General features: G+C 61.1%; 50 protein-coding genes (2 of these 50 cut by a window edge). 28 read left to right on the top strand and 22 right to left on the bottom strand.

Features of this window, described 5'->3' with window-relative positions; translation table 11 throughout:
- The 14 genes from ACOY6C_RS05000 to ACOY6C_RS04935 form a co-directional block, all read left to right on the top strand.
- A protein-coding gene (locus ACOY6C_RS05000) for an ABC transporter ATP-binding protein (protein WP_420904398.1) crosses the window boundary here: on the top strand, positions 1-834 show its 3' portion. 135 nt of this gene lie to the left of the window's left edge; only the last 834 of its 969 coding nucleotides appear in the window; its start codon lies off the left edge, out of view; the stop codon is at positions 832-834.
- On the top strand, positions 831-1622 hold the full coding sequence (locus ACOY6C_RS04995; RefSeq protein ID WP_420904397.1) for an ABC transporter permease: 792 nt from the start codon (positions 831-833) through the stop codon (positions 1620-1622). The genes ACOY6C_RS05000 and ACOY6C_RS04995 overlap by 4 nt, the downstream gene beginning before the upstream one ends.
- A gap of 100 nt (positions 1623-1722) precedes the next feature.
- Positions 1723-2715, top strand: coding sequence for a vWA domain-containing protein (locus tag ACOY6C_RS04990; RefSeq protein ID WP_420904396.1), 993 nt, complete (start codon positions 1723-1725; stop codon positions 2713-2715).
- On the top strand, positions 2712-4541 hold the full coding sequence (locus tag ACOY6C_RS04985; RefSeq protein WP_420904395.1) for a VWA domain-containing protein: 1830 nt from the start codon (positions 2712-2714) through the stop codon (positions 4539-4541). Before ACOY6C_RS04990 ends, ACOY6C_RS04985 begins: the two co-directional genes overlap by 4 nt.
- 5 nt (positions 4542-4546) lie before the next feature.
- Positions 4547-6409, top strand: a complete 1863-nt coding sequence (locus ACOY6C_RS04980; RefSeq protein ID WP_420904394.1) for a BatD family protein — start codon at positions 4547-4549, stop codon at positions 6407-6409.
- A 62-nt stretch (positions 6410-6471) separates the two neighbouring features.
- Positions 6472-6882: a cereblon family protein gene (locus tag ACOY6C_RS04975; RefSeq protein ID WP_420904393.1), complete on the top strand. Its 411-nt coding sequence runs from the start codon at positions 6472-6474 to the stop codon at positions 6880-6882.
- A gap of 108 nt (positions 6883-6990) precedes the next feature.
- Positions 6991-7818: a tetratricopeptide repeat protein gene (locus ACOY6C_RS04970; RefSeq protein ID WP_420904392.1), complete on the top strand. Its 828-nt coding sequence runs from the start codon at positions 6991-6993 to the stop codon at positions 7816-7818.
- Between the two features lie 53 nt (positions 7819-7871).
- Positions 7872-11375: a DNA polymerase III subunit alpha gene (gene dnaE, locus ACOY6C_RS04965; protein ID WP_420904391.1), complete on the top strand. Its 3504-nt coding sequence runs from the start codon at positions 7872-7874 to the stop codon at positions 11373-11375.
- Between the two features lie 1077 nt (positions 11376-12452).
- On the top strand, positions 12453-13532 hold the full coding sequence (locus ACOY6C_RS04960; RefSeq protein WP_420904390.1) for a KamA family radical SAM protein: 1080 nt from the start codon (positions 12453-12455) through the stop codon (positions 13530-13532).
- Between the two features lie 814 nt (positions 13533-14346).
- The gene (locus ACOY6C_RS04955) at positions 14347-14604 is read left to right on the top strand and encodes a hypothetical protein (protein ID WP_420904389.1); all 258 of its coding nucleotides are present in this window, start codon (positions 14347-14349) and stop codon (positions 14602-14604) included.
- A complete protein-coding gene (gene lspA / locus ACOY6C_RS04950) occupies positions 14601-15101 on the top strand; it encodes a signal peptidase II (protein ID WP_420904388.1) in 501 nt (166 codons plus the stop codon). Before ACOY6C_RS04955 ends, lspA begins: the two co-directional genes overlap by 4 nt.
- Before the next feature lie 8 nt (positions 15102-15109).
- Entirely contained in the window at positions 15110-15478 is a 369-nt protein-coding gene (locus tag ACOY6C_RS04945; RefSeq protein ID WP_420904387.1) for a hypothetical protein, read from the top strand.
- Entirely contained in the window at positions 15475-16896 is a 1422-nt protein-coding gene (locus tag ACOY6C_RS04940) for a M16 family metallopeptidase (protein WP_420904386.1), read from the top strand. The genes ACOY6C_RS04945 and ACOY6C_RS04940 overlap by 4 nt, the downstream gene beginning before the upstream one ends.
- Entirely contained in the window at positions 16893-18278 is a 1386-nt protein-coding gene (locus tag ACOY6C_RS04935) for a M16 family metallopeptidase (protein ID WP_420904385.1), read from the top strand. The genes ACOY6C_RS04940 and ACOY6C_RS04935 overlap by 4 nt, the downstream gene beginning before the upstream one ends.
- A 154-nt stretch (positions 18279-18432) precedes the next feature.
- Here ACOY6C_RS04935 and ACOY6C_RS04930 read toward each other — a convergent pair whose 3' ends face one another.
- Together ACOY6C_RS04930 and cysZ are read right to left on the bottom strand one after the other, a co-directional pair.
- Complete coding sequence (locus ACOY6C_RS04930; RefSeq protein ID WP_420904384.1) at positions 18433-18720, bottom strand: hypothetical protein; 288 nt, start codon at positions 18718-18720, stop codon at positions 18433-18435.
- 160 nt (positions 18721-18880) lie between these two features.
- On the bottom strand, positions 18881-19621 hold the full coding sequence (gene cysZ, locus ACOY6C_RS04925) for a sulfate transporter CysZ (RefSeq protein WP_420904383.1): 741 nt from the start codon (positions 19619-19621) through the stop codon (positions 18881-18883).
- Between the two features lie 499 nt (positions 19622-20120).
- Between cysZ and ACOY6C_RS04920 the strand changes: the two genes are divergently transcribed.
- From ACOY6C_RS04920 to ACOY6C_RS04900, 5 genes are all read left to right on the top strand, one after another.
- Positions 20121-20477 carry a hypothetical protein gene (locus tag ACOY6C_RS04920; RefSeq protein ID WP_420904382.1) on the top strand — a complete coding sequence of 119 codons (357 nt, stop codon included), beginning with the start codon at positions 20121-20123 and terminating at the stop codon, positions 20475-20477.
- Between the two features lie 108 nt (positions 20478-20585).
- Positions 20586-21809, top strand: coding sequence for an RtcB family protein (locus tag ACOY6C_RS04915; protein WP_420904381.1), 1224 nt, complete (start codon positions 20586-20588; stop codon positions 21807-21809).
- Entirely contained in the window at positions 21809-23101 is a 1293-nt protein-coding gene (locus ACOY6C_RS04910; RefSeq protein WP_420904380.1) for a multifunctional CCA addition/repair protein, read from the top strand. Before ACOY6C_RS04915 ends, ACOY6C_RS04910 begins: the two co-directional genes overlap by 1 nt.
- Positions 23102-23107: 6 nt before the next feature.
- Positions 23108-23914, top strand: a complete 807-nt coding sequence (locus ACOY6C_RS04905) for an undecaprenyl-diphosphate phosphatase (protein ID WP_420904379.1) — start codon at positions 23108-23110, stop codon at positions 23912-23914.
- 29 nt (positions 23915-23943) lie between these two features.
- On the top strand, positions 23944-24549 hold the full coding sequence (locus ACOY6C_RS04900; protein ID WP_420904378.1) for a D-sedoheptulose-7-phosphate isomerase: 606 nt from the start codon (positions 23944-23946) through the stop codon (positions 24547-24549).
- Positions 24550-24600: 51 nt separating this feature from the next.
- Here the strand turns inward: ACOY6C_RS04900 and ACOY6C_RS04895 are convergent, their stop codons facing one another.
- From ACOY6C_RS04895 to ccoG, 4 genes are read right to left on the bottom strand one after another with little or no spacing between them, the layout of a single operon-like run.
- The gene (locus tag ACOY6C_RS04895) at positions 24601-25467 is read right to left on the bottom strand and encodes a hypothetical protein (RefSeq protein ID WP_420904377.1); all 867 of its coding nucleotides are present in this window, start codon (positions 25465-25467) and stop codon (positions 24601-24603) included.
- 34 nt (positions 25468-25501) lie between these two features.
- A complete protein-coding gene (locus tag ACOY6C_RS04890; RefSeq protein ID WP_420904376.1) occupies positions 25502-25657 on the bottom strand; it encodes a cbb3-type cytochrome oxidase subunit 3 in 156 nt (51 codons plus the stop codon).
- Between the two features lies 1 nt (position 25658).
- Positions 25659-26186, bottom strand: a complete 528-nt coding sequence (locus ACOY6C_RS04885; protein WP_420904375.1) for a FixH family protein — start codon at positions 26184-26186, stop codon at positions 25659-25661.
- Positions 26186-27589 (bottom strand): cytochrome c oxidase accessory protein CcoG, encoded by a 1404-nt coding sequence (gene ccoG, locus ACOY6C_RS04880; protein WP_420904374.1) that lies wholly within the window; start codon positions 27587-27589, stop codon positions 26186-26188. The genes ACOY6C_RS04885 and ccoG overlap by 1 nt, the downstream gene beginning before the upstream one ends.
- Before the next feature lie 175 nt (positions 27590-27764).
- Between ccoG and ccoN the strand changes: the two genes are divergently transcribed.
- Genes ccoN through ccoP form a run of 3 tightly spaced genes read left to right on the top strand, consistent with a single transcriptional unit; the run spans position 27765 to position 30838 of the window.
- Complete coding sequence (gene ccoN, locus ACOY6C_RS04875; protein WP_420904373.1) at positions 27765-29174, top strand: cytochrome-c oxidase, cbb3-type subunit I; 1410 nt, start codon at positions 27765-27767, stop codon at positions 29172-29174.
- A 14-nt stretch (positions 29175-29188) separates the two neighbouring features.
- Positions 29189-29905: a cytochrome-c oxidase, cbb3-type subunit II gene (gene ccoO / locus ACOY6C_RS04870; protein WP_420904372.1), complete on the top strand. Its 717-nt coding sequence runs from the start codon at positions 29189-29191 to the stop codon at positions 29903-29905.
- A gap of 21 nt (positions 29906-29926) precedes the next feature.
- Positions 29927-30838 carry a cytochrome-c oxidase, cbb3-type subunit III gene (ccoP, locus tag ACOY6C_RS04865; RefSeq protein ID WP_420904371.1) on the top strand — a complete coding sequence of 304 codons (912 nt, stop codon included), beginning with the start codon at positions 29927-29929 and terminating at the stop codon, positions 30836-30838.
- A gap of 173 nt (positions 30839-31011) precedes the next feature.
- Here ccoP and ACOY6C_RS04860 read toward each other — a convergent pair whose 3' ends face one another.
- Entirely contained in the window at positions 31012-31767 is a 756-nt protein-coding gene (locus tag ACOY6C_RS04860) for a helix-turn-helix domain-containing protein (RefSeq protein WP_420904370.1), read from the bottom strand.
- Positions 31768-32090: 323 nt separating this feature from the next.
- Between ACOY6C_RS04860 and ACOY6C_RS04855 the strand changes: the two genes are divergently transcribed.
- From ACOY6C_RS04855 to cyoE, 6 genes are all read left to right on the top strand, one after another.
- Positions 32091-32867 carry a cytochrome c oxidase subunit 3 gene (locus ACOY6C_RS04855; RefSeq protein WP_420904369.1) on the top strand — a complete coding sequence of 259 codons (777 nt, stop codon included), beginning with the start codon at positions 32091-32093 and terminating at the stop codon, positions 32865-32867.
- An 86-nt stretch (positions 32868-32953) separates the two neighbouring features.
- Positions 32954-33781: an SCO family protein gene (locus ACOY6C_RS04850; RefSeq protein WP_420904368.1), complete on the top strand. Its 828-nt coding sequence runs from the start codon at positions 32954-32956 to the stop codon at positions 33779-33781.
- An 11-nt stretch (positions 33782-33792) separates the two neighbouring features.
- The gene (locus ACOY6C_RS04845; RefSeq protein WP_420904367.1) at positions 33793-34518 is read left to right on the top strand and encodes a cytochrome c oxidase subunit II; all 726 of its coding nucleotides are present in this window, start codon (positions 33793-33795) and stop codon (positions 34516-34518) included.
- A gap of 59 nt (positions 34519-34577) precedes the next feature.
- Entirely contained in the window at positions 34578-36182 is a 1605-nt protein-coding gene (locus ACOY6C_RS04840; protein WP_420904366.1) for a cytochrome c oxidase subunit I, read from the top strand.
- Positions 36183-36258: 76 nt separating this feature from the next.
- A complete protein-coding gene (locus ACOY6C_RS04835; protein ID WP_420904365.1) occupies positions 36259-36567 on the top strand; it encodes a hypothetical protein in 309 nt (102 codons plus the stop codon).
- 93 nt (positions 36568-36660) lie between these two features.
- Positions 36661-37545 (top strand): heme o synthase, encoded by an 885-nt coding sequence (gene cyoE, locus ACOY6C_RS04830; RefSeq protein ID WP_420904364.1) that lies wholly within the window; start codon positions 36661-36663, stop codon positions 37543-37545.
- A 616-nt stretch (positions 37546-38161) separates the two neighbouring features.
- On the opposite strand, the gene ACOY6C_RS04825 is transcribed toward cyoE, so the two are convergent.
- The 15 genes from ACOY6C_RS04825 to dctP form a co-directional block, all read right to left on the bottom strand.
- A complete protein-coding gene (locus ACOY6C_RS04825; RefSeq protein ID WP_420904363.1) occupies positions 38162-39154 on the bottom strand; it encodes a sigma-54 interaction domain-containing protein in 993 nt (330 codons plus the stop codon).
- Positions 39151-39891 (bottom strand): sulfite exporter TauE/SafE family protein, encoded by a 741-nt coding sequence (locus ACOY6C_RS04820; RefSeq protein WP_420904362.1) that lies wholly within the window; start codon positions 39889-39891, stop codon positions 39151-39153. The genes ACOY6C_RS04825 and ACOY6C_RS04820 overlap by 4 nt, the downstream gene beginning before the upstream one ends.
- A gap of 235 nt (positions 39892-40126) precedes the next feature.
- Positions 40127-40336, bottom strand: a complete 210-nt coding sequence (locus ACOY6C_RS04815) for a hypothetical protein (protein ID WP_420904361.1) — start codon at positions 40334-40336, stop codon at positions 40127-40129.
- A 73-nt stretch (positions 40337-40409) separates the two neighbouring features.
- Positions 40410-40820 (bottom strand): ExbD/TolR family protein, encoded by a 411-nt coding sequence (locus ACOY6C_RS04810; RefSeq protein ID WP_420904360.1) that lies wholly within the window; start codon positions 40818-40820, stop codon positions 40410-40412.
- A complete protein-coding gene (locus ACOY6C_RS04805) occupies positions 40804-41412 on the bottom strand; it encodes a MotA/TolQ/ExbB proton channel family protein (protein ID WP_420904359.1) in 609 nt (202 codons plus the stop codon). The genes ACOY6C_RS04810 and ACOY6C_RS04805 overlap by 17 nt, the downstream gene beginning before the upstream one ends.
- 58 nt (positions 41413-41470) lie before the next feature.
- Entirely contained in the window at positions 41471-42217 is a 747-nt protein-coding gene (locus ACOY6C_RS04800; protein ID WP_420904358.1) for an energy transducer TonB, read from the bottom strand.
- 117 nt (positions 42218-42334) lie between these two features.
- Positions 42335-44719, bottom strand: a complete 2385-nt coding sequence (locus ACOY6C_RS04795; RefSeq protein WP_420904357.1) for a TonB-dependent receptor — start codon at positions 44717-44719, stop codon at positions 42335-42337.
- Between the two features lie 456 nt (positions 44720-45175).
- The gene (locus ACOY6C_RS04790) at positions 45176-47584 is read right to left on the bottom strand and encodes a TonB-dependent receptor (RefSeq protein WP_420904356.1); all 2409 of its coding nucleotides are present in this window, start codon (positions 47582-47584) and stop codon (positions 45176-45178) included.
- A 326-nt stretch (positions 47585-47910) separates the two neighbouring features.
- Positions 47911-49137: a putative sensor domain DACNV-containing protein gene (locus tag ACOY6C_RS04785; RefSeq protein WP_420904355.1), complete on the bottom strand. Its 1227-nt coding sequence runs from the start codon at positions 49135-49137 to the stop codon at positions 47911-47913.
- A gap of 158 nt (positions 49138-49295) precedes the next feature.
- Positions 49296-50093, bottom strand: coding sequence for an ABC transporter ATP-binding protein (locus ACOY6C_RS04780; protein WP_420906082.1), 798 nt, complete (start codon positions 50091-50093; stop codon positions 49296-49298).
- 5 nt (positions 50094-50098) lie between these two features.
- Positions 50099-51088: a FecCD family ABC transporter permease gene (locus tag ACOY6C_RS04775; protein ID WP_420904354.1), complete on the bottom strand. Its 990-nt coding sequence runs from the start codon at positions 51086-51088 to the stop codon at positions 50099-50101.
- A 13-nt stretch (positions 51089-51101) separates the two neighbouring features.
- The gene (locus ACOY6C_RS04770) at positions 51102-52130 is read right to left on the bottom strand and encodes a cyclic nucleotide-binding domain-containing protein (RefSeq protein WP_420904353.1); all 1029 of its coding nucleotides are present in this window, start codon (positions 52128-52130) and stop codon (positions 51102-51104) included.
- Between the two features lie 13 nt (positions 52131-52143).
- Positions 52144-54225 carry a response regulator gene (locus tag ACOY6C_RS04765; protein ID WP_420904352.1) on the bottom strand — a complete coding sequence of 694 codons (2082 nt, stop codon included), beginning with the start codon at positions 54223-54225 and terminating at the stop codon, positions 52144-52146.
- A 1-nt stretch (position 54226) separates the two neighbouring features.
- The gene (locus tag ACOY6C_RS04760; RefSeq protein ID WP_420904351.1) at positions 54227-57157 is read right to left on the bottom strand and encodes an ATP-binding protein; all 2931 of its coding nucleotides are present in this window, start codon (positions 57155-57157) and stop codon (positions 54227-54229) included.
- Positions 57154-57671: the 3' end of a TRAP transporter substrate-binding protein DctP gene (dctP, locus tag ACOY6C_RS04755; protein WP_420904350.1), read on the bottom strand. 1627 nt of this gene lie beyond the right edge of the window; only the last 518 of its 2145 coding nucleotides appear in the window; its start codon lies beyond the right edge, outside the window; the stop codon is at positions 57154-57156. The genes ACOY6C_RS04760 and dctP overlap by 4 nt, the downstream gene beginning before the upstream one ends.

The following is a 57671-nucleotide window of genomic DNA, read 5'->3' as shown; positions in this document are numbered from 1 at the left end:
ACCGGACCCAACGGCAGTGGAAAATCCACCCTGTTCAAGATCTTGAGCGGATTGCTGCTGCCGTCGGAAGGATCGATCCGGATCCTCGACCACGACCTGATCGCCCACCCCCATGCCGCCCGACGCGGCATGGGGGTGGTGTTCCAGCGCCCTGCCCTCGACAAACACATGACCGTGCTGGAAAACCTCAAGATCCACGCCGATCTGCACGACCTGCCAAACGATCTGTTTCAGGCCCGACTCGAGGCGGCCCTGACCTGGGGCGATCTGGGCGGACGCCTGAACGACCGGGTGGCCACCCTGTCGGGCGGGTTGGCCCGTCAGGCCGAACTGATCAAGGTGCTGCTCCACGATCCCGCCCTGCTGATTCTCGACGAACCGACCGTGGGACTCGATCCAGGGGGACGGAGCGCCTTTCTGGCCACCCTGCGCCGCCTGAAAAACCGCCACGGGGTGACGATTCTCATGACCAGCCACATCTTCGCCGAGGCCGAGCAGGCCGACCAGGTGGGCATCCTGCGCCACGGCAGACTGCTGGCCCTGGATACGCCACGCGATCTCACCCGGCGCCTCGGCGAGGAACTGCTGGTCATCGACTGCGACGAGCCTGAACAACTCGCCGCCGGTTTGAACGACCATCCAGGGTTGAAAACCCAAATCCAGAACCACGAACTGCGCATTCAAGGCGCGGAATTGCCCGTCATCATGGATACCCTGCTCAAACACCACCGCGAGAAGATCCACACCCTGGCCCTCAAGCAACCCTCCCTGGAGGATCTCTACATCCACCTGACCGGTCGCGCCCTGGCCCGTGACGAGGAGGAGAACCCATGATCCTCCGTCCCACCCTCTCCCTGGCACGCCGCGAGATGGTGCGCTTTTTCCGCCAGCCGGAACGGGTGGTGGGCAGTCTTGCCCAACCGCTGCTGATGTGGGCCCTGCTGGGGGCGGGATTCGCGCCGAGCTTCCGCGCGCCGGGCATGGAGCAGCTCTCCTACATCGAATATTTCTATCCAGGCGTGCTGTTGATGCTCATGCTCTTTGCCGGCATCTTCTCGACCATCACCCTGATCGAGGATCGCGCCCAGGGACTGATGCAGGGGGTGCTCGCCTCCCCGGCACCGCGCATCACCATCGTGCTCGGCAAGGTGACAGGCGGCATCGGCGTCGCCCTGTTCCAGGCCGTGCCCCTGCTGCTCGCCGCCCCCTTCATCGGCATCACCCTGACGGCAAGCGGCGTGATCTGGATCCTCTTCGGCTTTCTGGTCGCCTGCCTGGGCTTCACGGCGCTCGGCTTCCTGATCGCCTGGAACATGGAGAGCACCTCGGGATTCCACGCCATCATGTCGGTGTTCCTGATGCCGATGTGGATGCTCTCCGGCGCCCTGTTTCCCCTCGACCCCTCCACCGGCTGGCTCTGGACGCTGATGATCGTCAATCCGGTCACCCACGCCCTCACCCTGATCCGCGCCCCGCTCTATCAGGCGCCGGGGGTGTTCCTCACCGATCCCCACTACTGGACCGCGCTCACCATCGCCGCCGCCTGGGCAGGCCTCTGCCTCCTGCTGGCCCTGTGGCGCGTCAACCGCCTGGAACGGGGCGCTCCCCCTCCTCCCCGGTGACGAACCGGGAACTTGCCCCAGGCGTCCGCTCCGTTTATCCTGATGGCGGTTTTTTCCATTCCGCTCACGCTCGCTTGATCTCGGATCCGTCCTCGCGCCCATGCTGCACTTCGAATGGCCTTGGGTTTTTCTGCTGCTCCCCCTGCCCTGGCTGGTCAGGCGCGTTCTCTCCCCCGCGCCCCAACCGGTCGAAGCCGCGTTGGTCATCCCGTTCTGGGAGGAGTTCATCGACCTCTCCCATCCTTCGCGCGCCATCCACGCCGTCACCCCACGCTGGCGCATGCTGCTGGCGGCTTGTGCCTGGCTGCTGTTGATCCTGGCCACGGCGCGACCGGTCTGGCTGGGCGAACCTCTGGAGATCCCGGCCAGCGGTCGGGATCTGCTGCTGGCGGTGGATCTTTCGGGAAGCATGCAGACCAGGGATTTCCGCGAGAACGACCAACCGGTGGACCGGCTCACCGTGGCCAAACGGGTGGGCGCCGAATTCATCCGCCGCCGGATCGGGGATCGGGTGGGGTTGATCCTTTTCGGACTCAACGCCTACCTCCAGGCGCCGCTGACCCTGGATCGCGAAACCGCAGCGCGCCTGTTGGAGGAGGCCGAAATCGGCATGGCGGGCAATCAGACCGCCATCGGCGAGGCGGTCGGCCTGGCGGTCAAAAAAATCCGCGCACTGCCCAGGAACAGTCGCGCCCTGATCCTGGTCACCGACGGGGCCAATACCGCCGGGGTGGTCACGCCGCTCAAGGCGGCGCAACTGGCCGCAGATGAAGGAATCAAGATCTACGCGATCGGCATCGGCGCCGACGAAATGACCGTGCGTACCCTGTTCGGCACCCAGAAGGTCAACCCCTCGACCGATCTGGATGAGAAAACCCTGACCGACATGGCCGAATTGACCCACGGGCGCTACTTCCGCGCCAAGGAGACCGGACGGCTCGAGGAGATCTACCGCCTGCTCGACGAACTGGAACCGGTCAGCCGCGAACAACAGATCCTGCGCCCGGTCCGGGCCCTCTATCCCTGGCTGCTGGCCCCGGCCCTGTTGTTGGCCGGGGTGTTGTCGCTCACCGCACGGAGGGGGTGGCGGTGATCGAATCGTTCCACTGGCTGCGCCCCGCCTGGCTGATCGCGCTGTTGGCGCTGCTCCCCTTCGTGTGGCTTGTTGCGCGGACGAATCGCTCCGACCGGACCAGCGACTGGGAAAAGGTGTGCGATCCCCATCTCCTGCCCCGACTCCTCACCACGCCAGCGGTCACCCGAACCGCGCGCGGTCTGCCGCGTCTGCTGCTCGTGGCGGCCCTGCTCGCCATCCTCGCCCTGGCCGGACCGGCCTGGCGCAAGCTGCCTCAGCCGCTTTTCCAAAAGCAGGACGCCCTGGTGGTGGCGCTCGATCTCTCCTTGTCGATGGATGCCGGAGACCTGGCCCCAAGCCGGCTGGAACGGGCCAGGCTCAAGATCGCCGACCTGCTGAAACGACGCCGCGAAGGAAGCACAGCACTCATCGCCTATGCGGGGGATGCCTTTCTGGTCTCCCCCCTCACCACCGACACCGAAACCATCCGCGCCCAACTGCCCGCCCTGACCACCGAGATCATGCCCCTGTTGGGCAGTCGTCCGGAGCTGGCCCTGCATCTGGCGGGCAAGCTGTTGCAACAATCCGGGGTGGCGCGCGGAGAGATCCTGCTCATCACCGACGGCGACCTGTCGGGCGCGACACTGGAGCAGACCCGCAAGCTGACAGACGCGGGCCGGCGGCTGTCGGTGCTGGCGGTAGGCACCCCGGAAGGGGCGCCGATCCGTTTGAAAAGAGGGGGATTCTTGCAGGATTCCCAAGGCGGAATCGTCGTCCCGCGCCTGGAAGAACCCCCATTGCGAGAGCTGGCGCGGCTGGGAAAGGGTCGTTTCACCCGCCTGACCGCCGACGACGCGGATCTGGACCAACTGCTTGCCGACGAGACGACCGACGAGACCGACCCGGCGCATGCGGGAAGCGGCGTCGGCATGGCGGACCTGTGGCACGAAGAGGGGCCCTGGCTGCTGTTGCTGGCGCTTCCACTGGCCGCGCTGGGCTTTCGGCGCGGGGTGCTCGGCGTGGCGTGCGGGATGCTGCTCTGGCCTGCCACGGGGGAGGCGATCGACTGGGAGAGCCTCTGGAAACGTCCGGACCAGCAGGGCATGGAACGCTTGCAGGCCGGAGAGCCATCGGAAGCCGCGCAAAGATTCGTGGATCCGGCCTGGAAAGGGAGCGCGCTCTATCGGGCCGGGCGATTCGAGGAGGCGGAACGGGCGTTCCAGGCCCAGTCGGGTGCCGAGGGTTGGTACAATCGCGGCAATGCCCTGGCCCGTCAGGAGCGCCACGAAGAGGCGATCAACGCCTATGAGGAGGCCATGAAACGCGATCCCAACCATGCGGACGCGCGCCACAACCTCGATCTGGTCCGCAAGGTTCTGGACAAGAAGAAACAAGATCCCTCCGAGAAGAACGCGCCGAATGGTGACCAGAAGGAGCCGGGAAAAACCGATGAGCAACCCGGCGCGGAGCAGACGACGAAAGAAGCGTCCCAAAGTCGCCCGGAGCCAGGGGAAACCCGGAAGGGTGAGCCGGAACAAGCTGCGGACGACCCGAAAGGGCGCGAAGAAAAAAAAGAAAAGGAAGGTCAGGAATCTGCCGAGCCCCGGGAGGCGGAAACACGGGAGCAAGCGCGCACCGGCCAGCCCTCCCAGGGCAAGGAAGACCCCTCCGACCCGACCATGGCCGCCAGCGATGCGCGGCCAAACGATGCCGACGAGGCGAGACAGGCGGACGAGCAGTGGCTGCGACGCATTCCGGACGATCCGGGCGGACTGTTGCGCCGGAAATTTCTCTATCAATATCAGCGGCAGGGACAGAGCCGACCGGAGGGTCATCCATGGTGAGCCACATGAACCGCGCTCCGATCGGACGGATCGCCGGATGGATCCTGCTCCTCTCTCTTCTCCTGGCCGGAGCGGCGGAGTCCGCGGAGATCCAGGCGCGCGCTTCCCGCGATCCGCTGGTGACGGGCGAGTCGTTCTCCTTGATCTTCTCATCCGCCGAGAACCCGGATGGCGATCCAGACTTCTCCCCCCTGAAACGCGATTTCGAGATCCTGGACCAGAACAAGAGCAACCATTTTCAGTTCATCAACGGCCACAAGAGCCATTCGATCACCTGGACCCTGGAGCTGCTGCCCAGAAAGGCCGGCGAGATCCCCATTCCGGCCATCGCCTTCGGCAAGGATCGCAGCACGCCGCTCACCCTCAAGATTCTCTCCGCTCCGCCCCCCGCCCGTGAACAGGCCGGGCGCGACGACTCGGATCTCAGGCTCGAGGCGGAATGGAGCGGCAAGAGCGTCCATTTGCAAGAGCAGATCCTCCTTACCCTGCGATTCTTGAACGCAGCGCCGATCGCCGGAGCCTCCCTGCAAGAGCCGAAGGTGGAGAGCGGCGAGGCGCTGATCGAAAAACTCGGCGAGGACCAGGCCTATGAGACCACCCGCGATCAACGCCGTTTCATCGTCACCGAGCGACGCTACGCCCTGTTCCCGCAAAAAAGCGGCACGCTCACCATCGGCGCCATTCCCCTGACCGCCCAACTGCCAGGCGCGGACAGGAGCGGTTCGCTGTTGCGGGAGTTTTTCAACGACCCGTTCATCAAGAACTTCCCCCTCGGACCGGGACGGGCCGGCAAGACGGTCCGTCTGTCCACCGAACCCGCCAGAATCGAGGTCAAACCGGTTCCAACCGGATGGGGCGGCGGAACGTGGCTGCCGGTGCACCGGCTGGAGCTGTCGGAGAACTGGAGTCCCGAGCCACCCCGATTTCAGGTGGGCGAACCGGTCACCCGCACCCTCACCTTGCAAGCCGACGGGGCCACTGCCGCGCAACTGCCCGAATTGACCATCGCGGTCCCTCCAGGCATCAAAAGCTATCCGGACAAGCCGCGCCTGGAGGATCAAAGGCTGGTCACCGGCATCATCGGCAAGAGCGTGAACAAGATCGCCCTGATTCCGGCAACCCCCGGAGCGTTCACCCTGCCGGCCATCGAGATCCCCTGGTGGAACAGCGACGCGGGACGCATCGAGACCGCGCGACTGCCGGAACGCCGCATCACCGTGCTTCCCGCCGCCACGACCAGGCCGGATGGCAACGCTTCCCAACCGCACCCCGTCCCAAGCGTCTCCTCCCCCGCCGCGCCCGGCCCGGCCAGCGAGAAACCGGCATCCGCCGCGCCCGGCCCGGCCAGCGAAAAACCGGCATCCGCCGCGCCCGGCCCGGCCAGCGAGAAACCGGCATCCGCCGCGCCCGGCCCGGCCAGCGAGAAAACCGGCCCAGCCATCCCCGCGGCCACGGTGACGACGCCCGCCCCCTTCTGGCCCTGGCTGGCGTTCGTTCTGGGCTGCGGCTGGCTGGGAACCGCCGGGGCCTGGTGGTATCGGGCCAGGATGACCCGACGGAACGCCCCCGCGACCCCCCCCCCGCGATCCACCTCCGACCCCCTGACAGAGCCCCTGGACGCCCTCAAGCGCGCCTGCGCGGCCAACGATCCCAAGGCGGCCCACACCGCCCTGCTGCGATCCGGCATGGCCCACGCACAGATCCTCGCCGAGGAGGTCGCCCGGCTGCAAGCCGCCCTTTACAGTCCCGACCCCATCCCGTGGCACGGCGAATCACTCTGGCGCGCGACCCGGGCCGCGCTCAACCAGCCACGATCGGCCCGGAATCGGGCCGAACCCGACCCCCTGCCCCCGTTGTATCCGCGATGAACGGCCCAGGCGACCCGCACCCCCTGCCCGACGCCCGTTCCGATCCCGGTTCATCGCGGTCCGTGTCCGGCCTGTGGCTGCGCACCCCGAACCAACGCGGCGAGGATGGCCTTCCGGATGACGCGACACGGGACCACCTCCTGGACCTGGACCCGCGCCGCCATCTGCTCTGCGCCCGCTGCGGAATGCGCATCACCAACCACGCCTGGCGCATCCGCGTGGCCGCCGGTCACGAACACACGCTGTTCAACCCGCACGGGCTGGTCTTTCACATCGGTTGCTTCGCCCGCGCTCCCGGCTGCATCACCCGTGGTCCCGAGTCCCGCGAATTCACCTGGTTCAAGGACCACGGCTGGACCCTGGCCGGCTGCTCGCGCTGCTGGATCCATCTTGGCTGGCGGTTCCGCCATGACAGCGCGACAACCTTCTTCGGGCTGGTGTTGAACCGTCTGAAAGAGGGGAAAACAGACTGAATCGATCATTCGGCCTGTCTTTTCCCGAGCAAATGCGTCATGCTGGAGAAAGAGGATTTTTTGATTGACAAAATTTGTCCCGGCCCCGTTCACCAGGAATTCCGCCGCATGTCCAAGACGCGCGTCTTCATCCCGTTCTGGCTCTTCGTGTCGGGCCTGGTGGCCCTCGCCCCCTTCTCCCCGGTCCAGGCCGGGGAGTACGAAGCGGTCGGCTCCCTCAAGGAGACCCAGCGCGCCGCCAAACAGGGCTCGGTGGAGGCCCAGAACAATCTGGGCATGATCCATCGCGATGGCCTGGGGGTGCCGCGCGACTACGCCGAGGCCATCAAGTGGTATCGAATGGCCGCCGACAAGGGCCATCCCGAGGCACAATACCATCTGGCCGACATGTATCGCGATGGCAAGGGGGTCAAGAAGGATCTGAACGAAGCCAGGAAATGGTATCTTCTGGCCGCCGGGAAGAACTTTGCCGACGCCTACCTCCCCCTGGGACTCCTCTACCGTCAGGACAAAACCAATCCGGAGAGCGCCCGCGAAGCGGTGAAATGGTTGCAAAAAGGGGCGGAAGGGGGACTGGCGGATGCCCAGCATGCGCTCGGAATGCTGCTCTCCGATCCGTCCACCCCGGTGCGCGACGACGAACAGGCGCTGGTCTGGTTGAAGAAGGCCGCAGAACAGGAGTTCCCCAAGGCGCAAACCGCCCTCGGCATGCTGCTGGCCTCGGGCAACGGCGTGACGAAGGATCCGGTCCAGGCGCTCATGTGGTTGAACCTGGCGGTGACCCAGGGAGATCCGACCGCGATCAAGAAACGGGCACCCCTTTTGGAGTCCATGACCCCGGACCAGATCGCCAAGGCCAAGGAGCTGGCCGATCGCTGGATACCGCCGGCCATGAAAAAACTCACGGCGCCGGTCAAGGAGAAGACCACCCCGTGAAGCGCCATCCCGCACACGCCACCCGCAACCGTCCGCCCTGATCCGGAACCGGAATGGCCCCCTTCATCCACCTGCATGTCCATTCGTGCTACTCGCTTCTGACCTCCACGGTCCGTCTGGAGTCTCTGGTGGCGCGCGCCAAGGCGCTGCACATGCCGGCACTGGCCCTGACCGATCAGGGCAATCTGTTCGCCACCGTGCAATTCTACACGGCCTGTCTCAAGGCCGGCATCAAACCGATCATCGGCGCGCAAGTGTACCTGGTCCCGGATCGCCACGACAAAAGCCAACGCCCGGATCTGGAAACCCGCGATCAACTGATTCTGCTCTGCCGCGATGCCACCGGCTGGCGCAGCCTCACCCGTCTGGTCTCGGCGGGCCATCTCGAGGGGAGCCACGACAAACCCCGCCTCGACCTGGCCCTTCTGCGCCAGCACCGCAATGGTCTGATCGCCCTCTCCGCCGGCCCCAAGGGGGCGGTGGGCCGACTGCTTTCCGCCGGTCAACGGGAACAGGCCAAGGGGGTCGCCCTGGAACTGGCCAGGATCTTTGGCGACTCGGAGAGCGGCGCGCCGGGATTCTATCTGGAGGTGCAACGCCACGGAAATCCGGACGAGGCGTATCTGGTCGAAGAGACGGCGCGCCTGGCGCTGGCCATCGACCTGCCCCTCGTGGCCACCAACGATGTCCACTTCCTCGACCCCTCCGATCACCGCGCCCACGACGCTTTGATGTGCATCGGCGCCGGGTTCACCCTGCTCGACGACAAACGCCCGCGCATCAACGACCGCTACCACTTCACCACCCCCGAAGAGATGGCCACCCTGTTTGCCGATCTGCCCGAGGCGCTGGCCAACACCGTCCAGATCGCCAGGCGGTGCAACTTCCGGCTGCAACTCGGCAAGACCGTGCTGCCGGAGTTTCAGGTTCCCGAAGGACAGGATCTGGCCTCGTGGCTCAAAAGCCAGGCCGAAAAGGGGCTCGAGCGACGCCTGGAACAGTGCGTCACCCCGATCACCGACCCCAAACTGTTGAAAGAAACCTTCCGCCATTACCGGGAACGGCTCGACTATGAACTCGACGTCATCGTGCAGATGGGGTTTCCCGGCTACTTCCTGATCGTCTCCGACTTCATCCGCTGGGCCAAGGAGCACGACATCCCGGTGGGTCCGGGACGCGGCTCCGGAGCGGGTTCGGTGGCGGCCTGGGCCCTCGACATCACCGACCTCGATCCGTTGCGCTATCAACTGCTCTTCGAGCGTTTCCTGAATCCGGAACGGGTCTCCATGCCCGACTTCGACGTGGACTTCTGCATGGATCAGCGCGAAAAGGTGATCCACTACGTGCAGCACAAATACGGCGCGGACCGGGTGGCCCAGATCATCACCTTCGGCACGCTCCAGGCACGCATGGCCCTGCGCGACGTGGGTCGGGTGCTGCAACTCCCCTACGGCCAGGTGGATCGCATCGCCAAACTGATCCCCAACATCCTCGGCATCACCCTGAAAGAGGCCATGGAGCAGGAGGATCGTTTCCTGGTGCTGTTGCAAGAGGAGCCGGAAGTCCAGGAACTGATCGATCTGGCCCTGGCCCTGGAGGGTCTGCCCCGTTCCGCCGGCACCCACGCCGCCGGCGTGGTGATGGCCAACGGCCCCCTGACCGACATGGTGCCGCTGTATCTGGACCCGCGCTCCGACATGCCGGTCACCCAGTTCAACATGGTGGACGTGGAGAAGGTGGGACTGGTCAAGTTCGACTTTCTGGGGCTCAAGACCCTGACCGTGATCGACGACGTGGTGAAACTGGTCAACGCCCAGCGCGCCCGCGACAACCTGCCCCCCATCGACATCGCCGGCATCGACATGACCGATCCGGAGACCTTCCGGCTTCTCCAGGGGGGGCAGACACGGGGGGTGTTCCAGCTCGAATCCTCGGGCATGCGGGATATCCTGAAAAAACTGGCGCCCGACACCTTCGAGGACATCATCGCCCTGGTGGCCCTCTATCGGCCCGGTCCGTTGGGGTCGGGCATGGTGGAGGATTTCATCAACTGCAAACATGGCCGGGTGGAGGTGGTCTATCCCCTGCCGCAACTGGAACCGATCCTCAAAGAGACCTACGGGGTGATCCTCTACCAGGAGCAGGTGATGAAAATCGCCCAGGTTCTGGCCGGCTACACCCTCGGCGGAGCGGACCTGTTGCGCCGCGCCATGGGCAAGAAAAAGCTCTCGGAGATGCTCTCCCAGCGCGACATCTTCGTGCGCGGTTCGCTGGCCAACCAGGTTCCCAAGGAACGGGCCGAATACATCTTCGATCTGATGGAGAAGTTCGCCGGCTACGGGTTCAACAAATCCCACTCCGCGGCCTATGCCCTGATCTCCTACCAGACCGCCTGGCTCAAGGCGCACCATCCGGTCGAGTTCATGGCCGCCACCCTCACCTGCGACATCATCAACACCGACAAACTGGCCGCCTTCATCCGCGAGTGCCGCGCCATGAAGGTGGCGGTCCTGCCTCCGGACGTGAACCACTCCCAGACCATCTTTTCGGTGGAAAACGGCGCGGTGCGTTATGGTCTGGCGGCGATCAAGAACGTCGGCGAAGGGGCCATGGAAGCGATGATCAAGGCGCGGACCGACGGTGGACCGTTCCAGTCGCTGCACGATCTCTGTCAACGCATCGCCGAGGCCGGAGTCAACCGCCGGGTGATGGAAAACCTGATCAAATCCGGAGCCTGTGACGGGCTCGGAGGCCATCGCGCGGCGCTCATGGCCGCCCTTCCCGAAACCCTGGCCCTGGCCTTGAAAAAGAAAACCGATCGCGGCAAGGGGTTCATGGACCTCTTCGGCGACGACGAAGAGCCCCCACCTCTGCCGGAGACCCCGGAATGGGGCTTCGAGGAGCAACTCGCCTTCGAAAAAGAGGCGATCGGCTTCTACATCACCGGCCATCCGGCGCAACGCGACGCCGAGGAGTTGCAGGCCTACGGCATCGATTCGATCGCACGGGTCAAACACAAGGCCCGACTTCGCCTCGACGCCAACCCCAAGGCGCGGGTGGCCGGAGTGATCGTGGAAAAGAAGATCCACCGCACCAAGAAAGGGGATCGCATGGCCTTCATCACCCTGGAGGATCAGGAGGATCAGATCGAGGTCGTGGTCTTCTCCGATGTCCACCAGGAGGCGCGCGAGTTGCTCGAGAGGGAGGGTCTGCTGGTCGTCGAGGGGAACCTGGAACTGGGCGACGAAGAGCCGAAAATCACCGCCGAACGGATCGTGGATCTCAACACCCTGCGCCGGGACTGGTGTCGGGAGATCCTCATCGAGGTCGATGCCCTGACCCTCACGGAGAGCGCCATCGAGCGACTCCGCGAGTGGGTGTCGCGCCATCCGGGAACCACCTGCCGAATCCTTGTCGCCCTGCGCCTGGAGGATTGTATCGGAACCTTCGTTCTTGGCGAGAACTTCAAGATCACGCCCGACGCCAACCTGCTCGAAGGGGTCCGCAAACTGTTCGGCCACGAACGGGTGCATGCCCGCCGCGCGGACTCCTTTTAAAAAGGGAGGTCCACGGTAAGGGCCTTCGGGCTCCACAGGTTCTCAGAAATGCAGGACTCGCCTGTTCATGCCATCAATGTCAATTCATTCCGCGCAACTTTGAGAGGTTTGAAATTTTCTAACCGCAGGTGTCTCCAACCCAATCAAGGAGACACATGAATTCACCTGGCCTTTGCTTCAGCAATCAGGATTGGGGCCTCCTCAGAAAGCCCCTACCGCAATGGTTGACCTCCCCGCTGGCCCAGTAGCAACGGGTCATCACCTCCAGCACCGCTTCGGGCGTTCCGACACGCTCGCATGACAATTCGGTCTTGCAACAACCAGGCGACAACACCTCCTCCAGCACCGCAGGAGATGGCATCATCTCCAAACACTGGAATATCGGCGCCGCCGACTGCACCGGCAGATCCCCACTCAACATCAATTTCTTTCGCCAGCGGTAAAAACTTTTCGCGTTAATTTGCCTGATGGAGGGAGCCCCCCTCACCCCCCTTAGCATGGCGATCCCTTCGGGAGTTCCATGTTAAGCCCGTGCTCTCACAGGCATGCCGAAAACCCTCGGTCTGCCTGTTCGCACGCCACAAGGCGCCCCAACCAAAACGCTTGCCCGTGACGGATCCTGCTCACTCTTTCTTCCATATCGCATCCTCTTGGGAAATATTCAGTGGAGGACGATGGTGCATCATTCAACCAAAATGAGGCGCCCTGGGGTAGAATTGCGGTTACCAATAAGGTGAGGATCGATTTTCTTAGAGGCATTCAAGTAAAACTGGTAAACAAGACTGGGTGAGAAACACCACTGCAAAACAGTTATCGAGGATCGCACGCACGCCACTCTGTCGAGCCAGCAGAACGCGATGTTGCACGCAAAGAGGCTTTTTAAAGCGATTCCATTGCACGCATGCAACATAAACAGATGGTGGATATCGGTAAAAAATCAGACTAATTTACTGATTTTATTGTATTAATTTACTTGTGGCCCACATTCTGCAATATTTAATGTATCTCAAACCGATCCAGGCAACATCCGTTGCCCCATGGTAAACATGGCCTGCGATGAAAGGATTGAATATGAACATGTATGAATATTATGAAAATCAAGAATCAAGCAATCAGATCAACCATCAATCATATACAATGTCACCATTATTGGGTACAAAAAATCGAGATTCGTTTCTATCCAACACCTATTATTTATCTCTGATCAATTGGGAAAATCCGGATGATCCCATTCGCCGTCTGGTGATCCCTTCCGATGAGGAACAGGAGGCATGGGGAAGCGAGGATCCATCCAACGAGGCGGAGTACATGCCGGTATGCGGTCTGCAACACAAATATCCCAGCACGGCTTTGATGCTAATTTCGAACCGATGCGCCAGTATTTGTCGCTACTGTTTTCGCAAGAGAATCTTTCAGAAAAACCATTTGGAAAAAATACTCGATTATGATCAGGTTTTTGCCTATCTTCTCCAGCACGAAGAGGTCAGCAACGTGTTGCTGAGCGGAGGCGACCCCTTGATGCTGCCCACCAGAAAGCTGGATCGCATTTTGACCCGGTTGCGCGCCATCGATCATATCGACTTGATTCGCATCGGCAGCAAAATTCCCGCATTTCTGCCGCAACGTATCCTGAACGATGATACGCTCCTGAGAATGTTGAAGCGGCATTCCACATCAGAAAAGAGAATCTACCTCATTGCGCATTTCACCCATCCCTGTGAATTGACCCCAGAAGCTATGGCATGCCTGGACCGTTTGACGGCCAACCGGGTGGTCATACTGAATCAATGTCCCTTGATACGGGGCGTGAACGATAAACCAGAGACACTGCTACAGCTCTATCGGCAACTGGCTGCAACCGGTGTTCAGCCTTATTATTTGTTTCAGTGCAGACCAGCGCGGGGCAACCGTCATTTCACCGTGCCGTTGGAAACCGGTATGCAAATTTTGAATCAGGTTCAGGCCGAATCCTCCGGTTTGGTGAAAAGAGCGCGATATGTCATGTCCCATGTCACGGGAAAAATCGAAATGGTCGGACTGACCGATACCCATGCAATCCTCAAATATTGGCGTGCGGCCAAACGGGAGGATAGTAACAAAATCATGCTTTTCAAAAGAAACCCGAATGCGTGTTGGTTGGAGGATTACCAATCGTAAGCGAACCGATCCCCCATCCGTGGAACGCCCGAAAGGAAGGTCCATGGATGGGGGTTAGGGGCAATCCACCCCATCAAGCACATTGATATCCGCACAGACCAACCGATGGCATTCATGGTATGGTCCCCGCCCCGCTCCAAAACGGCATCTGTGTGCCACGGCATCGAATGTGCCAAGATTGGAGATGATATCAACCATCAAATAAAGAGCGGGGCAGACATGAGCAAACATCAATGAGCCGGAGAAAGAAATCCAGGTGATTGGAATCGACTTGGCCAAGCAGTCTTTTCAAATGCATGGCGTGCATTCACCGAACGTGCCGATCTGCCGGGTCAGGAGGCCAATCGAGAGGAACGAAAAACGCTTTGCCGGTCCGAAAGAGACCTGGATGCTGTACGGCCTGTGCCATGAGTTTCCGGGTCTTACGTTTCAAGGACGCGGGATGTCCATTTGATCAATCATAACTTTGTTCATCGTCATTGGACGACAGATGAGGTGCCAGCCGTTAAACTGGAGGTTCAGAAGGCCCCACTCACGTTGGAAGCCATCTTGAGGATGAGGAAAGCAGCTTGATCATGGGGTGATCCGATGGGGTTGGTCGGTCAAATTCACGCCATGGTGGCATTTGCCAACAGTCGCAGCCCAGCGCCGACCGGTCGGATGCCATGATGCCGACAAGAAGACTCTTGCGGGCAACGTGGTTTGTGTTAAACTTCCGCGCTTGCAACGCAAGGAGTGCCCGCCTGTACCCGACCACTCCCTCATGGCGGACCCCATTCCGGTCGTGTCAGGATTCTCAAGGAGTCTCAAGGACATGGATTTCAAAAGCCCCGTGCGTCTTTCGGTCGCGCCCTTTCCCATGCGGGCCGATCTTTCCAAGGGCGAACCGCTCTTCCCGGCGGGCCGGATCCCGTGGTTCCTGCACGCCCGCACGCGCTCAGCAGTCCCCATGGGACGCCCCCATGTCATCCCGTCCACCGCGCTTGCCGTCGCCCATGGCGATCCCCTGGCCGAATTTGCCAACAACCAGGCCGGCGCGAACACCTCCCTCAATCCGACGGTCGCCCCATGACCATGGACTCCTCCGGGGTGGGCCGACCGATTTTCTGGGGCCTGGTGCTGGCTGTCGTGGTGTTCATCCTGGATCAGTGGACCAAGGCGATCGCCTCGCGAGAACTGCTGGATGCGAGCATCGTCCTGATACCAGGCTTCTTCGATCTGCTGCTGGTGCACAATGTCGGCGCGGCCTTCGGACTCTTCACCAATCTGCCGGCCTCCTACCGGGTGATCTTTCTGGTCGGCGTGGCGAGCGTGGCGGCGCTCGTGATTCTCTGGATGCTCAAATCGGCCCGCAGCGGCATGCTGGTGTTCGGATTGGGCATGCTGCTGGGCGGAGCGCTCGGCAATCTGGTGGACCGGGTGCGCTTCGGATGGGTGGTGGACTTTTTTTATGTCCACTGGCATGATCTCTCTTTTCCGGTCTTCAATCTGGCTGACTGCGCCATCACGGTGGGCGTGGGGCTGTTGCTCCTCGACCATTGGCTGGCGCCGGACCCTTCCGATCCGTGAGGAAAACGATGAACGACAGCTCTCGGTCTTTTCCGCCCGTCGCACTGGCGGCGCTTTTGATGCTGCTCTCCGGCTGTTCGAGCAACTTCACCATGCCGTGGGAGCAGAACATGCTCGATCCCAGCCGCATCGCCACCCGCGAGCCGTTGGAAATCCCACCAGATCTCAACACCCTGCCCACCAACGACCCCCCCGAGGAACCCGCCGGAAGAGTCGGCGACCGCCGCGCCGGCAAGGATGACTCTGCGCCGGCTTCGGCCCGGTCGATCCTCTTCAAGGGCCAGGAGCCCGCGCGCGAAGCCAAACCCCTGGGACGCGACGAGCAGGAGCGTCTGCCCGGCTGGCTCGGCGATGGGGCCGCACGGAGCAAAAAGTGACAGGCACGCCCGATTCGCCGGATCGCATGCCCGGCCCGCACGGCGCAAGAAGCGACAGTCGGGCCGGTTTCGGATCGCATCTTCTGCCCGCACGGATCCGCGCGGTTGGATTGCTCCTGGGGATATTCGCCCTTCTGGCCCCGCTTCACGCCTCGGCGCTCGACACGCGTGAATTCACCCTGGACAACGGTCTGAAAGGGATCGTGGTGCGAGAGACCAAGGCCCCGGTGGTGATCGTGCAGGTGTGGTATCGGGTCGGATCGGCAGACGAAAAGCCAGGCAAGACCGGACTCTCCCACATGCTCGAACACATGATGTTCCAGGGGACCGAGAGCGTCCCACCCGAGCAGTTCAGCCGGATCATCGCCCGCGAGGGGGGCGAGGACAACGCCTCGACCACCACCGATTACACCATGTACTATGTGAAACTCGCCTCGGATCGGCTCGAATTGGCGCTCAAGCTCGAGGCGGACCGGATGCGCGGCCTGAAACTCTCCGAGGAGGAGTTCAAGTCAGAAAATCTGGTGGTGCGCGAAGAGCGACGCATGCGCACCGACGCGGATCCGAATCAACGCATGCTGGAACGCTACCGGACGATGGTGTTCGGCGACCATCCCTATGGTCGTCCGGTGATCGGCACGATGCAGGATATCGAGGGGTTGACGCTGGCGGATCTCTCGGCCTGGTATCAGACCTACTACGCTCCCAACAACGCCACCCTGGTGGTGGTGGGCGACGTGGATCCCGAAGCCACGGAAAACCTGGTGAGAAAACATTTCACCCCCCTGCCCGCTCAACCGGAAATCCCCAAACCACGCCTGCCGGATCCGCCGCGTCGGGAGACCCCGGCCCGGCTGGAGGTGATCGACAAGGCCGCCAGGCTGCCGGTCTGGATGGCCGCCTACACCGTCCCCTCCCTTGCCATGACACGCGACTCCAACGACGCCATGGCCCTCGACATCCTGGCCACCGTGCTCGGCGGCGGCGGTACCAGCCGTCTGCACAACCGTCTGATCCGTGAAGAGGCCCTGGCGGTCTCCGCTTCATCCTCCTACAACGGCCAGGCCATGAGTTGGGAGCAGTTCTCGCTCTCGGCCATGCCCAAGGCCGGTGCGGATCTCAAGGAGATCGAAAAGGCCGTGTTCGCCGAGGTGGAACGGCTGAAAAAGGAGCCGGTCCCGATCCGCGAGTTGGAAAAAGCCCAGAACGGTCTGATCGCCGAGCGGGTGTTCACCATGGATTCCATCGACCACATCGCCTGGGTGATCGGACGCATGAGCCTGAACGGCCTTGATTGGCGCACCATGTTCGATGACTACCCGGCACGGGTACGCGCCGTCACCAGCGCCGATCTGCAACGGGTGGCCACGCGCCATCTCCAGCCGGAACGGCTCACCGTGGGGATCCTCAAGCCATGAACGCGCATCGATTTCACCCGTGGCTCTGGATCATCCTTCTCTGGCTCGGATGGGTGACCGTGGTCGAAGCCGCCCCGGCGCGGGAACGGGAAAAGGTCCAAACCTGGGTCGCAGAAAACGGCTTGCAGGTGATTCTCATCGAAAATCACGTCAATCCGATGGCCGAAGTGCGTATTCTGGCGCACGGCGGGTCGGTCCATGACCCGGAGGGACGCGAGGGGTTGGCTTCGCTCACCGCCTGGATGTTCAACGAGGGAGGCGGCGAACTCGATTCGAGCGCCTTTCAGGAGCGGTTGCACTACTACGGCATCTCCATGGCCGCAGATGTGGGTTCCGACCCCATCGAAATCCATCTGACCAGTTTGAGCGCGCATCTCGACGAGGCCTTCGCCCGTCTGGGGGATGCGCTGTTGCGTCCCCGATTCGACCGGGCCGATTTCGAACGCGCCTTGCGTGAACGGAGTGCCGAACTGATCAAGAGCGAAGAGGATCCCGCCTATCGCGCCGCGCGTGCGCTCACCCCCATGGTCTACGGCGCCCACCCGTATGCCCGTCCTACCAAGGGGACGCTGGAGAGCGTCAAACGGATCGAACTGGCCGATATCCGCAACCATCACGCCGCCACCTTCCGCGCGCCGGGGATGGTGATGGCCGTGGCCGGCGACATCACCCGCGAACGCCTCGAGGCGTATCTGAACCAGCACCTGGGCAAACTCCCCCGCGAACCAGGCCCTTTCGCCACGCCTCCCAAGGCCAAACCGGTTGAAAAGGGGGCGGAGACCCACATCGAAATGGATCAGCCCCAGACCACGGTACGCATGGGGGTGGTGGCCATCGATCGCGAGGATGCCGATTTTTACGCCCTGACGGTGATGAATCAGATGTTGGGCGGTGGCGGATTAACCAGTCGGCTCAACCAGGTGGTGCGGGAGGAGCGCGGCCTTGCCTATGGAATCTTCTCTGGATTTTCGCCCCTGGCCGGGCGCGGACCGTTCACGATCAGCACCGAAACCAAGACGGAATCGGCGAGGGAGGCGATCGCCCTGATCCGCGCCGAACTCAAGCGCATGATGGACGAGACGATCACGACAGAGGAGTTGCGCGATGTGCAACGCTATCTGACCGGCTCCTTCCCGCTCCATCTGGATGGCCTGGACAAGCTGGCCGAAACCTGGTGTCGCATCGGCTTCTACCAGCGAGGATTGGATTACCTGGACACCTGGCCGGATAAGATCCGCGCCGTCACCCAGGAGGATGTCCAGCGCGTGGCCCGGAGGATCCTGAATCTCGACCGGCTCCAGACCGTGACCGTGGGCAAGACGGTCAAGCCCGTTCCGGACGGCCAAACGAAAGAGACCGCCCAGGACGGCAAGCCGGACTAACTTGCCTGATGGGGGGATCCCCCTCACCCCCCGTACCGTGGAACTCCCTTCGGGAGTTCCACGGTAACCTGACCGCCCCGGACGCCAAGCCGGATTAACCTGGCCACCTCGGATGGCAAGCCGGACTCAAACGTGACCGTCTCGGATGGCAAGCCTAACGTGGCCGTCCCGGACGATGATATTCGGCCAGGAACTGGAGCATCTCCTCCGAGTCGCTGACCAGCAGACGATAGGTCGCCTCGCCACAGTTGCGGCAGATGGTGCCGCTGCGCGCCCAGCGTTTGTACTGGGTACCCATGCTGCCGATGCACTGATCGCTTCCGCAGCGCACCTCGCCACACTTGGCGCAACGGTAGATGTGCATGGGGTGGTTGCCGCACACCGGGCACTCCATGAGTCCCGGCTTGAAAGGTGAGTTGGTCTTGATCAGTAGGTTCTTCATGGTTGATGCGTTCCTGGTTTCGTTCCACGAGCCTTGACGGGTGAACGGACAAGCCGGAATGTGTCAAAAGGATCACATCCGGCTCTTGTTCAACCCGCGTAAGGGAAAAACGTGCCAGATTTTCTCAGCATTCCACGAACGAGGGACGGCCACGCATGGATCACTTGCCGCGCCACTCCTCGACCCACATGGCCGTGGCCCCGGCCACGGCGGCGGGCATGGCCAGCACGTTCACGACCGGCACCAGGGTCAGAAGCAGGGTCGCGGCGCCGAACCCCAGAGAGAGCAATCGCTCCTCGCGCAGCCTGGCCAGAATCTGCTTGTCGTTGAGCTGATGATTGCCCATGGGGAAATCGGCATACTGGAAGGCGTTCATCCAGCTGGTGAAGAACATCCAGATGAACGGCGCCGCCACGTTGACCACCGGCAGCACAAACAGCAGCAGCAGCGGAATCGCCCGAATAATGTAGTAGAGGATCTTCTGGATTTCGCTGTGCACGGTGGGAAAGACGCTCTGCCACAATCCCTGGGGTTGCGGGTGGTGAGCGGTATCGAAGGTGCCGGCCAGGTGGATTTCGACCTGCTGGGCCAAAAGGGCATTAAACGGGGCGCCGATGAGGTTGGCGACGATGCCCAGGCTGGTGAAAAAAAGAATGCCGACCGAACCAAACAGCAGAGGTACCAGGATCCACTCCATCCACTGCAACCAGCTCGGCAGAAAAGCGTTCAACCAGGCGGACCAGGCCAGGATGTGACCCAGGGCAAACCAACTGCCCGAGACGAACAGCAGGGTGCTGACCAGCAGCGGCGCCAGCACGAAACGTCGCAAAGTCGGCGTGGTCAGGAGTTTCAATCCGGTCAGAAGATAGCCGATCCCCCGGATGAATGCGGGTGGTTTCATGGTGATGAAGCTCCTTTGTAAGCGGCATGGGATGTGAAGCGGGCGACCCCTTTTTGATTTCCGTTAATATACTTGAAACCAACCCGACTTACAATCGTTCCGATGATCAACCTGGTTGCCCGCCTTTCCACCGGCGAATCTCCGGAGAAAAATGACCGGTCAACCCGACAAGATGGGGGAAGCCCCTCACCCCCCGTACCATGAACCTCCCTTCGGGAGTTCCATGGGAATTTGCATGATGGGGGGAGAGCCCCTCACCCCCCCGTACCATGGACCTCCCTTCAGGAGTTCCATGGTAAAGTTTGTTTAATGATTCAAAGTTTGGTAAATCGGTCTGTTCCTTGCTGGACCGATGGTGGTGAGACAAAAATCGACAAAAAATCGACGCCTGTCGTACCGATTTTTTGGGGTTTGCTTGTCTTTCAATGGAGATGTTCCAATTCGGGAGATGCCTTACATGACGGTTGGAAAAGCGTCGCACTGTTGGAGTTGCGGGTCCATGCTGCCGGCCAACGGCTTTGGCCGTTCGGATGTCTGTCCCAGTTGTTCAAAGGATGCGCGGGTCTGCCTGAACTGTCGTTTCCACGATCCGGGAAGCTACAACGAGTGCCGGGAGACCGTGGCCGAACGGGTGGTGGACAAAGAGAAAAACAACTTCTGCGAGGATTTCATGCCCAAGGGAGCGTTGCCACGCAACGAAAGCGGACGTTCCTCTTCCGGTCGCGGCGCCAATGGCGGCGGCAGTTCCCACGACAACAGCAGAAATCGCACCCAGTCCAACACGACCACCACCCGCGGACAAGCCAACAACAGTGCGGCCTGGGCAGCGGCGGAAGCGTTGTTCAAGAAGGGTTGATCCGCTCGCGAACGCTTGGTCGTCGGACCAAGATCTCTCGTTCATCAACAACCGTGGTCCATCCGGTCGCCGGGTCTGGAACCATGCGTGGTTGCCAAGAGGTATGACATGCCGGTCAGGGAGAGCATGGAGCGCGGGCGCGTCCCGGTGAAAATCTTCACCGACGAGGTGGATGATCTGTCGCGCCGTCAACTGGCCAACGTCGCCAATCTGCCCTTTGTGTTCCATCATGTGGCAGCCATGCCGGATGTACATGCCGGCATGGGGGCCACCATCGGTTCGGTGATCCCGACCGTGGGGGCGTTGATCCCCGCAGCGGTGGGCGTGGACATCGGTTGCGGCATGTGCGCGGTCCCCCTCGATCTCACCTCGGCGGCACTGGGCGACAACGGCGAACGGCTGCGCGCGGCCCTCGAAAAAGCCATTCCCCATGGTCGCACCGATAACGGCGGCCCGAACGATCGCGGCGCCTGGTCACGGGTGCCCGAGGCGATCGAAACCTGGTGGACGCACGGCGCCATCCAGCGTCAACTGGGCGACCTCCTGGCACGCCATCCCAAGCTGCTCACCTCCCGCACCAACACGGTCCGCCATCTGGGAACGCTCGGCACCGGCAACCACTTCGTGGAGCTGCGCACCGATTCGCAAAACCGGGTCTGGATCCTGATCCACTCCGGTTCGCGCGGCATCGGCAATCGCATCGGCACCTACTTCATCCAGCGCGCCAAGGATACCGCCGGCCACGAACTCAAAACCCTGCCCGATCCAGATCTGGCTTTCTTCAAGGAGGGATCCGCCGATTTTGCCGACTATGTGCGCGCTGCGGAATGGGCCCAGGGATTCGCCAAGGCCAATCGCGCCTTCATGCTCGGGGCAGTGATCGCGTCTCTGGGAGAGGCGCTCAACCGTCCGATCCGGATGGTCGAAACCCCGATCGACTGTCACCACAACTATGTGGTCAAGGAACGCCATTTCGGCACCGAAGTGTGGATCACCCGCAAGGGGGCGATCCGGGCGCGCCGTGGCGACATGGGCGTCCTGCCGGGATCGATGGGCACCCCCTCGTACATCGTGCGCGGCAAGGGCAACGAGGTCGCGTTCCACTCCTCGGCCCACGGCGCAGGACGACGCATGGGACGCAACGAGGCGATGCGCCGCTTCACGGTGGCGGATCTGGCCCAGCAAACCCAGGGGATCGCCTGTCCGAAAGACCGTTCGGTGCTGGACGAAATTCCCGGCGCCTACAAGGCGATCGACGCGGTGATGCGCCATCAGGAGGATCTGGCCGAGGCGGTGCATGAACTTCTGCCTGCCGTCTGCGTCAAGGGGTGATGGACAACTCCGGCGCATCCGCTTATCAGGGGGATCCCGCTCTGGGACTGACGCGCTATCGGGTCGGCGGCTGCGTGCGGGATGGTCTGCTGGGAGTGCCGTGCAAGGAGCGCGACTGGGTGGTGGTCGGCGCGACCCCCGAGATGATGCGTGCGCGTGGATTCCGACAGGTAGGCCAATCGTTTCCGGTCTTCTTGCATCCTCTGAGCGGCGAAGAGCATGCCCTGGCCCGCACCGAACGCAAGGCCGGACGCGGACATACCGGATTCGCGGTCGATTTCGCGCCGGAGATCACCCTGGAGGTGGATCTGGCGCGTCGTGATCTGACCATCAACGCCATGGCGCTCGATGACGCGAATCGCCTGATCGATCCGCATGGCGGGCTCGCGGATCTCAAGGCACGGCGTTTGCGACATGTTTCGGCGGCCTTTGGCGAGGATCCCCTGCGGGTGTTGCGGGTGGCGCGCTTTCGGGCCACCCTGGACCGTTTCGGCTTTGGCATCGAACCGGATACCCTGGCGGTGATGTCCGATCTGGTCGCCTCCGGGGAGCTGCATGCCTTGAGCGCCGAGCGGGTCTGGCGCGAAACCGAAAAGGCCCTGTCCAGCGACGCGCCGGTAGCCTATTTCCAGGTTCTGGATGCAAGTGGCGCGCTGGCGGAACTGTTTCCCGAGTTGGCCGCGCTCAAGGGCAAACGCCACTCCCCGGTGCATCATCCCGAGGGAGACGCCTTCGAACACACCTTGTGGGTGCTGGAACGGGCCACGCGCCTGACTTCGGATGCGACGATCCGCTTTGCCGCGCTCTGTCACGATCTGGGCAAGGGGTTGACGCCCGAGGCGGAACTGCCGCGCCACATCGCCCATGAAAAACGCGGCGTGACGGTGGTGGAGGGGCTGCGGACACGCCTGCGCATCCCCAAGGCGTTCGGCTCCCTGGCGCGGCTGGTAGCGGGGGAACACATGCGCTGCCATCGGGTTGCCGAGATGCGACCCGGCAAGGTGGTGGATCTGTTGGAACGGCTGGATGCCTTGCGCCGTCCCGAACAGCTCGACAAGGTGCTGCTCGCCTGTGCTGCGGACTCCCGCGAGAGTCCAACCCTGGTCCACCATCCCGCCGGCGAGCTGCTTCGAGCCGCGTCGCGGGCCTGCCAGGAGATCGATGCCGGAGTTCTGGCGGCGAACGGAAAACAGGGCAAACAGCTCGGCGAGGCGTTGCGCCAGGAACGAATCCGCGCGGTCAAACGGATCCTCATCCAGGCGCGACACGAACAATCAACACATGGCGCATGAAAACACATGGAACTGTTTCATTCAATCATTCTCGGGATCGTGCAGGGCCTCACCGAGTTCCTGCCGATCAGCTCCTCGGCCCATCTGATCCTGGTGCCCAAACTGCTGGGGTGGGAGGATCAAGGGTTGATGTTCGACATCGCCGCCAACACCGGCAGCCTGGTGGCGGTGTTGGCCTATTTCTGGCGCGATGTGGTGCGTTTGACCGTGGGGTTCGTGCGTACCTTGCGACCGGGTGGATTCACCGACAATCCGGATGGCCTGCTGGCCTGGGCGGTGGGTTGGGCGACGATCCCGATCGGTCTGGCCGGCTTGACCTTCAAGCACCACATCGAAACCCTGGCGCGCAATCCGGCGGTGATCGGCACCACGACGCTCTTCTTCGGCGTCCTGCTGTGGGTGGCGGATCGGCGCGGACGTCGATTGCGGGGGATCGAGAGCCTGACCTGGAAGGATGCGGCGCTGATCGGCGTGGCACAGATGTTCGCCCTGATTCCCGGCACCTCGCGATCCGGGGTCACCATGACCGCGGCACTCTTCATGGGCTTCACCCGCGAGTCGGCAGCCCGTTTCTCGTTTCTGATGGCCATCCCGGTGGGAGTTCTGGCGGCGATCCTGGAGTTCCGGGATCTGCTCCACATGTCCCCGACCCTCTCCGAATGGCTGTTCATGGGCATGGGACTGGTGGTCTCCGGGATCTCGGCGTTCGCGGTGATCCATTGGCTGATGTCCTGGCTGCGCCACCAGAGCCTGGTGCCGTTCGCCATCTATCGGATCGTGCTCGGTCTGGTGATCTTTCTGGTCATCTTGTGATCCACCTCCCTTCAAAAACCATGGTGCCGATGAACACCCTCGAATCACTCCATGACCCGGATCCGGCACGCTTCGCCAGCGCCTACATCGGCTATCTGTGCACGGTGTTGCAACGTATCGATCCCCAACGGATCGCCGGCTTCATCGCCACCCTGCTCGATGCGCGGGAGCGCGGGGCGACGATCTTCTTCATGGGCAACGGCGGAAGCGCGGCCACGGCCAGCCATTTCGCCAACGACCTGGCCATCGGCACCCGCGCGCATCACAAACCCTTCCGCGCCCTGGCCATCACCGACAACCTCTCGGTTTTGACCGCGATCGCCAACGATTACGGCTACGAAGGGGTGTTCGAACGGCAGTTGCGGGTCTTGGGTCGGTCTGGGGATGTGGTGGTGGGGATTTCGGCCTCCGGGAACTCGCCGAATCTGCTCCGGGCGTTCGAGGCGGCCAGGGAGATGGGAATCAAGAGCGTGGCGCTCACCGCCTTCGATGGCGGGGCGATGCGCGCCATGGCCGACGAGGGGATTCACGTCCCCACGGATCCCAAGGAGTACGGCCCGGCGGAGGATGCCCACATGGTGCTCGACCATCTGGTCGGGGCCTATCTGATGCAGCTGGTCAAACGCGGGGGATGAGAGGAGCCGGACCGCTCACGCGCACCGCTCCGATTCGCTCCCCGTGGCGGGTCAATCCATCGTGATCCCGGCGCCGCTCAACAGGTTCTTGCCCACCTGGTGATCCTCGGGAATCAGGCGCTCCTTCTCCCCGCACTGCACCTGATACTGATCGTTCGGCATCTGCCAGGCCCCGAGGATGGAGAATTTGGCGTCGTAGAGGATGAACACCAGAAAATTCCAGCCACCCTGGTGGGCCTTGGAGACATAGAGCTTCTCCGCACCGGGCCCCCGCCGGGCGCAGCGCACGATGTAACGCTGCTTGTTGTAGATGAAATCCACGTCGCTCGGGGCTGGAACCACCCGATCCTGCATGTGCAGGGAGTAGCGTTCGTCCGACATGCCCACCAGCAACGCCGCATCACGGGCCGCGATCACGGACGCTTGCAGCGGCAGGAGACCATAGCGCTCCTCCCACTCCAGGGCCAGAGAGACCAGATCGTCACGGGTACGCCGCCGCTGTTCGTCGGAAGGGATCGCGCCGGCAATCGACGTTCCACCCGCCATGGCGCCCGGGGACACCTCCTCGACCTCCACCTCGACGACCGGTTCCTCGGGCTTGGCCGTCTCGGGAGGGGCCCATTTCGCGCGCGGTCGCAGCTTCCAGGCCATGAAGCCCACCAGCATCATCACGACCCAGATGATCAGGAAGTTCCGGAACTCCTTGAAACGCCGCACGGCGCCGTCCATCTGCGCCTGTTCCTCGATGGCGCGCCCCTGGGCGGCGGCCTCGGCGTTCACGGTCCCCATCGGCACCGCGCCAGCCGGCAACGTGACATCCGCCACGGCCTCGCCGATCAGAAGCGTCTCGACAACTCGAGGAACGAATCCCTCCGCTCGCATGGGGGCCAACGACACCAGCACCCATGCGATCATCACCCATCCGGTCCATCTCCACCTGTAACGGATCCCGCTACTCATCCCCCTCCTCCAGGATCTTTTTCCCCTCCTGCTCGTAACGTTTCTTGTGTCCGGGCCAGTAGGCCCAGGCGATGATCGCTACGAACAGCACGAAGAACCAAACCAATGCGAACTGCCGCGTGAACGAAACCAAGGTATCGAAATCCATCTCACCCTCCCTGAACCGAGGCAGACACCTGAATCCGACGCGCCAGACGATACTCCCCGCCCGTGCCGCTCACGCGCACCCTCAACTCCCAGACTCCGGACAGAGGCACCATCAACCCCGTCTTGTAGCGACCCGGAGCGATCTCTTTCATGACGAAATCCCGATCATACCCCTGTTGCACCGGACGCACCAGAGTTCCTTCGACGTTTGCCCCCACCAGAGGAGATCCCTGCCTGTCCAGGACCGTCAGAAGCAAGGGGGCTTCGGAACCGACCTTGAGGGCCCCGTCGTCAAGGGTGACGCGCCAACCCATGGCATCCTGTTCCTGTTGAGCCTTGAGCACCTGGTTGTAGGCCAACCCCTTGTCATAGGCCTTGTCGGTCACCACTCCGGTCCAGGAGTCCAGGCTCAAGCGGACGAAAATAGCGTTGACCACGAACACCACCGTAAAGAACAATACAATGGCCGTCGGCCATGGCTCAAGCCGAAATCCTCGCTTCCTCGTTCCATCCTCAGTCGTTGTTTCCATCACGGCCTCATGAACACGCTCTTGTAGGTTGACGAACCGCCAGACGGAGACTGGGCGTCCAGAGTGAAGTGGAAATCCATGCTCCCCGACTCCACGCTGGCACAGGCCTGCCGCACATAGGCCGAGAAGGTGGTCACCGATCCGGGGGTCACCGACAGCAGGGGACGCCCCTCGGCATCCCGCGCATTCACCGCGCCCACCACCAGGTTCGCGCCGGGCAGACCTCTGATCCCCAGGGCATAGGTTTGGGCGGTGGTGGTCATGTTGAGCACGCGCACGGTGAAGTTGTTCTGGATGCTGCCATCGGACTGGGTGATGTAGAGCGGCTGCCGATGGCCGATGGCCGTGAACTCCACGACATCGTGACGCTCCATGTAGACCACGATACCACCTAGGAAGATGGACAACAACAACGCATAGACAATGGTGCGACCACGGATCCAGCGGGTTTTGCCCTCGCGCATCTCGCGCAGGGAGGTATAGCGGATCAGACGCTGCGGCATGCCGGTTTTCAGTTTCACCTCGTCGCAGGCATCGATGCAGGCCCCACAGGTGATGCACTCGTACTGCTGACCGTTGCGGATGTCGATGCCGGTCGGACAGACGGTGACGCAGGAGTTGCAATCGATGCAGGATCCGACCGCATCACCCAGCTCGGTGCGCTTGCGGCGGTTGGATTCGCGGGGTTCGCCGTACTCCGGATGATAGGCGACGATCAGGGTATCCTCGTCGAACATCACCCCCTGAAAACGGGCGTAGGGACACATGTAGATGCAGGCCTGTTCGCGGGCGAAGCCAGCCATCACGTAGGTAGTGACGGTGAGGAAGCCGAGGGTGAACCAGGCCGGAGAGGGAGCCGAGCCATCCAGGAACTGCTTGAGCAGGGTCGGCGCGTCCGCGAAGTAGAGCACGAACGACAACCCGGTCAACAGGCTGACCAACACCCAGACACCGTGTTTGGCAACCTTGATTTTCAGCTTCTGCAGGCTCCACGGCGCGCGATCGAGATTCATGCGGGCATTGCGATTCCCTTCGAAAAATTTCTCGATCAACAGGAACAGATCGGTCCAGATGGTCTGCTGGCACATGTAGCCGCAGAAGACCCGCCCCGCCAGCGCGGTGATGAAGAACAGCCCGATCGCCGCGGCGATCAACAAAAAGGCTAGAAGAATGATATCCTGAGGCCAGATCATCCAATCAAAGATATAAAACTTCCGACCCGGCAAATCGAACAGGATCGCTTGATTCGGCAACCCTCCGGGACGCTCCCAACGCAGCCAGGGGAGCAGAAAAAAGAAGCTCAACTCCCCAGCAAAGAGCCACAGCCGGAAAGTACGGAAGAATCCGGACTGATAGCGCGGATAAATTTTTTTCCATTCCGCATACAACGAGGTCGTTTCCATGGTCTAAATCACACACCTTCTTGACATTGATCAATTTTGCGTTTTTTTCGAATATTTCATTGCACACACTTGGAAATGTATATATAACGGTTCCCAAACAAAGTCACGGGAAACCTAATCCAAGCCCAAACAAAAAAATTATGTTTTCGAATTCTAATTAGTAAGGAGGACGGAAGTGGACCAAAACCTCGCACGAACGTATGACTATGAAGTGATCAAAAAGTTCTCCATCGCCGCCGTAATTTATGCGGTGGTGGGCTTTTTGGTCGGCGTGATCATCGCCCTGGAACTCACCTTCCCGGAACTGAACGCCAACATCCCCTACATCACCTTTGGCCGCCTGCGTCCCCTGCACACCTCGGCGGTGATCTTCGCCTTCGGTGGATCGGTGCTCTTCGCCTGCAGCTACTACATCGTGCAACGGACCTGCAAGGCGCGTCTGTTCTCCGACTTCCTCTCCAACTTCACTTTCTGGGGCTGGAACCTGGTGGTGGTGCTGGTGGTGATCACCTACCCGCTGGGCATCACCCAGGGCAAGGAATACGCGGAACCGATCTGGCCCATCGACCTGCTGATCACCGTGGTCTGGGTTGCCTACTTCATCAACTTCGTCGGCACCCTGGCCCGGCGCAAGGAACCCCACATCTACGTGGCCAACTGGTTCCTTCTGTCGTTCATCATCACCGTCGCCATCCTGCACATCACCAACAACCTGGCCATTCCGGTCAGCCTCACCGACTCCTATCCGGTCTGGGCCGGCGTCCAGGATGCCATGATCCAGTGGTGGTATGGCCACAACGCCGTGGGCTTCTTCCTGACCGCCGCGTTCCTGGGCCTGATGTACTATTTCGTGCCCAAGCAGGCCGAACGTCCGGTCTACTCCTACCGTCTCTCCATCGTCCACTTCTGGGCGCTCTGTTTCATGTACATCTGGGCCGGCCCGCACCATCTGCACTACACCGCCCTGCCGGACTGGGCCAGCACCCTGGGCGCCACCTTCTCGATCATGTTGCTTCTCCCCTCCTGGGGTGGCATGATCAACGGCATCATGACCCTGTCGGGCGCCTGGCATAAACTGCGCACCGATCCGATCCTGCGCTTCTTCATCGTCTCCCTCTCCTTCTACGGCATGTCCACCTTCGAAGGGCCCATGATGTCGATCAAGGCGGTCAACGCCCTCTCGCATTACACCGACTGGACCGTCGGTCACGTCCATTCGGGCGCCCTGGGCTGGGTGGCCATGGTCTCCTTCGCCTGCCTGTATCACATGATGCCGCGTCTGTGGAACACCCAGCTGTACTCCCTGCGCCTGGTCAACGTCCACTTCTGGCTCGCCACCATCGGCGTGGTGATCTACATCGTGCCGATGTGGATCTCGGGGATCATGCAAGGCCTGATGTGGCGTGCCTATGACTCCTTCGGCAACCTGAGCTACTCGTTCGCCGAAACCGTCGCGGCCATGCATCCGTACTATCTGTTCCGCGCCATAGGCGGTATCGTCTTCCTGGTCGGTGCTCTGGTGATGGTCTACAACATCGCCAAGACCATCGCTGGCGCCAACCAAAACCCGGCCAAGGCCGTCTGACAAGGAGGACCACGATGCAACACAGTACCATCGAAAAAAGCATTCCACTGATGGCCGTTCTGACCTTGATCATGGTCTCCATCGGTGGTCTGGTCGAAATCGTTCCGCTCTTTTTCATCAAGAGCACCATCGAAAAGGTGGAAGGGATGCGTCCCTACACCCCCCTGGAGCTGAAAGGCCGCGACATCTACATCCGCGAGGGGTGCTACAACTGTCACTCCCAGATGATCCGTCCGTTCCGCGACGAAACCGAACGTTACGGACACTACTCCCTGGCTGCGGAAAGCATGTACGATCATCCGTTCCAGTGGGGCTCGAAGCGTACCGGTCCGGACCTGGCGCGCATCGGCGGCAAGTACTCCAACGAGTGGCACCGCGCCCACATGCTCAAGCCCCAGAACGTGGTGCGCGAGTCGGTGATGCCGGCCTATCCCTGGCTCCAGGAGAACGATCTGAAAATCGACGATATCGAGAAGCGCATGAAGGTGTTGTCGATGGTGGGCGTTCCCTACACCCCGGAGCAAATGGCCAACGCCAAGCAGGATCTGACGGCCCAGGCCTCTCCGACCGCCGATGGCGCCGGTTTGACCGCCCGTTATGGCAAGAAGGTTCCGAAAGCGGACTTCGACGGCAAGCCGGAAAAGCTCACCGAACTGGATGCCCTGCTGGCCTATCTGCAAATGTTGGGCACACTGGTGGATTTTTCCGGCCAACCGGCCAAGGCCCGCTAAGAGGAGAAGGAGACCCAAACCATGGCGGACAACAAAGATTTGGATACCACGGGCCACAAATGGGATGACGAAGAGGGCTTTCCCCTCCAGGAGTACAACAATCCCCTGCCCAAATGGTGGTTGAACAGCTTTTACGCGACCATCATCTGGTCGGTGGTCTACTGGGTGCTCTATCCGGCCTGGCCTTTGCCGGACGGATTCACCCCCGGCACGCTGGGCACAACCATGCGTGGCGAGTATCAGAAGGAGATGGACGAGGCCAAGGCCAAGCAGAAGGTCTTCAACGACAAGCTGGACAAGCTGTCGCTCAAGGAGATCAGCAAGGACAACCAGCTTTTGCAGTTCTCGATCTCCGGTGGCAAGGCGCTGTTCGGTGACAACTGCGCCCCGTGTCACGGACCGGCGGGGATCGGCGTCAAGGCGGGTGGTTTCCCGACCCTGGCGGACGACGACTGGCTGTTCGGCGGGGATCTGGACACCATCCACGAGACCATCACCAACGGTCGGAATGGTCAGATGCCGGCGCATCTGAACACGGCGGGCGGTAATTTCACGGATGCGCAGGTGGATGATCTGACGGCGTATGTCCTCTCCCTGTCCGGCAAGTCCACGGACAAGGCGGCGATGACGCGTGGCGATGCGCTGTTCCGCGGCGAAGCGGGCTGCAACAACTGTCATGGCGACAAGGGCAACGGCTCGTTCAAGGGGACAGTCAACGGCGAGAAGTTGCCGCAGATCGGCGCTCCGAACCTGACCGACGGCATCTGGCTGTATGGTGGGGATCCGAAGACCGTGCGCGAATCGATCGCCAAGGGTCGCATGGGCGAGATGCCGGCCTGGGGTGCGGGCACCAAGGAGTCCGGTCGTCAGTTGGGCGCTCTGGACATCAAGAAACTGGCCATCTACGTCCACAGCCTGGGTGGCGGGCAGTAATCTTTATTTCACCAGGTCTATCCAAAAAGGTCCGGGAAGCGATTCCCGGACCTTTTTTTTGTGCCTCATTCTTGTCCGGGAAAGCCGCGACCGCGCGGCGAAGGGGGTCGCCCCCCATCATCCCAGATCCGGCGAAACGCGGGGTCACCCCGAGTCCGCGCCGCACGTCCCGGTCAGCACAGGTGCGCGATCGAACGCAAACAATCCGGATTCAAAATCCGCAACCGTTTCCCCTGAATCGACAACACCCCCTGCTCGCGAAATCCCCGCAAGAGACGGCAGACGGTCTCCATGGAGAGTCCGAGATAGTTGGCGATATCGTTCTGGAGCATGGGCAGGCGGAATGCCTCGCCATTGAAGCCATGGCGACCGTAGCGTTCGGACAGATTCAACAAGAACGCGCCCAACCGCTCCTCGGCGGTGCGTCGTCCCACCAGAAGGGTTTGATGGTGATCGTGTCGAACCTGATCCACCAGAATCCGGATCACCTGCTCCTGAAAGAAGCTCTTCCTCTCACCCAAATCATCCAGATGCTCGAACGGCAACCAGCACACGGAACTGGTTTCCATGGCAACCGCAGAGTAACCGTAATGGCTGGAGTGGATGGAGTCCAATCCGATCAACTCTCCAGGCAGAAAGAAGCCCTGGATCTGCTCGCCAGACGGATCCAGTTGCGAGAAACTTTTGAAACTACCACTCTTGACTGCGTAAATTCCTCGGAAAGAAGCGAGCGCATCGAAGAGAATCGCCCCCTTGGCCACCGGGATACGTCTGGATAAAAAGATATTCAGGGCTATCAGATCAGACTCTTCGAAGAACTTCAGAAAACCGTGCAACTTGCACTGGGCACAGGCCACCTCATGGGAATCGGGACACTCCTCTTCCGATCCATCCGCCTGATTGAATCCAACATGATTCGAACCGTTCATGAACGATGATCCCATCTGCCAAATCATTACCGTGATCAAACCAAACAGCCATGAATCGCCTCAGGATACGGCACTTTCCGCGCTCGGGTCCACTGATTTTTCAGACTTGGCACAGGCCAAAAAGTTCACGAAAGTTAATTAACGCAAATTCATTTTTTCTTCACACATTTTTGACAAATGTCAAAAAATGATTTGACACCCACACACATCAATGTTAACTTTCGCCGATAAAAATGCAGGCTTGACAAGCCAGTTTCCCCTTGAAAAACGTGTCTATCATCCATTCGATTCATTGATAATCTTGATCTTTAGGAGGGAGTCCGATGTCGAATTCCGCAAGCGGTCACAACCACGCCCAAGCGCATCACTGGGAGACCAGTGCCGCACCCCTGCTCGTGGTTCTGGGAGTGCTTTTTGCCGTGGTCTTCTGTTTTGTTGAATGGATCACCTACAACAATAAAATGTTGGCCATCGTCTGCGCAGGCATCGGAACGCCTCTTCTGCTGGCCGGCATCGCCAAATGGACCGCCGAGGCCCTCACCCAAAAGCCGGTCATGGAGGGTCTGACCCCCATCGCCCTGCCGATCTTCATCGTCTCGGAAGTCTTCATCTTCATGGGCCTGTTCGTCTCCTACTGGACCATGCGCCTCTCCGCCGGACCCAACTGGCCCCCAGCCGGCACCCCGACGGACATGAACCTCGTTCTGCCGATCATCATGACCGTGATCCTGGTAGCTTCCAGCTTCACCTATCACATCGCCGAGATCAAAAGCGAAAAGAACGACATGGGTGGTTTCCGCCTCTGGCTGTTCCTCTCCATCGTCCTGGGCGCGATCTTCCTGGGCTGCACCGCCTATGAATACACCCATTTGATCCATGCGAATTTCCTGCCGTCCACCAACGCCTACAGCACGGCCTTCTATTCGATCACCGGCTTCCATGCCTCCCACGTCGTGGTCGGATTGGGATCCTTCCTCACGGTCCTGATCGCCGCTCTGGCCGGCAAAACCAACAAGTCCCTCACCTTCTGCGTCGGTCTGTACTGGCACTTCGTGGACGTGGTGTGGTTCTTCGTGGTTTCCCAGGTCTATTACTGGTAAATCGAGGGACATCCGATTCGGGTCGCGCGGAGACAGACCTCGCGCGACCTTCGTTGAATGCATCTCCGACCAGGAGTGTAATGAGAATGCGGAAGATTGCATGGCTGATGGCCATGACGCTCTGGGTGCTGTTGCTGGGAGATGGCTGGGCCTTTTCCAAGCCTACGGAAAACTCCGACATCGACCCTTCCCTCTTTCGCGTGGATGAGCAGAAATTTCTCGGCGTCAAATTCGGCAACGAAGTCACGCTGCTCGATGAACAGGGGAAACCGCTCCAGTTCGCGGATCTTCCCAATCTGCCCTTCGTGCTCGTTCCGGCCTACTACACCTGCGACGGAGCCTGCTTCAACATCGGCATCTCGTTGAAGGAGTTGCTCAAGGAGGTGAAGTCGCTTCAGTCCGGCAAGGGCTTCAACGTGGTGTTCGTCTCCTTCGACAAGAACGATACCACCGAAGGGTTGACCAAGTTCGCCCAACAACTCGATCTCCCGGACGATCCGATTCGCGGCTGGCGTTTCACCCGCTTCGAACAGCCGGACGCAATCAAACGGGAGATGGACAAGATCGGGTACAAGTTCTTCTGGTCCCCGCGCGACCGGACCTTCTTCCACCCGACGCTGGTGTTGATCCTCTCCCCTGAGGGGCGGGTAGCGCGTTACCTCAACGTCCTGAACGTAACCCCCAAGGATGTGGAACTGGCGCTGCTGGAGGCCAAATCCAACCAATTCAAGCCGTCGGAGACCTTGGATTACCTGGTGAGCCTCTGCTACAGCTACAATTTCAAGGAAGGCCGCTATACGTTGAGCATACCGGTCTTTGTGGGACTGGGGTCTTTTCTGCTGGGTATCGGATTGTTGTTTGCTTCACTGGGTATTTATCGTTTGATACATCATCGCAAAAACATTAGAAAATGAGGAGAACATTCATGAAACGGGCAGTTTCCGCGATGGTCCTGATGGGCCTCGGGTCGGCAGCCGCGCTGGCCGAGGCAGGGGCGAAGGGTGGGATTCCGGATCCAGCCGCCAGCTGGAATCACCTTTGGCACGATGTGCTGTTGGATCTCTTCATCATCGGCATCATCTTTCTGAGTGCGGGTCTCTACTGGGTCTGGAAGTATCGCGCCGATCGTCCGAATCAGCTCGGCACCGCCCCGAAATTCGACAAGATCACCCTGATCGGTCTCGCGGTTGTTCCGTCATTCCTGTTCATGGCCGACGACTTCTACCTGGCCGCCAAGGGTTGGACGGTCTGGAACGAATACCGCGACGTGCCGCGCAACGCCATGGAAGTCAAAGTCACCGGCAGCATGTGGAACTGGAACTTCGAATACGACAACGGCGTCTCCTCCTCGTTCATGGTCGATTCCAAGGAAGGCGATGGCTTGGTGGTTCCGGTTGGCAAGCCGGTGGTGCTGCGCATGACTTCCACCGACGTGGTCCACTCCTTCTTCCTGCCGGAGTATCGCGTCAAGGAAGATCTGATGCCGGGTCGCGTCACCTATCTCTGGTTCAACCCGGTCAAGGCGGGAGAGACCATCGCCACCTGCGCCGAGTATTGCGGCAACCGCCACTCCTTCATGTGGACCAAGGTCAAGATGGTGCCGCAGGCCGAGTTCGATGCCTGGGTCGCGCAAAAGAAACAGGGCGCCTGATCGCACGATCGGTTGGCCTTCAACGGATATCATAAGGAAGGAAAAAGGGGATTGAAGCGATGAGTAGCGCATCATCTGGTTTCAAGTTGGGTGAGTGGATCTTTACCACGGACCACAAACGTATTGGTGTTCTCTATCTGATCGGCTCGATCGCGGCCTTCGCCGTAGCCGGTCTCATGGCCCTGCTGATTCGTATCGAGCAGTCGTCACCCGGCCCGACGATCGTGTCGGACGCCTTCACGGGTGGCGATCAGTACAATGTCTGGCTCTATTTCCATGGCGCGGCCATGATCCTGGGCTTTCTGATTCCCGGACTCACGGGTTTCGCGGCCAACTACCTGCTGCCGCTGATGATCGGCGCCAAGGATGTGGCCTTTCCGCGCATCAACGCCCTGTCGGTGTGGCTGTTCTGGGCCGGCATCGTCGTGGCTCTGCTGACCTTTATCGTGCCGGACAAGCCGGACGTGATGTGGACCGGCTATCCGCCCTACTCCATCACCACCGCCGGCAACACCGCCTTGTATGTCTTCACCGTGCATCTGATGGGTTTCTCCTCGATTCTGGCCGCCGTGAACTTCCTGGTGACCATCATCTACATGCGTGCGCCGGGCATGGGCTGGAACCAGCTCAACATGTTCGTCTGGTCCTGTTTCACCGCACTGATCATCCAGTTGATCTTCGTGCCGGTGCTGGCCGCCGCCGTCACCCTGCTGCTGTTCGACCGCTATCTGGGCACCCACTTCTTCGATCCGGCCAATGGCGGTGATGTCCTGCTCTATCAAAACCTCTTCTGGTTCTACTCCCACCCGGCGGTGTATGTCATCTTCCTGCCGGCCATGGGCATCTTCTACGAAATCTTCTCCACCATGTCCAAGAACCCGATCTTCAACTACAAGGCTGCGGTTTATGGTGGCATGTGCCTGATCGTGGTGATCTCCGGCGAAGTGTGGATCCACCACCTCTACTACTCCGGCATGCCGGACTGGCTGCGCATCGGCCAGATGGTCACCACCCTGATGATCTCCGTGCCGGTCGGTTTGATGACCATCTCCCTGTTCGGCACGCTCTACAAAGGTGCCATCACCTTCAACGTGCCGATGTACTATGGCACCGCAGCGCTTTATCTGTTGCTCATCGGTGGACTGACCGGCATCCCGCTCGCCATGACCGTCATGGCGGTCCATTTGGGTGAGACCTCCTTTGTCCATGCCCACTTCCATTTCATCATGGGTATCTTCTCCACCTTCGCGGTCTTCGCCGCCGTGGACTTCTGGTTCCCGAAGATCGCCGGCAAGATGCTCAACGAGAAACAGGGCAAGCTGGGCTTCTGGTTCAACTTCATCGGCGTCAACATCACCTTCTGGCCGCTGTTCATCATCGGCGTCGAAGGCATGCCGCGCCGCTATTGGGACTATTCTCAGTTCCCGGTCCACTTCGGCGCCTATCACAAGGTGGCCACCATCGGTGCCTTCATCGTCGCCATCGGCATGATCCTGACCATCAGCAACTGGATCATCAGCGCCATCAGGGGCGAAAAGGCGCCGAGCAATCCGTGGGGCTCCAACTCCCTGGAGTGGACCCACACCGCCACGCCTCCGGGCCCGGGCAATTTCCCGACCCCGGTTACCGTGGATGCCAACTGGACGCCGTACAGCTACAAGTAAGTCTCATCTCCGGGGAGGTTGTTTACCTCGCCTCCCCGGCCTTTCCTTTTTCACATCTTTTTTTAAACGTGTCAAAATGTTCAAGGCCCCCAATTTGGAACCGCGTGTCATCACACCCGATCTGCGCCGCAAGATGAACCTTGCGGGGATTGTTTTCTTTATTCTTGCATTGCTCTTGATTGCCTTTCTGACCCACAATTTCTCCAAGGAGTATGATCCGGCCCACCGCGCCATCAAGGACAAGGAGGCCATGGAGATCAAGGCCGCCAAGAAGGCCGCCGAAGCCAAAAAGTTCGCCGAAGCCCAAGCCGCCCAGCAACAAGCGAATCCGGCGCCGGCTGTCACGCCAGCGCAACCAATACCGGTTCCGCCCAAGCAGCCCTGAGCGACTGGGCAAGGAACAAGGGCGCCAGAGTGATGCGCCCGCATCACCCCATTTTTGAGACGACCCATCCCTCCACCCGAGGCGGATCCGGCCATGACCCTGACCTGGAATCAATACATCGAGCTGTGCAAGCCCAAGATCGGCTTGATGATCGCCTTGACCGCCGTGGTCTCGCACATGGCGGTAGCCGATCAGTATCGCGTCTCGGCGATCCTTGCCCTCGCCATCGCGATGATGTGCGGCTCGGCGGGTTCGGCGGTGATCAACCACTTCTGGGATCGGGACATCGACCGCATCATGCCGCGTACCGCGCGGCGTCCCCTGGCCATGGAGGATGAATCCCGACAGAATCCGGCCCAAATTCTCTGGCTGGCGCTCTTCTTTACCGTGGCCGGCATCACCCTCATCACCTGGTTCTTCAACCATGTGGCCGCCATCCATCTGGCATTGGGCACGTTTTTGTACGGCGTGGTCTACACCATCTGGCTTAAAAGACGCACCTGGCTCAACATCGTCATCGGCGGTTCCGCCGGAAGCTTCGCGGTCCTGGCAGGCGCCACCTCGGTCAACCCGGAACTGTGTACCCTGCCGGTGTTGATGTCGCTCGTGCTGTTCCTGTGGACACCTTCCCACTTCTGGAGCCTGGCCATCTACCTCAAGGAGGAGTATCAGCGCGTGGGCGTGCCGATGCTGCCGGTCGTGGTCGGCGAGGCGAAGACCGCGCGGGTGATCCTGGGCAATACGCTGCTGATGGTGGGGGTGTCGCTCCTGCCGTGGTTCATGCATGAGCTTGGCGCGATCTACGTCATTGGCGCGCTGCTGTTCGGCATCGATTTCATACGCCTCAATCTCGCTCTGCTCAAAGAGCCGGATAACCGTCCCCTGGCCTGGAAAAACTTCATGGCTTCGATGCGCTATCTGGGCGGTCTGTTCGTCGCCATTCTCGCCGACAAGAACTGGCCGGCGGGCGGATTCTGATTCCCACGCCTCCCCCTGCCTGCTCGAACGTCCTTGCCATCGCTACCGATCACGTCGAATCTTGATCGGTAGCGGATGCGCGTTATTCATTCGTATCCTGTTTGCTGAGGGAGGCGCGTTTCGCCGAAAGGCGTGCCTTCGCTGGAGGGCGGCGCGTTTCGCCGAAAGGCGCGTAACACCCAGTGGGGATGGCGCTTCTCTGAAGGGCACACGCGACGGCGGCAGGGGTTGGCGTTTCTCTGAAGGGCTCACGCGACGGCGGCAGGGGTTGGCGCTGGGGGCTCACGCGACGGCGGCAGGGGTTGGCGCTGGGGGCTCACGCGACGGCGGCAGGGGTTGGCGCTGGTGGCTCACGCGACGGCGGCAGGGGTTGGCGCTGGGGGCTCACGCGACGGCGGCAGGGGTTGGCGCTGGTGGCTCACGCGACGGCGGCAGGGGTTGGCGCTGGGGGCTCACCACGCGACGGCGGCAGGGGTTGGCGCTTCTCTGAAGGGCACGCGACGGCGGCAGGGGTTGGCGCTTCTCTGAAGGGCACGCGACGGCGGCAGGGGTTGGCGCTTCTCTGAAGGGCACGCGACGGCGGCAAGAGCGGAGCGCACGACGGCGGCCTGTTGTCTCACCGCAAGGCGTGCTTTTTCATCCGATAGAGCAGGGTATCGCGGCTGACATCGAGAAGACGGGCTGCGTGGGTGCGGTTGCCATTGGTCTTGAGGAGTGCGGCACGGATCATGTCGCGCTCCAGGGTGTCGAGGCTGATGCCTCCGTGGGGCAACGCGACCTCGCCCGAGGTCGTCCCCCCCTCGGCCTGACCGACCGCGCCGAGGTTCGGACGGGTGGCGTGGGGATGAAGCTGGGCCTGAACGAAGCTCTCGTCCAACCGTTGTCCGGCCTGAAAGATCACCGCGCGTTCGCACAGATTGCGCAGTTCGCGGATATTGCCCGGCCACGGGTAGGCGCGCAGCCACTCCAGGGCCGATCGGGTGAAACTCGGGGCCATGACGCCCTGCTTCTTGGCAAAACTGTCAAGAAAAGCGGATGCGAGCAGTTCGATATCCTGGCCCCGTTCGCGCAACGGCGGCAGGCTCAAGGGAACGACCTGCAAGCGGTAGTAGAGATCCTGACGAAATCTGCCCGCCGAGACAAAGGCGGCCAAATCCCGATTGGTGGCGGCAACGACGCGCACATCGACCTGTTTGGGTTGCTCGCTTCCCAGTGGCTGGCACTCGCCATTTTCCAGAAAACGCAACATTTTCGCCTGAATGGAGAGAGGCATGTCGCCGATTTCGTCGAGGAAAAGCGTACCGCCATGGGCAGCGGCGATGCGTCCGACCCGATCGGTGAGGGCGCCGGTGAAGGCCCCCTTGGTGTGTCCGAACAGTTCGCTCTCCACCAGGGATTCGGAGAGGGCGGCACAGTTGACCGGCACGAACGGGCCCTTGGATCTGGGGCTGGAATCATGAAGCGAGCGGGCCAGAAGCTCCTTGCCGACCCCGGATTCACCATGAATCAACACCGTGGCATGGGTGATGGCCACCAGGCGAGCGGCGCGCAGCACGGCCACAAAAGCCGGGGCATTGCCGTATTGATCGATGCGGGGGGAAGGTGTCATGGTGCCAGCAGACCGTTAATCAAGTTTGAGATTTCATGCCCATGATGATTATGCACTTTCCAACCGAGTAAAAACAAGTTCAAAATTCCGATCGTGAGCAGAAGCGCGGCGATGATGCGTCCCAGGCGCGAGATCCCCCCGAAACGCACCAGGGAGCCGGCGAACCAACCCGCGGAGAGCATCACCGGCAGGGTGCCCAGACCAAAAAGCAGCATCATCCCGGCCCCCGACGGACCGGAGCAGGTGCCGCTGCTCCACAACAGAGCTCCGTAGACCAGAGAGCAGGGAAACCATCCCCACACCACCCCAAACAGGAAGGCATGACCAAGGGTCCGAGGGGTCATCAAGCGCCGCGCCAGGGGTTCCAGCCCGTTCCACAGCCAACCGCCGAGCCGCTCGAGGCGATGCATCGCCGGCAAGCGGCCCATCAGAAACAGACCATTCCCGATCAGCACCAAGGCGGCGAACGCCTGCAAGAAGGTATGGCCGTATTCGGGTGACAGGGTTTCGAAGAGGGTGTTGCCAAAGGTCGCCACCAGGGCCCCGGCCAGGGTATAACTGGTGAGTCGTCCGAGGTTGGCCGCCACGAGATAGGGCCAAACCGGACGTTTCTGGCTCCCGAAGCTCGCGGAGAGATGATAGGACATCGCCCCGATGATGCCGCCGCACATGCCCAGGCAGTGCAGCAGGCTGGAGAGGGCCAGAAGCAGGGGAATCAGCAGGGAGAAATTATCCACGAAACTCCCATGGGAGACGACGGTCGGATCGAAACAGCCTTTTGGGCTCGGCTTGGAAGGTCCGGCGAGGCGCGTCGGGAGGCGCGCGCTCCTGCCCGGTTACTTCTTGGGATCGTCCTTGGCGCGGTTGCTCCAGACCCACCAGATGGCCAGACCGGTCAAGGTGACATTGAAGATGATGCCCACAATCCAGAAAGCGCTCATGTCCTGCTCCATATCTCTGCCGACTGCCGAGTCAATGCACGGCGATTGCGTTCACGTCCGAATCCAACCATGCCAACGCCTCGTTGAGTGTCACGACCAGGGATTCGAGCAGGGCGGTCTTCTGGGCATTGACTCCGGACACCTCCTCGATCCAGCCGATCGACCAGCCATCGACCTGCCTGGTTACCGCCGCATAGGTCTGCATCCGGACCAACCCCAAAAAAAACACCAACCGGTTCATGAAACAATCGTTTTCAACGTCCTTCTTTTATCCAGGATATCCCATCCGATTGCAACCGGAAAAACCACACCATCTAAGGGCGCAAGGTGGTGAAAGCGATGCGGCGGATCCCCTGTTCCTGCACCAGGGAGAGGAGTTCGGCCAGTTTTTGATAGGCGGTGGCGCCGTCGGCATCGATGCGCAAAAGCAGCTCCGGGTCGCGCGCGGCGGCATCCTTGAGATAGACGGCAAGCGCCTCCCGGTCGGTGGCGTTCTCACCCAGTCGCAAGGTGCCATCGGCCTCCAAAAGGATGATCACCGGGGTCTGGACGGCAGCCATTTCTCCGCTCGCCTTGGGAAGGGCCACCTTGAGGGAGTTGGCCATCACCGGTGCCAGGATGATGAAAATCACCAGCAGCACCAGCATCACGTCCACCAGGGGGGTGACGTTGATCTCCGCGAGGGGACGATCCTCGCCCTCCGCATCACTAAGCCAGATGGCCACGTCCATCTCCCGCGCGCAACGCCGTCAGACGCAATAAATTACCCTCGGCCAGGGTCATCAAGCGCCGCAACCGCCGCACCAGCATGTTGTAACCAACCGCCGCCGGAATCGCCGCGAACAATCCTGCCGCCGTGGCCACCAGCGCCTCGGCCACGGGTCCGGCCACCAGATCCAGCGACAGGGCCGAGCCATGACCCAGGCCGGACAGGGCATGCATGATCCCCCAGACCGTGCCGAGCAGGCCGATGAAGGGGGTCGAGACCCCGATGGAAGCCAGGAAGGTCAGGCCGCTTTCGAGTTCGATGCGCTCCTCGCGCACCGCCACGGCGATCCGCGCCTCGCCGAGCGCCGCGCCCGTCCGGGTGTCGGGCAGACAGGCCCCGAGCAACGCCTCGGAGGAGACGACCGGCTCGCCGGCATCCAAGGCGTGGCGTATGCGCCGCTCACGTTTGAGCGCACCCTGGAAGCGATTCCATTTGTGCAGGATGATGGTCCAGCCACCGATCGACAGGGCGATCAGCAACAGGAAGATCCCCTTGACCACCCCATCGGCGTGGACCCACCACGCCAGCCAGGAGACGGATTCGTTCAATGTTTTCCCCTTGATCGGATGATGTTCACCAAAACCGGCCCCCATTGTGGCATTGCCCCTACCCTTCCCGCAACATGAAGCGAATCGGAACGGTCACGGTGGCCGCCACCGGGACTCCTGCGCGCCTGGCGGCCACGAAGCGCCAGCGAGCCACCGCCTCCAGGGCGGCCCGGTCCAACAAATCGAAGCCGGAACTCTGGTGCAGCGCGACCTGCTCCGCGCGGCCATCGGCGCCAACCTCGACCCGCACCAGCACCAAACCCTCCTGTCCCAACCGCCGGGCGGAACGGGGATAGTCGGGACGGGGGTTGCCGGCGAGCGTCGCGCCCAGATCCACGGCGCGATAGACCGGTTCGACCGACGCGCTGGTCGTCGGCGCGGAGACCATCGGTGGCGCGCTGACGGGGAGCGGTGCAGCCTCGGTCGATTCCACCGGGGCCGGCGCTGGCCGCTGGACAGCCGCAGGTTTGGCCACCTTGCGCGGGACCGGCGGTTCCTTGGGCGGCGGCGGTTTCACCGGCTCCGGCTCCGGTTTGGGCGGAGGAGGCGGTGGCGGGACGACCGGTTCCTCGGGTTTGGGCGGGGGTTCCTCGGGTGGCGGCGGCGCGGGCTGAACAACCGGTTGCGCGGCCTCCCGAAGTTCGAACAACAGCTCGGAACGCTCCAGGCGTGGCTTGGTGGCGGGCATGCCCAGCAAGCCCGCCACCAAAAGGCCATGCACGACCAGGGAGAACGCGAAAGCCCGCCAGACTCTCCCCGCCCCTGCCATGGTCCCGACATGCGCGGCTGTCGTGGAGTTGATCATACCCCCCATGATCCCTTATACCCCTCAAGACAAACGCTCCCGATTGCCTCGGGAGCGTAGTCTTCAGCCCTGCGCGGTGTCAATGCCGAATCCAAAGCGTACCGATCCATCCCCGGATCAGAACTTCACGGTCAGTCCACCATAGATGGTCCGGCCCATGCCCGGAACCGGCGTACCCCAGGGAACGCCGGTACTCGACATGGTTCTTCCCTGACCAACATAGGCTCCTCCCAACGGCATATTGTAGAACTGATCCAACGCATTCTCCACCCCGAGATCCAGTCGCACCTTCTCCCAGTCGTAACTGCCGCGAAGATTGAGCAGGCCGTATCCACCAGTCTTGACCTCGTTGCGGGTCCAGGAGACCTCCTCCTTGGGGGCCACCAACTGCTCCTCGACGGTGCCGGTCCAACCGTCCCGACGATGCACCAGAGAGAGTTTGCCATTCAGGGGCATTATATTGTACAGATTATCATTCGTGGTACTGTTCTCACCAACCACATAATTGACCAATCCATTGAGTGTGAAACTTCCGTATTGAGGCGTTTCGTTCAACAGAATATCACCGGAGAGATCCAGACCGTAGAGTTGCGCCGTCTGATTGACATAATGCAAATATACGAAACCTGTCGTTGCCGTCTGAGAGGCGACCACGCCTGTATTGGGTGCGGTACCGGCAGAGTTCGTGCAAACATTCGACGGACACCGTTGCACGTCGATGTAGTCCTCGATATGGGTAAAATAGGGGGTAAACTTCAGATTCCATTTATGCCCACCCTCCCCGTGCCAGTCGGCAGTGACGCTGAAGGTGTTGGCCACCTCCGGCTTCAGGTTAAGATTGCCGACATAGAGGTTGCCATCCCCGGCCATGTTGACCATGGCCATGGCCATCCCTTGCGTGGACCAGGCATAGCGTTCGTACAGATTGGGGGAGCGCGACTTGCGGGCATAGCCCGCCTCATAGGTTCCGGAAGCCCCTGGGGTGTATCGCAACAAACCGGTAATATCGATGTTGTTGTCGGTGCGCTGCCGATCTGCCGCATTGAAGCGTCCGGGAACACTGACCGGATTGGCCGGATCTCCGTAAATCCCCATGCCGTGCGGCGCAGGCAAGCTGGTATCCCGGTTGTTGTATCCTTGCACCGGACCGGTATCCATCATCACATTGTCGCTGCGAATCCCCAATTGGGTTGTCCATTTCGGATTCCAACGGGCCTCCCACTCTGCAAACAGATCGATGCGATCCCTTTCGCCATTGTTGATGTTCCAGAAGGTATTGGGCGACATACCACCGTATTGAAACCCCGCAGCGGCGATCACGGCACCATCGGGAGACGCTGGCCACCAGTCATCCAATCGATGACGCAGCCCTTCCACCCCTACCCGCAGCGTATCCCGCTCCGACAGCGTGATCTCACCTTTGATCTCTGCACCCAGATTGGTGCCATCGGTATTCATCGGCATGCCAGGAGCCCAGAAGGTGGTGGCACTGCCGTACAGAAACTGCTTGTTCGGTCCAAAATCCATGCGGTGGCGGGTATGCTCGTCGTAAACGCGCGCATCCAGATTGCCCCAGTTGAACTTGCCGGTGTAGTGCAGATTGCCGTGTACGCTCTCGTTGAGCGTCATGTCCATGCGCTGATTCGGATAGTCCTGATAGGGGATGTGCTGCAATCCCAGTTTCAGCTCCACCAGGTGATTATCCTGTTTCATGGCCAGCCCGACCTCGTGGTTCTCGGTCTTGTAGCGCGAGGAGCCGACCTCATCACCGGGGAGCCAGCCGCGATCGGTGGCGGCATTGCCGGCATCCTTGAAATCCTTGGCCGCAACGTAGTTATCGGATTTGGCGGTCGAGCCGTTGTAGGAGAGGCTCAGCTTCTCTCCAGCGACGGTGGCGGCCAGATTGCCCCCGACGGCATCGCCGTTGCTGCGATAGAAGGTGCCGGCCTGCCCCTTGAACAGGGTTGACCCACCCGCCTTGGCGAACTCCGGCGGCTTGGCATTCAACCGGATCGTACCGCCGATGCTGTCCCCACCCACGCTGACCGGCGTCACACCCGAAAACACCTCCACGCTGCCGACATTGTTCGGATCGATGTATGAGAGCGTCGGATTCATGTGGTTGGGACAGGCGGAAATGAGGTTCATGCCATCCACCTCGGTCTTCAGACGGTCATCCCCGAGACCATGCACCACCGGCAACGAGGAGACGCCACCGCCGGTATAGAGGCTGACCCCGGGGATCTCTTTCAAAAGGGATGCAGCATCGCTGGTCGCCGGTCGCATGGGGACCAGTTCCGGCGTGGACAGGGTCGCGCCCTGGGAGATCTCTTTTTCCTCGATGCGTGGCGCGGTGACCACCACCTCCTTGAGCACGGTTCCGGACTCCTTCCGGACCGCCTCACCCTTGCCCGACGTGGTAGCCACCCCCTCGGCGGCCATAGCCAATCCCGGCAACGCAAAAAACGCGGCCAACGTCAGACAACGGACTTTTGCATTCATCTCTGCTACTCCTGATCAAGAATCGTTTGGAAACGTAGGCGATCCCGGAGAAAAGCAAATTGAAGTCCAGAATAGGATTGTCCTATAATCATACAGTTAGATGAAAGAATCGTGTGTGCGGATGTGTGAAATCACACATTATAATGGAATTTTCACACACTTTAACAACAGTAAAATCTTGATAAATGACCAGGATGCACCGCATCGATCGGTGCCCAGAGCGGAAATGTCGTCGAGGGGGAACAAACAAGGAGCGACGATCACAGGCCAAACATGGAACGAACCCCCTCTTCGGAGGTTCGCGCCAAACCAGCGAGCGGCTGTCGCGGAGCTGATCATACCCCCCATGATCCCTTATACCCCTCAAGACAAACGCTCCCGATTGCCTCGGGAGCGTAGTCTTCAGCCCTGCGCGGTGTCAATGCCGAATCCAAAGCGTACCGATCCATCCCCGGATCAGAACTTCACGGTCAGTCCACCATAGATGGTCCGGCCCATGCCCGGAACCGAAGTGCCCCAGGGCGGCTCGGATGAAGTCATGGTCGCCCCCTGCCCGACATAAGCCCCACCCAATGGCAGATTGTAGAACTTATCCAACACGTTTTCCACGCCCAGATCCAGACGAACCTGCTCCCATTCATAGCTCCCACGCAGGTTCAACAAACCATACCCGGCTGTCTTGAGCTCGTTGCGGGTCTGGGAGACATCGTTTTTCGGCGCGACCAACTGCTCCTCAATGGTGCCGGTCCATTTGTCGCGTTGATGGACCAACGCCATTTTCCCATTCAGCGGCATGATGTTGTAGAGGTTATCCCCAGTGGTTCGATTCTCGCCCACCACATAGTTCACCATGCTGTTAAGGGTCAGAGCGCCATAGGCCGAGGATTCCGCCAGCAGCACATGACCGGAAACATCCATCCCATACATCTGCGCGCTCTGGTTGATATACTGCAAATACACATAACCGGTGGTGGCGGTCAGAGACTTGTCCACCGCCCCTCCGGCTGTCGCGAGAGCCCCGGTCGCCGTTGTGCAAACATCCCTCGGACAACGCCGCACATCGATGTAATCCTCGATGTGGGTGAAATAAGGCGTCAATTTCAGGCCCCACTTATGCGCGCCTTCCCCGCGCCAATCCGCGGACACACTGATCGTGTTGGCCACCTCCGGCTTCAGATTGAGGTTGCCGATGTAGAAGTTGCCATCCCCGAACATGTTGATCATCTCCATGGCCATGGTGTGCGGCGACCAGGCATAGCGTTCGTACAGATTCGGGGAGCGCGACTTGCGGGCATAGCCCGCCTCATAGGTTCCGGAAGCCCCTGGGGTGTAGCGCAACAAGGCGGTCAGATCGATGTTGTTGTCGGTGCGTTGTCGATCCGCCGCATTGAATTTCCCAGGAGGGCTGTTCGGATCAGCCGGGTCGCCATATCCGGGCCCTTTGGTACCATTGTTATACCCATGTACCGTTCCGGTATCCGTCATCACATTGTCGCTCCGGACGCCCAACTGCGTCATCCATTGCGGATTCCAACGGGCTTCCCACTCCGCATACACATCGATCCGGTCTCTTTGACCATTGTTGATATTCCAGAATGTGTCTGGCGACATCCCGCCGTAAGGTGTCGCACTGCCACCACCGAAGGTATTGGTATAAATCGCCGGAAGCGTGGCCGGGGACGGCGGCCACCAGTCGTCCAGACGATGGCGCAAGCCCTCGATACCCAGGCGCAACGTATCCCGCTCCGACAGGAGGATCTCACCCTTGATCTCCGCGCCGAGGTTGGTGCCATCGGTGAACATGGGCATGCCGGGAGCGATCAGGCTGGTCGCATTGATGGCCGTACCGTAGGTAAACTGCTTGTTCGGTCCAAAATCCATGCGGTGGCGGGTATGCTCGTCGTAAACGCGCGCATCCAGATTGCCCCAGTTGAACTTGCCGGTGTAGTGCAGATTGCCGTGTACGCTCTCGTTGAGCGTCATGTCCATGCGCTGATTCGGATAGTCCTGATAGGGGATGTGCTGCAATCCCAGTTTCAGCTCCACCAGGTGATTATCCTGTTTCATGGCCAGTCCGACCTCGTGGTTTTCGGTCTTGTAACGCGAGGAACCCACCTCGTCACCCTGCAATCCAGCACGATCTGAGGTGGCGGAGATCTTACCCGTATCATGAAACGCCTTGGCCGCAACGTAGTTATCGGACTGCGCGGTCGAGCCGTTGTAGGAGAAGCTCACCTTCTCACCGGCGACGGTGGCGGCCAGATTGCCCCCGACGGCATCGCCGTTGCTGCGATAGAAGGTACCGGCCTGCCCCTTGAACAGGGTTGACCCACCCGCCTTGGCGAACTCCGGCGGCTTGGCATTCAACCGGACGGTACCGCCGATGCTGTCCCCACCCACGCTGACCGGCGTCACACCCGAAAACACCTCCACGCTGCCGACATTGTTCGGATCGATGTATGAGAGGGTCGGATTCATGTGGTTGGGACAGGCGGAAATGAGGTTCATGCCATCCACCTCGGTCTTCAGACGGTCATCCCCGAGACCATGCACCACCGGCAGCGAGGAGACGCCACCGCCGGTATAGAGACTCATTCCGGGGATATCCTTCAACAGGGATGCGGCATCGCTGGTCGCCGGTCGCATGGGGACCAGTTCCGGCGTGGCCAGGGTCGCGCCCTGGGAGATCTCTTTTTCCTCGATGCGTGGCGCGGTGACCACCATCTCCTTGAGCACGGTTCCGGACTCCTTCCGGACCGCCTCACCCTTGCCCGACGTGGTAGACTCCCCCCCCTCGGCGGCCATGGCCAATCCCGGCAACGCAAAAAACGCGGCCAACGTCAGACAACGGACTTTTGCATTCATCTCTGCTACTCCTGATCAAGAATCGTTTGAAAACGTAGGCGATCCCGGAGAAAAGCAAATTGAAGTCCAGAATAGGATTGTCCTATAATCATACAGTTAGATGAAAGAATCGTGTGTGCGGATGTGTGAAATCACACATTATAATGGGATTTTCACACACCTTAACAACAGTAAAATCTTGATAAAAAACAAGGATGCACCGCATCGATCGGTGCCCAGAGCGGAAATGTCGGCGAGGGGGGAACAAACAAGGAGCGACGATCACAGGCCAAACATGGAACGAACCCCCTCTTCGGAGGTTCGCGCCAAACCAGCGAGGAGTCAGGTCAATACTTGCCCAGACAGTCCGGCCACCAATGGATGACGTGATCATCCTTTTTGGTCAGGCCGCTGATCGGTCCATCCTGGGAGATGACGAAGGCGGCGGAACCGGGATAGTGGCCGACGAAATTGACCGTGGCGTTGTGACGGGTGCCGTAGCGGGAGAACAGTTCGTCCCGGTCCAGGTGCTGGGCCTTGTTGTTCTTCCAATAGATGATCCGCTCCTGCCAGATCGGCGCGGAGAGAAAGGCCCCGAACGAGAGCGGACGCAGCCGGTCAGAGATGATCAGAGCCCCATCCACGCAGGTCATCTGCGCCAGCATCTCGGCATGCTCGATCACCTTGCGCTTGCACTCGAGCACGGTCTCGCCGATGATGCAGATGGTGGCCAGGGAGGAGTTTTCGGCGGCATCCTTGCGGAACAGCTCCTGCTGATGTTCCACGTCGCACAACTCGCCGATGAGGGTGGCCCCATCCGGGCTCTCGGTAAGATTGTGCTTGGGGATGATGCAGTGCGACTCGGGGTCGATGTAATCCGAGGGGAGCCAGACGATGATCCCGCCATGACCGCGCCGATCGGTCTCCATCAACAGATAATCGATGAAATCCCGATAGGTATGCCAATATTTCATACCGAGTTTCTGGAACTCCGGATGACGTTTCACCACCTCCAGGAACCGCCACCCCATCAAGCCCGAGGTGAAATGGTTGTGAACCGGTTCGAGAAAACGGCCTGATTTGAACCGGGCGATCAGCTCATCCCCCTGGTAGATCGACAGAGAACCGGTTCGCTTGGTGATGATCGCCAGCGAATTGGGAGAGGGCTGTTCGAGCGGCAGGGCATCGAAACGATTGCGACCCCGATGGGTGGTGAAGATGGCGCTCCAGATTTCGAGTTCCGCCGGCTCCTCCTCGCTCCCCCATACCGCCAGAACCGTGGTATCCGGATCAAAGGCCGGGGCGAGTTTCACCAGGGTATCGACGGTCATCGGTTGCCTGGGACTCATGCGCAGCACGATGCTCTCGCCGGCACGCCCCTTGTCCGGCAGCAGTGCCGGATTGGTCAGGGAGACACCCACCCGCACCGGACGATCCTCGTTGCGTTTCAGACCGGCCAGAAAGACCATCTCCATGATGGTTCGCACCTGCTGAAACAGTACCGGATCCTCCAGAGCGCCAGAATCCGGCTTCCAGAGCGCGATGATCTCCTCAATGATGACCGGATCGAACACGGCATCCCCCTCCTCCCAACCGCGACATTCCCAATTCCCAAGGCCACGCCCGCCAGTTTGGACATTCGCATGGCCTGTTGCAGGATAATGTGAATTTTTCTTCTTGGAAACGGCTCATGGTCGCGCCAGACAAAAAAATACACGCGGGCACCGGGCTTTCATGCAGGCAACCAGAAACGCTCCCCCTCCGCGTCCACCACGCGCATCGGATGATTCAGCAGACGACTCAACCGTTCCGGGATCAGCATCTCCTCCCGACGGCCCTGGTCGCTCTCCCCGTTCCCATACAGCAGCAGAAATTGATCACAATAGCGTGCCGCCATATGAATATCGTGGGTCACCAGCACCAAGGCCCCGGATCTGGCCTGAACACGTTCCGTGAACAACTCCAACAGGGTGATCTGGTGGTTGAGATCCAGATGGTTGGTCGGTTCGTCGAGCAACAGCAGACGCGGATCCTGCACCAGGAGGGTAGCCGCTTCCATGCGCCGCCGCTCCCCTCCGGAAAGGGTCGCCACCGGACGGTCGGCCAGGGTATCCAGGCCGGTCTGACGCAGGGCGTGTCGGACCCGTTCGAGATCCTCGGCGTTCTCTCGTGACCAGAAGGAGCGGTGCGGATAACGACCGCCCAGAACGGTTTCTGAAAGGGTGGCTGGAAAAGGGTAATCGATCTGTTGGAAGAGAATGCCGATCTCGCGGGCCACGGCACGGCGGGAGAGGCGTGCCAGGGGGTATCCGGCCAGACGGATCGAGCCGGCATCGGGTCCGCGCAATCCGGCCAGGGCATGCAGGAGGGTGGATTTGCCCGCGCCGTTCGGCCCCAGAATCGCCCAGCGTCCGCCGGCCTGGATCGACCAGTTCAGATCGCGGCAGAAGTCGCGTCCACCGCACCCCAAACGGAGCCCCTCGACGGTCAACAGCGAGGTCATGGCGCGCAGGTCAACCGGTCCATCCATGCCGCTCACCGCCCGCTCCGACGCAGCAGCCACACGAACAAAGGCGCCCCCAACAACGCGGTCAACACGCCGGCAGGCATCTGTTGGGGCGCGATCAGAGTGCGCGCCAACAGATCGGCCAGGGTAAGCAGCATTCCGCCCAGCAACACCGAGGCCGGCAACAGACAGCGATGATCCACGCACCCGGCCAGCCGCAACAGATGCGGCGTCACCAGTCCGACAAAGCCGATGCTGCCGACCGCCGCCACCGCCGTGGCCGCGGCCAGGGAAGCGACCAGATACAACCCCATCTTGAGCGGCTTCACCGCCACCCCGAGACTCGCGGCACGCTCCACGCCGGTGGCCAGCAGATTCAACGCCCGCCCCAGCGGCCAGGTGACCGCCAACAACACACCCAACATCCCAACCAATACCCAGACATCCCCACCCCGTCCCAGATCCCCCATCAACCAGAACAGAGCGCCGCGCAACCGCTCGTCGGGCAGAAGATACAACAGGAAACTCACTCCGGCGCCCCAGCCCGAGGCCACCACAACACCGGTCAGGAGCAGTCGCGCCCCTCCTTCCCAACCCGATGGTCCCCCGGCCAACCCCAACACCACCAGCATCGACACCAACGCACCGAGCCAGGCCCCACCATCCACCCACACCCCGGAAGCCCCGATCGCCAAAGCCAGAATCGCCCCGCAGGCCGCGCCACCGGAAAGACCGAGCACATACGGATCGGCCAATGGATTGCGCATCAACACCTGCATCAGCACCCCGGACAGGGCCAGCAACCCCCCGACCGCCATGGCGCCAGCCACGCGCGGCAGTCGCAACTCCAGAACGATGCGTCCAAACAAGGGATCGCCGTTGCCCATCAACCAATCCCGGATTCCGGCCATGCCCCCGCCGATGCCGCCGAACGACAATCCGGCCACAAAGACCACCACCGCCCCAAACAACAAGAACGGCAGCCAGGCCATACCGCCCGACTGCCGTGTGTGGGTCACACCACGAACCGGTTTACGCCTTGGACAGTTCATGATTCGGCACAATGCAGCGATGCAGCCAATCGCGCAGCATCACGGCGTACTTGTTGCCGTTCTCCTCCTTATGGTTTTCGAACTCCTCCATGGCCATGCGCTGCATCTTGTGACGCGAAAGGGCGTGCTGGATGGCGCGCACCAGGGTACGCCGGTTCACCTGACCCTTGATCAGATAATCCTGCGCCCCGTCCTCCACCGCCTGAATGGCCTGATGGTCATCGTCCATGCCGGTAAAGACGATGATCGGGGTGTCGAAGGCCATGGCCTGCATGCGCACGAAGGTCTGTTCATATCCCTGACTGTCGGTCAGGTTCAGATCCAACAGGATCAGATCGTATTTGTCCTGCCCGAGCAGCCGTTCCGCCTCCTGGAACGAGGGGGCATGGGTGAGCTTGTAGAGCGACGGCGCGTTCGGATCCTCGTGGTTTTCCACCGAATTGGCCAGCCAACTCTCGATCACCATGAAGAACTCGATCTCATCCTCGACGATCAGAAAATGGTAACAGACGCTGAAATCGTGGACATTCGGCAGTTTGCGGCACGGTGACAGAAGATCGGTCCTGGATTTCTTGTCGTTCTTGTCGCCTTTGTCGCCTTTGTCGCTTTTCGCCGAACCGACGGACTTCTTGCCCTTTTCCACGCTCTTGGTCGAGCCATGCTCGAGATCGAAAAGTCGCTGGGAAAGATGGCGAATCAGACGAAAGGCGATCGAGGGATCCTGATGCATCCGCGCCACGAACATCTTTTCGTCGATGCCGAGAATGTAGGAGTCCTCCATGGCCCTGGCGGTGGCGAACCGTTCGTGGTTGGTCGTGAAGGCCGAGGCGATTCCGAAGATCTCCCCATCGCCGATCTCCACCCGCATGCTCTTCCCCGCCGAGGAGTCACGGGTCAGCTCGACCCGTCCTTTCCGGACCATGAAGAACTTGTCGGAGAACTCACCCTGTCGAAAAATGATCTCGCCTTGCTTGTAGAGTCTGCCCAACTCCCGGGTATCGTGGTTCATGATCATGGCTCGATCAACTCCTGCCCACCAAATAGGCTGAAATGGCCGCATCCGCCGTTCGGATCTCTTCCATCAACCGCTCCGCCAACTCCGATGTCCCTTCCAACGATCCGGCTCTGGCCTTGTTGTCCAACCCCACCACCACCTCGCGCAAACGGCCCAGGCCGAACTGCGCGGAGAGACTTTTCAACGAATGGACCTCCATGTGTACCTGATTGGCATCGTTGGCCTGCATCGCCGCCCAGACCCGCGCCGACCGATCCGGCAGGCCGGCCTGGAAGGTACGCAACACCTTGAAGAAGTCCTCGCCGAGATCCTCCTGCAACTCTTGGATCTTTTCGCGATCGATTGGTTCCCTCTCCCGAAGGCTCTCCGTGGGGACCGGGATCTCCAACCCACCCTGACTCCGGGCACGGGCCAGCCACAACGCGATGATCTCCACCAGGGCATGCCGCTTGAAGGGCTTGCTCAGATAGTCATCCATGCCAGCGGCCAAACACTTCTCGCGATCCCCCTGCATGGCATTGGCGGTCAAAGCGATCACCGGGGTGCGTCGCATGGCTCCGGAGTTCATCTCCATGCCGCGAAACTCCTGACAGGCGGCATAGCCATCCATCTCCGGCATCAGGCAGTCCATGAGCACCAGATCAAAACCCGATCTGGCCAGTTTGCCGAGGGCCACCCGCCCGTTCTGTGCCGCCTCGATCCGTACCCGATAGGGTTGCAGCATCCCCTTGATCACCGCCAGATTGATCGGATCATCCTCCACCAGCAGAATCGAGGTGTTGGCGGGAATCTCCGCCGGAACCCCCTCTCCGGGTGGGCGGATGAGCCCCTCGGGGAGCGCGGAACGGGCCATCTTGAAGGGGATCTCGACCCGGAAAGTACTGCCGACGCCCAATTGACTCTGCACCGTGATCTCACCGTCCATCATGCGCACCAGACGGTTGGTGATGCTCAACCCCAATCCGGTCCCGCCGAACTTGCGGGTCGTCGAGCTGTCCACCTGGGAGAAGGCATCGAACAGCCGGGCGAAATTCTCCGGGCTGATGCCAATGCCGGTATCCCGCACCACAAAGGCGATGCGCGCCTGATCCGCCGACACCTTCAGCGGTTCGGCCTGAAGCGACACACCGCCGAATTCGGTGAATTTCAGGGCATTGGACAGCAGATTGGTGAGAACCTGACGCACGCGCACCGGATCGCCGATCAGATCGCGAGGCAGCAGTCCGTCATGATCGACCCGGAAGGCCAACTCCTTGCTGCTGGCCACCTGGCCAAAGATGAACTGCAACTCGTCGAGCAGACCCCACAGGTTGAACGGAATCGCCTCCAACTCCAAACGACCCGCCTCGATCTTGGAAAAATCCAGGATATCGTTGATGATAACCAGAAGATTCTCCCCCGAGCGCCGGATCGTCTCCACATAGAGCCGATACTCGTCGCTCATCTCCAGATCCATCAACAACTCGGTCATGCCGAGAATGCCATTCAAGGGGGTCCGGATCTCATGGCTCATCACCGCCAGAAATTCGCTTTTGGCCATGCTGGCCCGTTCCGCGGCCAACATCGCCGCATGCAGATCCCGTTCGTTCTCCGCCAGACGATCCAGGGCCTCCTCGGCCTTGAGACGGGCGTTCTCCAGGGCAAAATTCTTCAATTCCAGCGCATGCCGGGCCAGCAGCAGATGCTCGATGTTCTTGACCCGCGCCAGAATGATCTGCGGACTCGACGGCTTGCGGATGTAATCGATCGCACCCAGGGCCAACCCCTTGGCCTCATCCTCGAATTCGGTCTTGGCGGTCAGAAAGATCACCGGAATCCCGGCGGTCAGCGGATCCTCCTTGAGGCGCCGACAGGTCTCGTAACCATCCATGACCGGCATCATGATGTCGAGCAGGATGATATCCGGCACCACACGCCGCACCACCTGCAGAGCCTTCACCCCATGGGTGGCCACCAGGATCTGGAAATGTTCGTCCAGGGCGCTGCGAATGATGTCGATGTTCTCCGGCTGGTCGTCCACCAGCAGCACGATGCTCTTGCGAGCCTCGCCGTCCCCTTCGAAAGGCATACCTGCGGATTGGCTTTCCATCTCACGGCTCCAAGGTCACGCCCACCCGGGCGGCCCACTGCGACAACAGCTCCAAACATTTGTCGTAATCGTACACTTCCAGATGCCTGATCATTCCCTGCCACCCCTCACGACTCTCCTTGTCTCTGGCCCACGGTTCCAAGGCCCGAATCACCGCCTCGGAGGAGACATCGAAATTGCGCAACAGCTCCCGTGCCTGCGCCAACAACGCGACCAACTCAGCGGGATCGAACGCCCGGTCCGGGATGTCACCCGGTTTCGTCTCCCGTCGCGGCTCCGGAAAGGCGGCGCCGATGGTCAGAAGCACCTTCTCCAGATGTCTCTCGGCCACGGACAACAGCTGACGCAACGATTTTCGACCAATTCGATCCCGCGCGCCATGCTCGATCTGCAAGGCGGCATGACTGAGATCCATGGCGCCGATGGTCGCGGCCCCTCCCTTCAAGGTATGGGCGACCCGTTCCAATTCCAACCACTCGCGCGCCTCCAGAAGCGATCCCATCAAGCGGGCGGCATCCGACTGGGTGATCACGAACTTGTTCATGACGCGACGATACAACGTCACATCCCCGCCCATGCCACGCAAACCGGCACGCGTGTTGATGCCGGGCAGGGTTGGCAAGGTGCCGCGCGCCTCGACCTCCGCAGCCGTCCCCTCCTCCGTGGACATGGACCCGTCGCACAACAAAAGCGAATCCTCCCCATCCGGCAACGTTTCCACGGGCAACGGTTTGCCGCAACGAACCGTGAACACGAAGCGGCTGCCCACCCCCGGTGTACTCTCCACCCCGACCGACCCGCCCATCAGCTCGACCAGACTCCTGGAGACCGCCAACCCCAATCCGGTCCCCCCATGCCGACGGGTGGAGCTGGCATCCCCCTGCTGGAACTTGTCGAAAATGATCGACAACTGTTCAGGAGGCATCCCGATCCCGGTATCGCGGATCGCAAAACGCAACATCATCTCGGAGGCATCCTCCTCGGCCACCTCCACCGAAACCACCACCTCGCCCTGATCGGTGAACTTGATGGCGTTGTTGGTGAGATTCAACAACACCTGGCGCAGCCGGACCGCATCCCCCACCAGTTGCAAGGGAAGCTCCACCCGAGGTTCCACCTTGAAAGCCAGGGATTTTTCCATGGCCTTGACGCTCATCAGGGAGTCCAGGCCAACCAGAAGCTCCTCCAGATCGAATCCGATGCGCTCGATCTGGAGCTTTCCTTCCTCGATATCGGAGAAGTCCAGAATGTCGTTGATCATGCGCAGCATCCCGTTGGCACTCAGGTAGAGCTTCTGCAGGTAGTCCCGCTGTCGGGTGGTGAGCGCGGTACGCAGGCAGAGATGGCTAAAGCCGATGATCGCATTCATGGGGGTGCGGATTTCGTGGCTCATGTTGGCCAGAAACTCCCCTTTGATGCGACTGGCCTCCTCGGCCTGTTCCTTGGCACGTCGCAACTCATCCTCGAGCATCTTGCGCGGGGTGATGTCGAGCACCGTGCCGGTCACGCGAACCGGTTCACCCTTGTCATCGCGATCGATCCGTGCGTTGCCAAACACGAACCGGGCTTGTCCATCGGCGCCAACGATGCGGAACTCCTGTTCGAACTCCAGGGCGTCGCCACGAATGGCCGTCTCCATCACATCGTTGACCCGCTTGCGGTCATCGACATGCACGGCGGCCAGAAAACGCTTGTGACTGGGCAGCAAGGCATGGGGTCGCAACCCCAGGATCCGGAACAGCTCCGTTGACCATTGCACCATCCCCGCCGGCAGATCCCACTCCCAACTGCCCAGATGAGCGATCCTCTGGGCCTGATCCAACAACTCCAGATGCCGCCTGGTCTCGACCTCGACCCGAGTGCGTTCCAGAACCTCCTTTTCCAACTCCGAGTTGAGCCGTTCCAGGGTTTCGGTCCGCTCCAACACCCGATTCTCCAGCTCCATGCGGATCGCCCACAAGGCACGGGTCCGCTCCTCGAAGATGGCCGCCAACTCCTCGAGTTCATCGCCGGTGCCAACCGGGGTGATGGCCGTGGTCCCATCCTCGGTGGCCAGACGCACCCGACGGCAGAGCATCAAGATCGGATCCGCGGTCTTGGCCCCCAGTCGAAAGGCCAGCAGCATGGAAACGATCACCAACGCCAACCCCAACAGGGTGGCATTGGCGATGCTTTCGTAGATCGGTGCCCGCAGCACCGATTTGTCCACGGTCAAACGTTGCCGCAGCCCCAGACGGGTCAGAATCGCCGAGCCCGGCGGCGGGGACAGGGTCAGTTCGATGCGATCCGTCGAAATGGTCGCCTGGGTCTGGTAGAGCACCCGATCCCCCAACAAAACCGCATGCCGCACGCTGCGATCCCCAGGCACGATCTCGGAGAGCAATCCGGCGAAATCCACATGCACGATCATCGCCCCTTGTATGGCATGATGGGACTCCAGGGGGTGGCTGAGAATCAGGTAGCGACCCCCCGGATCGATCAGGGGGGCCGGACGGGTCCAGGAGAGCGCATGACGGATCACCGCCGGGTCCGGATTGGGCGGCGCCTCCTCGCGCTGGAGCAGCAACGGCGCGCCGTCGAAATTGACCAGGAAAAAGGCCACAATGTGACGTCCGCTGGCAAAATTGCGCACCAGCTGCGCCAGATGGGCATCCCGCGAGGTCCCTTCCACCAGGGCATTGATCACCAGTGGATTACGCGCGAACTGTTCCAGATTCTGCCGCAAGAACCCAATGCGGGTCTCCACGCGCTCGAACAGCTCCAAGCCCCGCGCTTCCAGCGAAGTCACCGAGCGGGCACGCAACGAATGTACCATGTCGGCCTGCAACAACCCCAGCACCAACACCAGCGCCGCGCCGACGAACGAAGAGAATTGCAGAATGTAGCGACGTCGCAACCGCCCATGGGGCACGGAGGGGGCTTGAGGGTTCATTCCTCGTCACTCCCCGCCGGCACCACCACCCCCTCGGGGGTCAGCCGTCCAAGCCGGTAATCCTGGTCATCGAGCGCATCATGACGCTGCTCGTCGAAGGGGGGGTGCAACCGCTTCATCACCCCATCGTAAACCGGAAGCCGTTCCAACGCATCGCGCACCATCCGCCTGTCCACGCTTCCGGCCCCACGCACCGCCTCGGCCAGCATCCCCACCAGGTCGTAGGCGTGGGCAAAACCGACCATGACATGAACCGGTTCGTTTTCATCCATCCCCAGATGGCGACGGTAGGCGGCCAGCATGGCCTGTCCGGCGCGATGGTTCGGCTCGTTCGGGAAACCGGTTTGCGGAAAGCGCAGATCCATGCCACCGATCGCCTTGCGCTGCATGGCGGTCATGTCACCGCCCAGCAACCCCCAGTGGGAGACCACGGCCACGCTGGGGAGATGACGCCGCAACTCCATCAGGATCGGCACGCTCTCATCCGGGGTATCCACCAGGATCACCACCTCGG

It is taken from the genome of Candidatus Magnetaquiglobus chichijimensis (assembly GCF_045865675.1).
Taxonomy (GTDB): Bacteria; Pseudomonadota; Magnetococcia; order Magnetococcales; family Magnetaquicoccaceae; genus Magnetaquiglobus; species Magnetaquiglobus chichijimensis.
This window is presented reverse-complemented; position numbering and strand designations above follow the sequence as displayed.

Bases quoted from the DNA above. Each gene is read 5' to 3' on its own strand.
- ccoP (WP_420904371.1), top strand. From the start codon at position 29,927: ATGGCGGACAACAAAGATTTGGATACCACGGGCCACAAATGGGATGAC.
- ACOY6C_RS04760 (WP_420904351.1), bottom strand. From the start codon at position 57,157: ATGAACCCTCAAGCCCCCTCCGTGCCCCATGGGCGGTTGCGACGTCGC.
- ACOY6C_RS04835 (WP_420904365.1), top strand. From the start codon at position 36,259: ATGTTCAAGGCCCCCAATTTGGAACCGCGTGTCATCACACCCGATCTG.
- ACOY6C_RS04780 (WP_420906082.1), bottom strand. From the start codon at position 50,093: ATGGATGGACCGGTTGACCTGCGCGCCATGACCTCGCTGTTGACCGTC.
- cysZ (WP_420904383.1), bottom strand. From the start codon at position 19,621: ATGAAACCACCCGCATTCATCCGGGGGATCGGCTATCTTCTGACCGGA.
- ACOY6C_RS04840 (WP_420904366.1), top strand. From the start codon at position 34,578: ATGAGTAGCGCATCATCTGGTTTCAAGTTGGGTGAGTGGATCTTTACC.
- dnaE (WP_420904391.1), top strand. From the start codon at position 7,872: ATGGCCCCCTTCATCCACCTGCATGTCCATTCGTGCTACTCGCTTCTG.
- ACOY6C_RS04995 (WP_420904397.1), top strand. From the start codon at position 831: ATGATCCTCCGTCCCACCCTCTCCCTGGCACGCCGCGAGATGGTGCGC.
- ACOY6C_RS04815 (WP_420904361.1), bottom strand. From the start codon at position 40,336: ATGAACCGGTTGGTGTTTTTTTTGGGGTTGGTCCGGATGCAGACCTAT.
- ACOY6C_RS04945 (WP_420904387.1), top strand. From the start codon at position 15,110: ATGAACGACAGCTCTCGGTCTTTTCCGCCCGTCGCACTGGCGGCGCTT.
- ACOY6C_RS04770 (WP_420904353.1), bottom strand. From the start codon at position 52,130: ATGAACCACGATACCCGGGAGTTGGGCAGACTCTACAAGCAAGGCGAG.
- ccoO (WP_420904372.1), top strand. From the start codon at position 29,189: ATGCAACACAGTACCATCGAAAAAAGCATTCCACTGATGGCCGTTCTG.
- ACOY6C_RS04890 (WP_420904376.1), bottom strand. From the start codon at position 25,657: ATGGATTTCGATACCTTGGTTTCGTTCACGCGGCAGTTCGCATTGGTT.
- lspA (WP_420904388.1), top strand. From the start codon at position 14,601: ATGACCATGGACTCCTCCGGGGTGGGCCGACCGATTTTCTGGGGCCTG.
- ACOY6C_RS04885 (WP_420904375.1), bottom strand. From the start codon at position 26,186: ATGGAAACAACGACTGAGGATGGAACGAGGAAGCGAGGATTTCGGCTT.
- ACOY6C_RS04800 (WP_420904358.1), bottom strand. From the start codon at position 42,217: ATGATCAACTCCACGACAGCCGCGCATGTCGGGACCATGGCAGGGGCG.
- ACOY6C_RS04855 (WP_420904369.1), top strand. From the start codon at position 32,091: ATGTCGAATTCCGCAAGCGGTCACAACCACGCCCAAGCGCATCACTGG.
- ACOY6C_RS04900 (WP_420904378.1), top strand. From the start codon at position 23,944: ATGAACACCCTCGAATCACTCCATGACCCGGATCCGGCACGCTTCGCC.
- ACOY6C_RS04955 (WP_420904389.1), top strand. From the start codon at position 14,347: ATGGATTTCAAAAGCCCCGTGCGTCTTTCGGTCGCGCCCTTTCCCATG.
- ACOY6C_RS04980 (WP_420904394.1), top strand. From the start codon at position 4,547: ATGAACCGCGCTCCGATCGGACGGATCGCCGGATGGATCCTGCTCCTC.
- ACOY6C_RS04920 (WP_420904382.1), top strand. From the start codon at position 20,121: ATGCTGCCGGCCAACGGCTTTGGCCGTTCGGATGTCTGTCCCAGTTGT.
- ACOY6C_RS04935 (WP_420904385.1), top strand. From the start codon at position 16,893: ATGAACGCGCATCGATTTCACCCGTGGCTCTGGATCATCCTTCTCTGG.
- ACOY6C_RS04990 (WP_420904396.1), top strand. From the start codon at position 1,723: ATGCTGCACTTCGAATGGCCTTGGGTTTTTCTGCTGCTCCCCCTGCCC.
- ACOY6C_RS04790 (WP_420904356.1), bottom strand. From the start codon at position 47,584: ATGAATGCAAAAGTCCGTTGTCTGACGTTGGCCGCGTTTTTTGCGTTG.
- ccoG (WP_420904374.1), bottom strand. From the start codon at position 27,589: ATGGAAACGACCTCGTTGTATGCGGAATGGAAAAAAATTTATCCGCGC.
- ACOY6C_RS04825 (WP_420904363.1), bottom strand. From the start codon at position 39,154: ATGACACCTTCCCCCCGCATCGATCAATACGGCAATGCCCCGGCTTTT.
- ACOY6C_RS04930 (WP_420904384.1), bottom strand. From the start codon at position 18,720: ATGAAGAACCTACTGATCAAGACCAACTCACCTTTCAAGCCGGGACTC.
- ACOY6C_RS04970 (WP_420904392.1), top strand. From the start codon at position 6,991: ATGTCCAAGACGCGCGTCTTCATCCCGTTCTGGCTCTTCGTGTCGGGC.
- ACOY6C_RS04915 (WP_420904381.1), top strand. From the start codon at position 20,586: ATGCCGGTCAGGGAGAGCATGGAGCGCGGGCGCGTCCCGGTGAAAATC.
- ACOY6C_RS04905 (WP_420904379.1), top strand. From the start codon at position 23,108: ATGGAACTGTTTCATTCAATCATTCTCGGGATCGTGCAGGGCCTCACC.
- ACOY6C_RS04910 (WP_420904380.1), top strand. From the start codon at position 21,809: ATGGACAACTCCGGCGCATCCGCTTATCAGGGGGATCCCGCTCTGGGA.
- cyoE (WP_420904364.1), top strand. From the start codon at position 36,661: ATGACCCTGACCTGGAATCAATACATCGAGCTGTGCAAGCCCAAGATC.
- ACOY6C_RS04850 (WP_420904368.1), top strand. From the start codon at position 32,954: ATGCGGAAGATTGCATGGCTGATGGCCATGACGCTCTGGGTGCTGTTG.
- ACOY6C_RS04845 (WP_420904367.1), top strand. From the start codon at position 33,793: ATGAAACGGGCAGTTTCCGCGATGGTCCTGATGGGCCTCGGGTCGGCA.
- ACOY6C_RS04765 (WP_420904352.1), bottom strand. From the start codon at position 54,225: ATGGAAAGCCAATCCGCAGGTATGCCTTTCGAAGGGGACGGCGAGGCT.
- ACOY6C_RS04795 (WP_420904357.1), bottom strand. From the start codon at position 44,719: ATGAATGCAAAAGTCCGTTGTCTGACGTTGGCCGCGTTTTTTGCGTTG.
- ACOY6C_RS04860 (WP_420904370.1), bottom strand. From the start codon at position 31,767: ATGAACGGTTCGAATCATGTTGGATTCAATCAGGCGGATGGATCGGAA.
- ACOY6C_RS04960 (WP_420904390.1), top strand. From the start codon at position 12,453: ATGTATGAATATTATGAAAATCAAGAATCAAGCAATCAGATCAACCAT.